Annotated in this window: 63 protein-coding genes and 1 riboswitch (1 of these 64 cut by a window edge); of the genes, 27 read left to right on the forward strand and 36 right to left on the reverse strand. The window is 41.4% G+C overall.

Features of this window, described 5'->3' with window-relative positions; all coding sequences use genetic code 11:
* Positions 1-16 carry the start of an asparagine synthase B gene (asnB, locus tag ACFFGV_RS11830; protein WP_377348075.1) on the reverse strand. The gene continues 1,484 nt to the left of window position 1, outside the view, so 16 of the gene's 1,500 nt are visible here — the first part of the coding sequence; it begins with the start codon at positions 14-16; the stop codon falls past the left edge of the window.
* Between the two features lie 339 nt (positions 17-355).
* On the opposite strand from asnB, the gene ACFFGV_RS11835 reads away from it, so the two are divergent.
* Positions 356-1,285, forward strand: coding sequence for an SGNH/GDSL hydrolase family protein (locus ACFFGV_RS11835; protein WP_377348077.1), 930 nt, complete (start codon positions 356-358; stop codon positions 1,283-1,285).
* 48 nt (positions 1,286-1,333) lie between these two features.
* Entirely contained in the window at positions 1,334-1,978 is a 645-nt protein-coding gene (locus ACFFGV_RS11840) for a YpmS family protein (protein ID WP_377348079.1), read from the forward strand.
* Positions 1,979-2,035: 57 nt separating this feature from the next.
* On the opposite strand, the gene ACFFGV_RS11845 is transcribed toward ACFFGV_RS11840, so the two are convergent.
* Positions 2,036-3,586: a glycine betaine uptake BCCT transporter gene (locus tag ACFFGV_RS11845; protein WP_377348081.1), complete on the reverse strand. Its 1,551-nt coding sequence runs from the start codon at positions 3,584-3,586 to the stop codon at positions 2,036-2,038.
* Between the two features lie 178 nt (positions 3,587-3,764).
* Between ACFFGV_RS11845 and ACFFGV_RS11850 the strand changes: the two genes are divergently transcribed.
* Positions 3,765-4,211, forward strand: coding sequence for an Hsp20/alpha crystallin family protein (locus ACFFGV_RS11850; protein WP_377348083.1), 447 nt, complete (start codon positions 3,765-3,767; stop codon positions 4,209-4,211).
* Between the two features lie 26 nt (positions 4,212-4,237).
* On the opposite strand, the gene ACFFGV_RS11855 is transcribed toward ACFFGV_RS11850, so the two are convergent.
* Complete coding sequence (locus ACFFGV_RS11855; protein WP_377348085.1) at positions 4,238-4,714, reverse strand: Hsp20/alpha crystallin family protein; 477 nt, start codon at positions 4,712-4,714, stop codon at positions 4,238-4,240.
* A gap of 46 nt (positions 4,715-4,760) precedes the next feature.
* Here ACFFGV_RS11855 and ACFFGV_RS11860 point away from each other — a divergent pair, with 46 nt between their 5' ends.
* Genes ACFFGV_RS11860 through ACFFGV_RS11870 form a run of 3 tightly spaced genes read left to right on the forward strand, consistent with a single transcriptional unit; the run spans position 4,761 to position 5,591 of the window.
* Positions 4,761-4,961: a hypothetical protein gene (locus ACFFGV_RS11860; RefSeq protein WP_377348087.1), complete on the forward strand. Its 201-nt coding sequence runs from the start codon at positions 4,761-4,763 to the stop codon at positions 4,959-4,961.
* The gene (locus ACFFGV_RS11865; protein ID WP_377348089.1) at positions 4,961-5,302 is read left to right on the forward strand and encodes a hypothetical protein; all 342 of its coding nucleotides are present in this window, start codon (positions 4,961-4,963) and stop codon (positions 5,300-5,302) included. Before ACFFGV_RS11860 ends, ACFFGV_RS11865 begins: the two co-directional genes overlap by 1 nt.
* Position 5,303: 1 nt before the next feature.
* Entirely contained in the window at positions 5,304-5,591 is a 288-nt protein-coding gene (locus ACFFGV_RS11870; RefSeq protein ID WP_377348091.1) for a hypothetical protein, read from the forward strand.
* On the opposite strand, the gene ACFFGV_RS11875 is transcribed toward ACFFGV_RS11870, so the two are convergent.
* Both ACFFGV_RS11875 and ACFFGV_RS11880 read right to left on the reverse strand, forming a co-directional pair.
* On the reverse strand, positions 5,588-5,836 hold the full coding sequence (locus tag ACFFGV_RS11875; protein WP_377348093.1) for a hypothetical protein: 249 nt from the start codon (positions 5,834-5,836) through the stop codon (positions 5,588-5,590). The two genes, ACFFGV_RS11870 and ACFFGV_RS11875, sit on opposite strands and share 4 nt — an antisense overlap.
* A gap of 8 nt (positions 5,837-5,844) precedes the next feature.
* Positions 5,845-6,090, reverse strand: a complete 246-nt coding sequence (locus tag ACFFGV_RS11880; RefSeq protein WP_377348095.1) for a hypothetical protein — start codon at positions 6,088-6,090, stop codon at positions 5,845-5,847.
* 180 nt (positions 6,091-6,270) lie between these two features.
* Between ACFFGV_RS11880 and ACFFGV_RS11885 the strand changes: the two genes are divergently transcribed.
* Positions 6,271-7,494 carry an MFS transporter gene (locus tag ACFFGV_RS11885; protein WP_377348097.1) on the forward strand — a complete coding sequence of 408 codons (1,224 nt, stop codon included), beginning with the start codon at positions 6,271-6,273 and terminating at the stop codon, positions 7,492-7,494.
* 42 nt (positions 7,495-7,536) lie between these two features.
* On the opposite strand, the gene ACFFGV_RS11890 is transcribed toward ACFFGV_RS11885, so the two are convergent.
* The 3 genes from ACFFGV_RS11890 to ACFFGV_RS11900 form a co-directional block, all read right to left on the reverse strand.
* Positions 7,537-8,310 carry a hypothetical protein gene (locus ACFFGV_RS11890; RefSeq protein ID WP_377348098.1) on the reverse strand — a complete coding sequence of 258 codons (774 nt, stop codon included), beginning with the start codon at positions 8,308-8,310 and terminating at the stop codon, positions 7,537-7,539.
* Between the two features lie 47 nt (positions 8,311-8,357).
* Positions 8,358-9,497, reverse strand: coding sequence for a glycosyltransferase family 4 protein (locus tag ACFFGV_RS11895; protein WP_377348099.1), 1,140 nt, complete (start codon positions 9,495-9,497; stop codon positions 8,358-8,360).
* 282 nt (positions 9,498-9,779) lie between these two features.
* Complete coding sequence (locus ACFFGV_RS11900) at positions 9,780-10,229, reverse strand: hypothetical protein (protein ID WP_377348100.1); 450 nt, start codon at positions 10,227-10,229, stop codon at positions 9,780-9,782.
* Positions 10,230-10,395: 166 nt separating this feature from the next.
* Here ACFFGV_RS11900 and cysK point away from each other — a divergent pair, with 166 nt between their 5' ends.
* Together cysK and ACFFGV_RS11910 are read left to right on the forward strand one after the other, a co-directional pair.
* Positions 10,396-11,331, forward strand: coding sequence for a cysteine synthase A (cysK, locus tag ACFFGV_RS11905; protein ID WP_377348101.1), 936 nt, complete (start codon positions 10,396-10,398; stop codon positions 11,329-11,331).
* 71 nt (positions 11,332-11,402) lie between these two features.
* Complete coding sequence (locus ACFFGV_RS11910; RefSeq protein ID WP_377348103.1) at positions 11,403-11,882, forward strand: DinB family protein; 480 nt, start codon at positions 11,403-11,405, stop codon at positions 11,880-11,882.
* Positions 11,883-11,978: 96 nt separating this feature from the next.
* Here the strand turns inward: ACFFGV_RS11910 and ACFFGV_RS11915 are convergent, their stop codons facing one another.
* The 3 genes from ACFFGV_RS11915 to ACFFGV_RS11925 form a co-directional block, all read right to left on the reverse strand.
* Positions 11,979-13,385, reverse strand: coding sequence for an ammonium transporter (locus ACFFGV_RS11915; protein ID WP_377348105.1), 1,407 nt, complete (start codon positions 13,383-13,385; stop codon positions 11,979-11,981).
* Positions 13,386-13,415: 30 nt separating this feature from the next.
* Positions 13,416-13,757 carry a P-II family nitrogen regulator gene (locus ACFFGV_RS11920; protein WP_377348107.1) on the reverse strand — a complete coding sequence of 114 codons (342 nt, stop codon included), beginning with the start codon at positions 13,755-13,757 and terminating at the stop codon, positions 13,416-13,418.
* Between the two features lie 153 nt (positions 13,758-13,910).
* Positions 13,911-14,240 (reverse strand): MerR family transcriptional regulator, encoded by a 330-nt coding sequence (locus ACFFGV_RS11925; RefSeq protein WP_377348109.1) that lies wholly within the window; start codon positions 14,238-14,240, stop codon positions 13,911-13,913.
* 208 nt (positions 14,241-14,448) lie between these two features.
* On the opposite strand from ACFFGV_RS11925, the gene ACFFGV_RS11930 reads away from it, so the two are divergent.
* Entirely contained in the window at positions 14,449-14,643 is a 195-nt protein-coding gene (locus ACFFGV_RS11930) for a hypothetical protein (protein WP_377348111.1), read from the forward strand.
* Between the two features lie 84 nt (positions 14,644-14,727).
* Here the strand turns inward: ACFFGV_RS11930 and ACFFGV_RS11935 are convergent, their stop codons facing one another.
* Positions 14,728-15,030: an EthD family reductase gene (locus ACFFGV_RS11935; protein WP_377348113.1), complete on the reverse strand. Its 303-nt coding sequence runs from the start codon at positions 15,028-15,030 to the stop codon at positions 14,728-14,730.
* Positions 15,031-15,207: 177 nt separating this feature from the next.
* Here ACFFGV_RS11935 and ACFFGV_RS11940 point away from each other — a divergent pair, with 177 nt between their 5' ends.
* Entirely contained in the window at positions 15,208-15,711 is a 504-nt protein-coding gene (locus ACFFGV_RS11940) for a peroxiredoxin family protein (protein ID WP_377348115.1), read from the forward strand.
* Positions 15,712-15,921: 210 nt separating this feature from the next.
* Here ACFFGV_RS11940 and ACFFGV_RS11945 read toward each other — a convergent pair whose 3' ends face one another.
* The 4 genes from ACFFGV_RS11945 to ACFFGV_RS11960 all read right to left on the reverse strand — a co-directional run bounded on the left by ACFFGV_RS11945 (position 15,922) and on the right by ACFFGV_RS11960 (position 18,523).
* Entirely contained in the window at positions 15,922-16,236 is a 315-nt protein-coding gene (locus ACFFGV_RS11945; protein ID WP_377348117.1) for a hypothetical protein, read from the reverse strand.
* A 74-nt stretch (positions 16,237-16,310) separates the two neighbouring features.
* Positions 16,311-17,066 carry an alpha/beta fold hydrolase gene (locus ACFFGV_RS11950; protein WP_377348119.1) on the reverse strand — a complete coding sequence of 252 codons (756 nt, stop codon included), beginning with the start codon at positions 17,064-17,066 and terminating at the stop codon, positions 16,311-16,313.
* Between the two features lie 286 nt (positions 17,067-17,352).
* Positions 17,353-18,315 (reverse strand): ATP-grasp domain-containing protein, encoded by a 963-nt coding sequence (locus ACFFGV_RS11955; protein WP_377348121.1) that lies wholly within the window; start codon positions 18,313-18,315, stop codon positions 17,353-17,355.
* A gap of 46 nt (positions 18,316-18,361) precedes the next feature.
* Complete coding sequence (locus ACFFGV_RS11960) at positions 18,362-18,523, reverse strand: hypothetical protein (protein ID WP_377348123.1); 162 nt, start codon at positions 18,521-18,523, stop codon at positions 18,362-18,364.
* 289 nt (positions 18,524-18,812) lie between these two features.
* Here ACFFGV_RS11960 and ACFFGV_RS11965 point away from each other — a divergent pair, with 289 nt between their 5' ends.
* Entirely contained in the window at positions 18,813-19,259 is a 447-nt protein-coding gene (locus ACFFGV_RS11965) for an IDEAL domain-containing protein (protein ID WP_377348125.1), read from the forward strand.
* 8 nt (positions 19,260-19,267) lie between these two features.
* Here ACFFGV_RS11965 and ACFFGV_RS11970 read toward each other — a convergent pair whose 3' ends face one another.
* The 3 genes from ACFFGV_RS11970 to helD form a co-directional block, all read right to left on the reverse strand.
* The gene (locus ACFFGV_RS11970) at positions 19,268-19,594 is read right to left on the reverse strand and encodes a CHY zinc finger protein (RefSeq protein WP_377348127.1); all 327 of its coding nucleotides are present in this window, start codon (positions 19,592-19,594) and stop codon (positions 19,268-19,270) included.
* 73 nt (positions 19,595-19,667) lie between these two features.
* Positions 19,668-20,834, reverse strand: a complete 1,167-nt coding sequence (locus ACFFGV_RS11975; protein WP_377348130.1) for an iron-containing alcohol dehydrogenase — start codon at positions 20,832-20,834, stop codon at positions 19,668-19,670.
* A 27-nt stretch (positions 20,835-20,861) separates the two neighbouring features.
* A complete protein-coding gene (gene helD, locus ACFFGV_RS11980; RefSeq protein WP_377348132.1) occupies positions 20,862-23,201 on the reverse strand; it encodes an RNA polymerase recycling motor HelD in 2,340 nt (779 codons plus the stop codon).
* Between the two features lie 284 nt (positions 23,202-23,485).
* Here helD and ACFFGV_RS11985 point away from each other — a divergent pair, with 284 nt between their 5' ends.
* Positions 23,486-23,674: a small acid-soluble spore protein H gene (locus tag ACFFGV_RS11985; RefSeq protein ID WP_377348134.1), complete on the forward strand. Its 189-nt coding sequence runs from the start codon at positions 23,486-23,488 to the stop codon at positions 23,672-23,674.
* An 85-nt stretch (positions 23,675-23,759) separates the two neighbouring features.
* Here ACFFGV_RS11985 and ACFFGV_RS11990 read toward each other — a convergent pair whose 3' ends face one another.
* The 3 genes from ACFFGV_RS11990 to ACFFGV_RS12000 all read right to left on the reverse strand — a co-directional run bounded on the left by ACFFGV_RS11990 (position 23,760) and on the right by ACFFGV_RS12000 (position 27,963).
* Entirely contained in the window at positions 23,760-25,541 is a 1,782-nt protein-coding gene (locus tag ACFFGV_RS11990; RefSeq protein ID WP_377348136.1) for an ABC transporter ATP-binding protein, read from the reverse strand.
* On the reverse strand, positions 25,528-27,258 hold the full coding sequence (locus ACFFGV_RS11995; protein WP_377348138.1) for an ABC transporter ATP-binding protein: 1,731 nt from the start codon (positions 27,256-27,258) through the stop codon (positions 25,528-25,530). The genes ACFFGV_RS11990 and ACFFGV_RS11995 overlap by 14 nt, the downstream gene beginning before the upstream one ends.
* A gap of 93 nt (positions 27,259-27,351) precedes the next feature.
* Entirely contained in the window at positions 27,352-27,963 is a 612-nt protein-coding gene (locus ACFFGV_RS12000) for a transporter (RefSeq protein WP_377348140.1), read from the reverse strand.
* A 163-nt stretch (positions 27,964-28,126) separates the two neighbouring features.
* Between ACFFGV_RS12000 and ACFFGV_RS12005 the strand changes: the two genes are divergently transcribed.
* Entirely contained in the window at positions 28,127-29,464 is a 1,338-nt protein-coding gene (locus tag ACFFGV_RS12005; protein WP_377348142.1) for an MFS transporter, read from the forward strand.
* A 183-nt stretch (positions 29,465-29,647) separates the two neighbouring features.
* Here the strand turns inward: ACFFGV_RS12005 and ACFFGV_RS12010 are convergent, their stop codons facing one another.
* Entirely contained in the window at positions 29,648-30,550 is a 903-nt protein-coding gene (locus tag ACFFGV_RS12010; protein ID WP_377348144.1) for an aldo/keto reductase, read from the reverse strand.
* Positions 30,551-30,778: 228 nt separating this feature from the next.
* Here ACFFGV_RS12010 and ACFFGV_RS12015 point away from each other — a divergent pair, with 228 nt between their 5' ends.
* On the forward strand, positions 30,779-32,404 hold the full coding sequence (locus ACFFGV_RS12015; RefSeq protein WP_377348146.1) for a lactate permease LctP family transporter: 1,626 nt from the start codon (positions 30,779-30,781) through the stop codon (positions 32,402-32,404).
* Positions 32,405-32,454: 50 nt separating this feature from the next.
* Here ACFFGV_RS12015 and ACFFGV_RS12020 read toward each other — a convergent pair whose 3' ends face one another.
* Positions 32,455-33,405: a Gfo/Idh/MocA family protein gene (locus ACFFGV_RS12020; protein WP_377348148.1), complete on the reverse strand. Its 951-nt coding sequence runs from the start codon at positions 33,403-33,405 to the stop codon at positions 32,455-32,457.
* A gap of 301 nt (positions 33,406-33,706) precedes the next feature.
* On the opposite strand from ACFFGV_RS12020, the gene ACFFGV_RS12025 reads away from it, so the two are divergent.
* Both ACFFGV_RS12025 and ACFFGV_RS12030 read left to right on the forward strand, forming a co-directional pair.
* Positions 33,707-34,993: an ATP-binding protein gene (locus tag ACFFGV_RS12025; RefSeq protein WP_377348150.1), complete on the forward strand. Its 1,287-nt coding sequence runs from the start codon at positions 33,707-33,709 to the stop codon at positions 34,991-34,993.
* Entirely contained in the window at positions 34,971-35,588 is a 618-nt protein-coding gene (locus ACFFGV_RS12030) for a response regulator (protein ID WP_377348152.1), read from the forward strand. The genes ACFFGV_RS12025 and ACFFGV_RS12030 overlap by 23 nt, the downstream gene beginning before the upstream one ends.
* A gap of 182 nt (positions 35,589-35,770) precedes the next feature.
* On the opposite strand, the gene ACFFGV_RS12035 is transcribed toward ACFFGV_RS12030, so the two are convergent.
* Positions 35,771-36,388 (reverse strand): hypothetical protein, encoded by a 618-nt coding sequence (locus ACFFGV_RS12035; protein WP_377348154.1) that lies wholly within the window; start codon positions 36,386-36,388, stop codon positions 35,771-35,773.
* An 11-nt stretch (positions 36,389-36,399) separates the two neighbouring features.
* Positions 36,400-37,590, reverse strand: a complete 1,191-nt coding sequence (locus ACFFGV_RS12040) for an Alp7A family actin-like protein (protein WP_377348156.1) — start codon at positions 37,588-37,590, stop codon at positions 36,400-36,402.
* A gap of 464 nt (positions 37,591-38,054) precedes the next feature.
* Between ACFFGV_RS12040 and ACFFGV_RS12045 the strand changes: the two genes are divergently transcribed.
* From ACFFGV_RS12045 to ade, 6 genes are all read left to right on the forward strand, one after another.
* Positions 38,055-39,266, forward strand: coding sequence for a M20 metallopeptidase family protein (locus ACFFGV_RS12045; protein ID WP_377348158.1), 1,212 nt, complete (start codon positions 38,055-38,057; stop codon positions 39,264-39,266).
* 2 nt (positions 39,267-39,268) lie between these two features.
* Positions 39,269-40,570 carry an amidohydrolase gene (locus tag ACFFGV_RS12050; RefSeq protein WP_377348160.1) on the forward strand — a complete coding sequence of 434 codons (1,302 nt, stop codon included), beginning with the start codon at positions 39,269-39,271 and terminating at the stop codon, positions 40,568-40,570.
* Positions 40,563-41,807 (forward strand): M20 family metallo-hydrolase, encoded by a 1,245-nt coding sequence (locus ACFFGV_RS12055; RefSeq protein WP_377348162.1) that lies wholly within the window; start codon positions 40,563-40,565, stop codon positions 41,805-41,807. The genes ACFFGV_RS12050 and ACFFGV_RS12055 overlap by 8 nt, the downstream gene beginning before the upstream one ends.
* Before the next feature lie 5 nt (positions 41,808-41,812).
* Positions 41,813-43,117 (forward strand): hypothetical protein, encoded by a 1,305-nt coding sequence (locus ACFFGV_RS12060; protein WP_377348201.1) that lies wholly within the window; start codon positions 41,813-41,815, stop codon positions 43,115-43,117.
* Between the two features lie 35 nt (positions 43,118-43,152).
* Positions 43,153-44,688 (forward strand): AbgT family transporter, encoded by a 1,536-nt coding sequence (locus ACFFGV_RS12065; protein ID WP_377348164.1) that lies wholly within the window; start codon positions 43,153-43,155, stop codon positions 44,686-44,688.
* Positions 44,689-44,806: 118 nt separating this feature from the next.
* Positions 44,807-44,908: riboswitch (purine riboswitch) on the forward strand.
* Between the two features lie 86 nt (positions 44,909-44,994).
* A complete protein-coding gene (gene ade / locus ACFFGV_RS12070) occupies positions 44,995-46,758 on the forward strand; it encodes an adenine deaminase (RefSeq protein WP_377348166.1) in 1,764 nt (587 codons plus the stop codon).
* A 57-nt stretch (positions 46,759-46,815) separates the two neighbouring features.
* Here ade and ACFFGV_RS12075 read toward each other — a convergent pair whose 3' ends face one another.
* The 10 genes from ACFFGV_RS12075 to ACFFGV_RS12120 all read right to left on the reverse strand — a co-directional run bounded on the left by ACFFGV_RS12075 (position 46,816) and on the right by ACFFGV_RS12120 (position 52,423).
* Positions 46,816-47,124, reverse strand: coding sequence for a helix-turn-helix domain-containing protein (locus ACFFGV_RS12075; protein WP_377348168.1), 309 nt, complete (start codon positions 47,122-47,124; stop codon positions 46,816-46,818).
* Between the two features lie 19 nt (positions 47,125-47,143).
* Positions 47,144-47,275, reverse strand: a complete 132-nt coding sequence (locus ACFFGV_RS12080; protein ID WP_377348170.1) for an anti-repressor SinI family protein — start codon at positions 47,273-47,275, stop codon at positions 47,144-47,146.
* A gap of 47 nt (positions 47,276-47,322) precedes the next feature.
* On the reverse strand, positions 47,323-47,976 hold the full coding sequence (locus ACFFGV_RS12085; RefSeq protein WP_377348172.1) for a class D sortase: 654 nt from the start codon (positions 47,974-47,976) through the stop codon (positions 47,323-47,325).
* Between the two features lie 12 nt (positions 47,977-47,988).
* A complete protein-coding gene (locus ACFFGV_RS12090) occupies positions 47,989-48,168 on the reverse strand; it encodes a hypothetical protein (protein ID WP_377348174.1) in 180 nt (59 codons plus the stop codon).
* A gap of 69 nt (positions 48,169-48,237) precedes the next feature.
* Positions 48,238-48,921 carry a TasA family protein gene (locus tag ACFFGV_RS12095; protein ID WP_377348176.1) on the reverse strand — a complete coding sequence of 228 codons (684 nt, stop codon included), beginning with the start codon at positions 48,919-48,921 and terminating at the stop codon, positions 48,238-48,240.
* A gap of 67 nt (positions 48,922-48,988) precedes the next feature.
* The gene (locus ACFFGV_RS12100; RefSeq protein WP_377348179.1) at positions 48,989-49,582 is read right to left on the reverse strand and encodes a CalY family protein; all 594 of its coding nucleotides are present in this window, start codon (positions 49,580-49,582) and stop codon (positions 48,989-48,991) included.
* Between the two features lie 70 nt (positions 49,583-49,652).
* Positions 49,653-50,207: a signal peptidase I SipW gene (gene sipW, locus ACFFGV_RS12105; protein WP_377348181.1), complete on the reverse strand. Its 555-nt coding sequence runs from the start codon at positions 50,205-50,207 to the stop codon at positions 49,653-49,655.
* Positions 50,204-51,349, reverse strand: a complete 1,146-nt coding sequence (locus ACFFGV_RS12110; RefSeq protein ID WP_377348183.1) for a hypothetical protein — start codon at positions 51,347-51,349, stop codon at positions 50,204-50,206. Before ACFFGV_RS12110 ends, sipW begins: the two co-directional genes overlap by 4 nt.
* A gap of 314 nt (positions 51,350-51,663) precedes the next feature.
* Complete coding sequence (locus ACFFGV_RS12115; protein WP_377348185.1) at positions 51,664-51,981, reverse strand: helix-turn-helix domain-containing protein; 318 nt, start codon at positions 51,979-51,981, stop codon at positions 51,664-51,666.
* A 58-nt stretch (positions 51,982-52,039) separates the two neighbouring features.
* Complete coding sequence (locus tag ACFFGV_RS12120) at positions 52,040-52,423, reverse strand: hypothetical protein (protein WP_377348187.1); 384 nt, start codon at positions 52,421-52,423, stop codon at positions 52,040-52,042.
* A gap of 172 nt (positions 52,424-52,595) precedes the next feature.
* On the opposite strand from ACFFGV_RS12120, the gene cidR reads away from it, so the two are divergent.
* The 4 genes from cidR to ACFFGV_RS12140 all read left to right on the forward strand — a co-directional run bounded on the left by cidR (position 52,596) and on the right by ACFFGV_RS12140 (position 56,161).
* Positions 52,596-53,486, forward strand: coding sequence for a cidABC operon transcriptional activator CidR (gene cidR / locus ACFFGV_RS12125; protein ID WP_377348189.1), 891 nt, complete (start codon positions 52,596-52,598; stop codon positions 53,484-53,486).
* Positions 53,487-53,764: 278 nt separating this feature from the next.
* The gene (locus ACFFGV_RS12130) at positions 53,765-54,286 is read left to right on the forward strand and encodes an acyl-CoA thioesterase (protein ID WP_377348192.1); all 522 of its coding nucleotides are present in this window, start codon (positions 53,765-53,767) and stop codon (positions 54,284-54,286) included.
* A gap of 17 nt (positions 54,287-54,303) precedes the next feature.
* Positions 54,304-54,672, forward strand: coding sequence for a hypothetical protein (locus ACFFGV_RS12135; RefSeq protein ID WP_377348194.1), 369 nt, complete (start codon positions 54,304-54,306; stop codon positions 54,670-54,672).
* A 91-nt stretch (positions 54,673-54,763) separates the two neighbouring features.
* Positions 54,764-56,161 (forward strand): tetratricopeptide repeat protein, encoded by a 1,398-nt coding sequence (locus ACFFGV_RS12140; protein WP_377348196.1) that lies wholly within the window; start codon positions 54,764-54,766, stop codon positions 56,159-56,161.
* Positions 56,162-56,208 lie beyond the last annotated feature (47 nt).

Raw genomic sequence — 56,208 nt, forward strand, 5'->3', positions numbered from 1 at the left:
CGAATATGCCACACATGGTAAGTTAGATTCACCTCATTAAAATTTTTTGATTTGTGTAAACTGTCCTATATTATATACCTTCTTTTTATCCTAACCAAACAATGGAAGAGGATAAATTTAGGACAAGATAAGATTATTTGGAAGTATGTTTATACTCACTACCTCTCATGATAAAAAATGGACATTCCTAGGTGCTCATACTCATTATTTGGTGTCCTGCATAATATGTCTATATAAAGGGTACTTCCTATAAAAGGATTTAACATGCCTACAGACACGTTTTATAATAAAGATACGAATACATGTACCAAATAAAGTGATGTAGACATACTTTGTATAGACAGGTGTGAAGACAATGAAGCATAAAATAGTCAGGAGCACCGTATTGCTCGTCCTTTTAGGAAGCATATTAACAGGTGCTTTATATCTATATGGGGAAGAGAAAGAGGAGGCTACCACTCTTTCCGACTCAAGCTCTAGGGAGAAACAGCAGCTTGATAAAACAGAACAAACGGATGAAAAGACAGAGAGTAATGACCTAACAGGAGAAATAAAAGAAGCTTTTTCCAATGTATTAGAAGGCGCGAGGGGGCTCTTCTTAAAAGAGGACCTTGATATCGTAACGATAGGTGACTCGTTAACACAAGGTGTAGGAGACCAAACCAACAATGAAGGATATGTAGGAATTATGCGAGATACCCTTCAAGAAAACGAGAATAATGTAGACGTTAACGTTAAGAACTATGGAAAACGCGGAAATCGCACGGATCAGATGCTAAAGCGTCTTGAGGAGAAGAAAATAAAATCATCTATTGAGAAAGCAGACCTTGTGCTTATTACAATTGGCGCTAATGATATAATGAAAATCGTAAAAGATAACTTCACAAAGTTAAACTATAAATCCTTTGTTCAGGAACAAAAAGCATACAAAGAGCGTCTCAGAAGTATCTTTACTACCATCCGAGAGCAGAATCCTGAGGCCAAAATATACTTGATTGGTTTGTACAATCCCTTCAAGGAATACTTTAGTGATGTTCCAGAGCTTGGACAGATTGTAGATGATTGGAATAATATCGGCAGACAAGTTGTGCAAGAATACGACAATACCGGTTATATCCCAATATTAGATGCCTTCGAAAGAGCAACTCAAAGCATATATGCGGAGGACAATTTCCATCCTAACCAATTTGGGTATAAAATAATGGCACAACGAGTTCTGGATTATATTAAGGAAGATATTGAAAAAATAGAAGAAGAAAAGCAGGAAAAAGTAGAAAGCACATAACCCTTGATGTACAGAACCACTGAATATTTTAATTAGAGCGGGGATAGCATGATTCGACCGATAAATATAACCAACAAATGGAAAGCCCTATTCTGGTTTTTGGCTTTTCTCAATATAGCAGTGCTTATTACGATATTTCTTCTCCTTTACGTCCCGAAAACAAGCACTACCCTCCCTGAAGATACTACTGTGGAAGGAGAAAAAGCAGAGTTTACGCTGATGTCCACCACAGAGAATATTAATGAATTAATCAATAGCTACTTAACGGAGCTTTCCAAGGACCAACCTTTAGAATACTCCGTTTCCTTAGAGGATAGCGTAGAGTTAAATGGGACCATTGAGGCATTCGAGAAGGAGATACCTCTTAGCATGAAGTTTCAGCCCCAAGTACAAAAGAATGGGGATCTTATTCTAGAACAGAAGTCCATTACACTGGGAAGGCTGAAGCTGCCAAACCGGAAAGTACTAGATTATATTAAAGACAATTACCCCATGCCAGATTGGGTCATCGTGAATCCAGATAAAGAAAATATTTATGTAGCCATCAATCAAATCAATACAAGTTATGGCGTTCAAGTTAAAGCTTCGTCCTTTGATTTGGAGAAAAACCAGCTAGCCTTTAAGGTTACTGTGCCACATGAGACATTAGGAATCGGTGACACTCGCTGGCTTAACAAATTTCTAAAGCAATAATAAACAGTAAGTGCCCAGGGCATCCACACCCTGGGCACTCCTTTATATTAGCTATCCCTAAGAGGACATTGTTTGCTTTTCCTGCTCAGAAGAAGATGAGGTTTTTTCATTATCAATTATGGCTTTATCCTCTACTAGAGCTTTATGCAAGGAGTACATCATCATAATCATGATAAATGCAAACGGAAATGCTGCTATAATAAGCGCGTTTTGCAGTCCTTGCAATCCTCCGGTGAACAGAAGAATAGCTGCCATAGCAGACTGGGCTATCCCCCAGCTAAATTTAACGGTCTTAGGAGGATTTAAAGATCCATTGGTACTCTGCATTCCAAGCACAAATGTTGCAGAATCGGCTGAGGTAACGAAGAACGTCCCGATTAAGCATAGTGCAATGATAGATGTAATAATCCCTAGTGGATAATTGGTAAGGGTACCGAATAATGCTTGTTCCTTACTTAATTCTGAAATGGCAGCTGTACCAGCCTGCTCTAGGTTAATGGCTGACATTCCAAAGGTCGCAAACCAAAGGAACCCTACTACAGACGGAACAATTAAAACGCCCATGAGAAATTCACGAATAGTTCTTCCTCTAGATACTCTCGCGATGAAAATACCAACAAACGGTGACCAGGCAATCCACCAGGCCCAATAGAAGACTGTCCAATTTTGAATCCAAGTTTGGTTCTCCTCATTTGTAGGCGCTAATCGGAAACTCATACTAGCCACGTCACGCAAATAGGAGCCAATTGTATCGGTAAATACATTCATTATTTGCAGTGTCGGTCCTACTATGAGCATAAAGATGAATAGCAGTGCTGCAAGAAACATATTGGCATTACTTAAATATTTAATCCCTTTGCTAAGTCCCGTGTAGGCAGAGAACATAAACAGGACAGTAACAACGCCAATAATGACAAGCTGAACCCAGAACTCATTTGGAAGGTCGGTTAAGTAAGTGAGTCCTCCATTAATCTGAGCAGCACCAAAACCTAAGGTAGTTGCTACCCCGACCACTGTCGCAAATATAGCAATAACATCAATAGTCTTTCCAATTGGTCCTTTCACACGCTCCCCCAATAACGGATAAAGCGTAGCACTTATAAGACCTGGGGCTCCTCTTCTAAATTTAAAATATGCAAGAGTAAGTGCTACAAGAGCATAAATAGCCCATGCGTGTACACCCCAATGAAAATAAACGAATTTCATGGATTCCTTTAAAGCCTCTCCTGAGCCGGGCTCTGCTGTTGGTGGGTTGTTGGCAAAATGCGAGGCTGGCTCTGCCACACCCCAGAATACTAATCCAATTCCCATCCCTGCGCTAAACAGCATGGCAAACCAGGTCGGCATGCTGTATTCCGGTTTATCATCTGGCTTCCCTAGCTTTATCGTTCCAAACGGACTGATAATAATGTAGATACAAAATAGTACAAATAACGTAACAATAATTAAGTAGAACCATCCAAAATGTACGGTTAGATAGGCTCGAATGGTTTCTGTAACTCCTTTTAGATTATCTGGACTAATCACACCCCATATGACAGAGAGAGCTGCAATGGCTATGGTAATCCAGAATACTGCTGTAACTCTTTTTGATAGTGGATTGGCCACTTTATTTTCCCCTTTCCTTCATGTAATGATCTGCTGAATGGACTGTCGGTACCTAGATTACTCCTTGGATAAATTTGGTCCTGTAATGTACCTATACCCATTGTCGGGGATGATAAACAACGGATTGGTTTCATGTTATATAGAAAGCTTCATATATATAGGTATGAGAGGTGGTTTGATGAAAAAGGACAAAGGCAAATTAGATTGGGAAGCCTTCTCTAAAAATATTGATAATGTACTAGGAGAGGATTTCTGGAACGAAATGCATCATATGATTCCGAAACGAGGTCCTGCGTATGATATGTATGAGATGGAGGATCATGCAGTGATTATCATTGAGCTTCCAGACCTTCGCTCTCCTGAAGAAGTGATTTTAAAACAACATGGAACCGACTTAATCCTGAAAGGCAGCCTTCCATATCGTTATCCTGTAAACAAAGAGGATTTACTTCATCAGGAAAGGTTGTTGGGTCCGTTTAAACGCACCATAGAAATTCCTTTTCATTACACGCCACAAGATATTCGAACCACTTATAAAAACGGACTATTATGCATTCATATTCAGAAAAACAGCGCCTCTGATGGTATTCCAATCATTATGGAGACAGAAGAAGAAACAACGTAAAGAAACAGCATCACAAGAGGATGCTGTTAATACTCAATATAGATATCCTTCATACTGTCAGACGTTTTCTTTAACAAACGCACCTCTACTACTCCATCCTTGTATTGAGCACTATACTGCTTACTAAATGGCTGTTCAGGAAGAGTGATTGTTTGAGTACCACCATTCGGTATGCCACTCAAATATAGCTTACAATTGCCTAAGGTCAGTTTTAACTGATCTACATCGTACCCTTCAGGAATATCAATTTTCACAATGTAGTAATGATGCAATTCTATTACTTCATAATGGAGCTTCGAGCTCTTTGATTCTACTACTCCATCTTCCCTTTCTGATTGCTCCGTACTGAAGAAATCTGTACCGTTCAATGCTTGTTGTATGGTTTGTTTCACATAATCATCAATTGATTTCATATCTGTCATATTCGGTAACTGTCCTTGATTCCATTGGTTTGGGGCTCCCATTTTCGAGAATTGAGAGAACAGCGAAAATAAATCCTTCAATGTCAATATTCATCCTTTCTCGGTTTAATAAGGAGGTGAGTAATAATTGGAGATTAATATACAGCACTTTTCCATTGATAATGTTGGCAAATCCTCTGGTGTATTTTCCGGAGATAACATGCAGCAGCGCTTTACTTCCAAAAAGATATGGTATGAAGGGAATGGCACCCTAGAAGGGGACCACAACATACACATGATGAATAAACATGTCATTATGAAATCTTCTGATAAACAGGATGAGACATAATGTTCTTTCGCAAAAAAAGAAAAAAACAGCTGGAGGATGAAATAGCAACGCTTCAAGAACAGCTTCGAAAGCTTCAGAAGCCCTCCTCTGATTCAGCCAGCCCAGTTGTACATGAATACCACTTTCATATACAACAAGTTACGATTAAGGAACCGACGCTGGAGCAATTGACCTTCCAGCTAGATTCCATTGATATAGAAGAAGTCAGTGGCGCACTTAATGTCGGAAATAACTTCGGGGTATCTGTGGAAGACCCCGATAAGAAACATCAGAAGAGACCGTATCATGTTAAAGAATCCAAGCAAGGATTCTCCGTATCGTTTTCAGACAAGGAGGGATAATTTGAATGTACCATCCCCCAATTTCTTTATAGGCTCAATACGAATTGGCAGCGTTGAAGGGGCTTCTTGCGTAAACTTCGGAAATAACGCTCCCACAGGGTTTGAAAGCTACAAGAAACATTCTCAAGGCTTTGGATCCATCACCGGAGATGGAAATACAACGGAAGGGGTTCGATCTTTGCTACAGGATAAAGCACTCCTTGATATGGTTACCAACCAAGGGGAGAAAGACCAAATGCCAGAATGGATGGAAGAGATATTGAAACAGAAAATGGAAGAGAAACCTTAAGGACTCTCTTCCGTTTTTTGTTTTTTTTTGTAGGAAGCAGTCTGATTAACTGGCATATCTACTTCATCGTTATCCTGAACAATATTTATGTTGTAACACATTACATTAGAGGTCCCAAATACTTCTCCCAACCCATTGTTGGCTTTAGAGGAACTATTCCAATACATCTGTATATTAGATCCTGTGAATATACCTGAATTCTCCCGGACAGAGTTCACCTGTATGGAATCAAAAATAATTTTCATAGCATCACCTAATACTGAATATTAGGCTGCGGGTTATTTACTTCAGGGCTGGATATTGGTACATCAATAACATCGTTATCAAGGACGACATTGAAGTTGTTAATTGCGATAAAGAAGCCAATCGGGTTTCCAGCAGCATTATTGTTCTTCCCTTGCCATGTCCATTCCGGCTGGTTATTCTGTCCCGTAGCAACAGTCGCATTTTCCGTCAATGCATTTACTGCAATTTGGTTAAATACCACAGATACTGGCACCATCTCACTCCTTCACTTCGTCATACAGTATCGTATTCACACCTTGCGAGAATGTGTTCATTCTGCGCCCCTCCATTGCTCTTTTCTTTTCCACTATCTGAAAGTCTGGTATAGTAGATATTATTTAGAGAGACGAAGTATTTTTCACAAACATTATTGGATGAGGAAAGAAGGGTTAACATGGTGAATGAGGAACGCATTACGCGGAAAAACCTCCTAATCATGTGGTTTGCAAACTTTTTTATTGCCGGTAGTATGACCATGGTTATGCCATTCCTTTCTTTGTACATTGAGTCATTTGGAGATTTTTCTACTCAATACGTACAAACATGGTCTGGTCTCGTATTTGGAATTACGTTCTTTACTGCATTCCTGTTCTCCCCTATTTGGGGACGATTCGGAGATCAATATGGCAGAAAGACTGTTTTAGTCATTTCAGGGGCAGGCTTAGCGGTGTCTGTTCTGTTAATGGGGTTCGTTACTTCTGTGATGCAATTATTCGTGCTGCGACTATGTATGGGGGTTTTTACGGGGTTTATCTCTACCTCTCAAGCACTAATTTCTACCCAAACACCTAAAGAAATTTCAGGCAGAGCGCTCGGTACCCTGCAAACTGGTAATGTAACAGGGAGCTTAATGGGGCCATTATTTGGTGGAATTCTAGCAGATTACACGGGTTTCTCTAGCACCTTCCAGCTCACATCTATTACTCTATTCTTAGCATCCATATTCGTACTACTCGGAGTCAAAGAATATCGAATGGAAGAGAAGGAGGAAGGCTCAAGAAGTTATAGCAGGAAGGAAGTAGTCCGTCACATCCTGACTCACCCTATCCTATTAACTGTCATGATTGTGTCGATGTTTGTGCAAATTGCCCATTTTAGTATTCAGCCTATCTTAGCCTTATACGTAAGCGAATTACACGGACCAGCGAATATTGCGTTATTTTCTGGTATTGCTTTTTCTGCAGCAGGGGTAGGGAATCTATTAATGGCGAGAAGATGGGGAGATATTGCAGATCGAATAGGCTATGAAAAAGTATTATTGCTTCTGCTCATTTCTTCCGGAATAATCTATCTGCCTGGAGCTTTTGTGTCTAACATTTGGGAGCTGGTTGCCTTACGGTTCTTACTCGGAATCTCTATTGGAGGCATTATTCCTGTAAGAACAGCATATATTAGGCAAGCTGCCCCTATTTCCATTCAGGGGGAGGTATTAGGTTACAGTACCAGCTTGCGTTTTCTCGGGAATATAATTGGTCCTGCATTAGGAGGAGTCATTGCTGGGGTATATGGGTTCACCTCTGTATTCTTCATTACCACAGCCCTATTACTAGCAAGTGGAATTGGACTAGCTGTCATCCTGCAAAAACAACCAAAAACTGCAAGCAGCTTCCCATCATAAACGAACATACATTAGCCTCCAGCTACATAAAGCTGTTGGAGGCTACATATAATACGGCAGGTAAACAGGAGGATGTAAACTAGCCATTGCTGCTTCCACATCTTTCACGTTTGCATGCAGCTCTGTACACATCGTAGTAATCTTTGTCATACTAGTACTTTTCCTGTTATAGAATGTATCCCAAATGTACTGAATCATTTCCGCGCTAGCCACGTTAGTATGTAACAGAGGCCGTTTCAACCGTCTGTATAACGATTCCATTACGAAAAGCGTTTCTTTCTTCTCACACCCGACAATAACATGGTCCCCATGAGCGATAGAAGAAACGGCTCCGCCCCCTTCTATAAGAGCAGGATTATAGACGAAATCCACCTTATATTGGGAGCTGATATGATTATGAACAATTTGCTTCATTCCCTCATAAGACCCAATAGGGAAGGAGCTCCGGTTAATAATAGTTACATCCTGCTTAATATGGCTCGCTACTTGAGTAAGCACGTGTTGGAATGGTGCATTACCTGTCGCTGTCTCCATTTCCTTTACTGGCTCTACAGCAATGAATATAATATCAACATTCCTTACTCCCCATGCGTAATTCGTAATAAACGTTAACCTTCCAGAAGAGACGGCTTCCTCCATGCGTTTATACAGTTCTTGATTATCATAAGGTAGGTGCCCATTCCTTAGCTGATTCACTCTATTTCCCTGATCATCTATACAGATCACATAATGACCTAGGTGAGCCAACCCAATACTTGTCAGCAAGCCAACATAGCTTGTGCCAACAACCGCTATGTTACACATGTCATCACCCAATCCTTTCCTTCTATTCGTGCCGCTTTAGCACTCCCGTGAAATAACGTCTATAGGGCAACGGAAGGTTTCTCTAGTCCAATTGCTTGTTCATATTGATACAACAAGTCCTCGAAAATGGCTTCCCATGAACGTTTTAACGCAAACTCCCTCGCTTCATAACTCATTCTTCTAAGCTCTAATTCGTTCCCTATCAATTCTGAAATGGTTTGAACAAAATCTCCCACATTTCCAGGAGCACATAATGCACCCGTTTTATCAGGAGTAATGATTTCTTGCACTCCTCCCGCCTTTGCTCCTATTGCAGGAGTTCCACACGCTAGCGATTCTAAGACCACATTGCCAAAGGTTTCCGTTGTAGATGGAAACACAAACAAACTGGACGCACTATATACTTCCGCCAGGTCTTCTCCGCTTAAATAACCAGTAAAGGTCATATTATCTGGCGCTTCCTTCTTTAATTCTTCAGCCATTGGTCCATCTCCAACTAAAACCCAATGCACCTTCTGCTTCATGTTCTCTGGCAATTGCCTTGCGGTATCCATTAAGGTACGTAAATCCTTCTCTGGAGCCAATCGCCCTACATAAGAAAGGATATGGCGCTCCTTAATGCCATATCGGGCTTTAAGGCCTGTGTGCCGATATGGTTTGAAAGTGCTGCAATCTACTCCGCGGCTCCATATACCAATATCTCGAAAGCCGTGTTGAAGCAGCTCTTCTTTTGTTTCATAGGAAGGAACGAATGTAGTCTGAAAAGATTGATGGAACCATCGCATATATTTCCAAATCCATTTAGACAAAAATTGAAGGTCATAATATTGTAAATACCGATCGAAGTGAGTATGATAGGAGCCAACAATGGGAATACCAAGCTTTTTACCATAGTAGAGTCCGCTCAACCCTATATTAAAAGGGGTAGCTATATGAATTAAATCCGGCTGAAAGCTTTCTAACTGTTTACGAATGTGACTCATGTTAGGAAAAGAAAACCGACATTCAGGATAAAGATAAAATGGAATACTCGTAAAACGATGCACTTGATTGGAGAAGAGATCCTCTTCTTTCGCATCAGGGACAAACAATCGATACTCGATTCCTTGTTCATCTAAGTAATCCACGAAACGTTGAAACGTACGCGCTACTCCGTTCACCTGCGGAGTGAAGGTATCTGTAAAAATAGCGATTTTCACCAGGAGTCCCCCTCGTTTTCCTGAGATTCATTCGATATCTTACGCTGGATAAAGCCCCCAACGCTCTTCTTGCTTTAAAGTATATAGAAATAATATGATGAAAATATCAATTCATTGTAAAAATTAGTTATATTGTTACCAGCAAAAATTAACGAATATTTAACCATGAGGAAGACGGTAGTGGGAAGCTTATTCTCAAGAGAGCTCCTGATATCCCTCTCTTCTAAAGCTAAAAAAAATCTGTTTGCAGCATCGATAAGCCGCAAACAGATATGTACCTCATTAATAGCTAAGCTCCATTTCATCTAGAATAGGATACGCTGCTTCTATACCTTTTTCCGCTATTAAGCATCCTACCCCAAGCGATGTTCTCCAAAATGATTCGGGAATAGTGGGGTTTTTCAAACCAGCCGCTGAAAATAGTGCCCGGTATATTCTATGCAAATGCTCCTGAGTGACAGCTGGGTCGCGTTCCTTCTCCCCCCGAGCCATTAAAAATATATACCGCATGGATTGAAAGAGGTTGTCACCAGGCATAAACGTATAGGTTTTATACCATCTCAACCGCTCATCCACCTCCTCCTTTAATGCATCCCTGGCATTTAAATCCTCTAAATGCTCACACAAATGACGATAGACCTGTTGAAAAACTCTTCGCTTCTCCTCCTGCATTACTTCGTCTGTATAAATTTCTTTCATAGCCGCGTAGGCTTTTTCTGGTGTCCAGCTCATAGACAATGCCACCTTTTTGTAAGCGTTTTAATTCATTGTAACAAATTTCTTGTCCCATTTGTTTTGGAACAGCAGCTCGACAAATGGGATGGTTTAAATACATGAGTAAAGCTATACACTTATGTTAAAATTATGTATACGTAAAAATGAAATAGGGAGTGACAGCATGCGTGTTGTAAATAATATGGCAGAATTAATCGGAGATACTCCTTTAGTTAAATTAAATAGAATTATTCCAGATGGCATCGCTGACGTATATGTAAAGCTAGAGATGTTTAATCCGAGCGGAAGCGTGAAAGACCGCGCCGCATACAATATGATGGTGGAAGCTGAGAGGTCCGGAGAGTTAAAGGAAGGGTCCACCATTATTGAACCAACCAGCGGAAATACAGGAATCGGGCTGGCAATGAACGCCGCTGCCCGCGGCTATCGCACTATTCTCGTAATGCCCGATACTTCCACTCAGGAACGAATTAATTTATTAAAGGCTTATGGAGCTGAGGTCGAATTAACACCGAGTGCAGAGAAAATGCCCGGTGCTATAAAGCGCGCCAATGAATTAGCAGAGCAAATTGAAGGAAGCTTTATTCCGATGCAATTTGAAAATGCAGCCAATCCTGATGCCCATAGAGATACAACTGCCCGAGAAATTATAGAAGCTATGGATTACTTGGGTAAGCCACTCTCCGCATTTGTATCAACTGCTGGTACAGGTGGCACTGTGACTGGAACAGGCGAAACGTTAAAGGAACACTATAATGACATGACCGTCCACGTCGTAGAGCCAGAGGGGTCTCCTGTTCTTTCGGGAGGAAAGCCCGGAAAACACAAGTTGGTTGGAACGAGCCCTGGCTTTATTCCTTCCATCCTCAACCAGGACGTATATGATGAAATATTTAAAATATCCGATGAACACGCGTACAACATCACAAGAAGGCTGGCTAGTGAAGAAGGCATTCTTGTTGGGCCTTCTGCAGGTGCTGCCTGTTATGCTGCAATTGAAGTAGCCAAACGGAAACAGCCCGGAGAGGTTGTAGTCGTCATTGCCCCTGATACGGGAGAACGCTATTTATCTGGAGATTTATTTCGATTTAAAGATTAAGTCTGATGACAAGGGGTTAACGGTTGCGTTAACCTCTTTTTGTATATATCCATAATTCAGGAGGTTTTAGGGTGAACGAAAAACAGTTGTTTCAACAGATGAACTTTATTCGCAACCGTACCATCGCTTTCCTAGATGCTACAACGGAGCAAGAGGCCGATATTATTCCAGATGGCTTTCATAACTCCATCCGATGGAACCTTGGTCATATATTAGTCAATCACGAAGTACTACTATCCACCTTCAACGAAGAAGCTACCCCGTTACCGGACCACTTGACACATTTATTCAAAAAAGGGACAAGTCCTCTTGAATGGACAAGTGCTCCCCCTACTCTTAACGAACTTCGCGCCCATTTACAGCAGCAAGTACAAAGGTCAGAGGCATACTCGCCTTCCCTTTTCACGAAAAAGGAACAACCGTTACGTATAGGTAATAGTATCGAGCTTTTCACTTTAGAGGAATTATTCTCTTTCTCGAATTGGCACGAAGGGGTACACCAAGGAACCATTGTTGGCATGAAGCATACCTTAGGTCTACCACTTCGATAGTAAAAGAAGAAGCAACAAGGAATAAGTTGAAACAGAAGGCATCAGATCATGAAAAAGGTGGGGAGCTCTTCTCAAGCTCTCCCCACCTTTTACCCGTTAATGGAATTCTGTTTTCGGCTTAGAGGCTGCCGTTTCTCCCGCTCCTTTACTAACCTCATTTAATCGTTCTAATAAACCAACACCAAATTCATCTGTTAAACCAGGACTATTCTCATTGTAAATGCTTCTAGAGGATTCGTACGCAGAAGAACCATGCTCCGCAAAATCGAGCCCTGCAATTTCCTCTTCACGACTCACTCGGATGGACGAGAATCTGGTCACAATGAACAAGGAGAGTCCGACAGAAGCACATGTCCATACGATTACAGCCACGATACCAAGAGCCTGAATACCTAGTAATGACGCGCCTCCCCCATAGAGCAATCCACCTTCCATCGCAAACAGTCCAACAGCCAACGTACCCCACACTCCACAAACACCATGTACCGCAATGGCGCCGACTGGATCGTCTAGTTTTACGTATTGATCAATGAATCCAACTGATTCCACTAGGACAATTCCAGCGATGAGACCGATCACGATGGCACCAACCAGCGATACTGCAGCGGTTCCGGCTGTTATTCCTACTAGTCCACCTAAAGCACCATTCAATGTTAAGGATGCATCAATGCGCTTATATTTTACATAAGAATAAAATGCACTTCCGATAACTCCGCCCGAAGCTGCCAGCAAAGTGGTGGAGACTACATGAGGAATTAGTTCAGGGTCAGCTGCTAGAGTACTTCCTCCGTTAAACCCAAACCAGCCAAACCAAAGAATAAACACCCCTAGAGCTCCAATCGGTATGTTATGCCCTGGAATTGCGTTCGCCTTCCCCTTTGAATACTTCCCTATTCTTGCCCCTAGGACTGCTACCGCTACCACCGCACCTAATGCTCCAGTAAGGTGAACGACTGTTGAGCCAGCGAAATCAGTAAACCCTAGCTCCGCTAACCAGCCGCCACCCCAAATCCAATGCCCAACTACTGGGTAAATGAAGCCTGTCATTAATACCGTTAACGTAATATAGGAGCTTAATTTCATTCGTTCTGCTACCGCACCAGAAATAATGGTTGCACATGTTGCCGCAAAAACGGTCTGGAATGCAAAGAAACCGACTTGATCCTCATGACCGGACAGCATGAATCCATCAGCACCAATTATCCCACCTGCAGAGGAACCAAACATAATACCGTAGCCAACTATGAAATATAATACAGAGGCGATGGACATGGTTAGAAAGTTTTTCATCAATATGTTCAATGCATTCTTAGAGCGCGTAAACCCTGCTTCCACCATGGCGAACCCTGCGTGCATAAAGAAAACTAAAAAAGCAGCAATCATAATCCAAACCATATCCATGGAAGCACTCAAGGATTCCATCGTGGGACCGGCCGTTTCAGCGTACACCGGACTAGCCACCAACATGCTACCTGCCACTATTGCTCCTACCTTCTTTTTCATGTTCATTCCTCCTGTTATGATAAAAAAATTCTAAATGATTGCTTCCTTACCCTCTTCACCCGTACGAATACGAATCACATTTTCTACAGGAAAGATAAAGATCTTGCCATCTCCTGTTTCCCCTGTAATACATGTTTCCTTAATTAAATCGACTATTTTATTAACTTCCTCTTCCTCCACGACAATTTCCACCTTCACCTTAGGGTACAGTTTAATCTCATATCGAGTCCCTCGAAAAACCCCTTCCAAACCCTTTTGTTTTCCATAACCTGCTACCTCAGATACCGTCAATCCATTCACTTCAAGCTCATCTAACCTTTCCCGCAAAGCTGGGAACGATTCCGGACGGATGATTGACTCCACTTTCTTCATGCTACTAACCTCCTGTTTTATGTTAGTTTTTCTAACATCTAATGTTATGTTATTAATCCTACATCGTCAGAGAGATAAATGCAAGGTATTTTTGTAAATTTTCTGATTATTAATCAGCCTTTAAACTCACTTCCAATAAACAGCGCGTAGATGTTACGATCTCGTTTCACCAAAATGAGCCCTCAGCTGCCCTTTGAGCATCTGATCTCTCACCTCCCTGTCCGTCAACCCACGCTCCCTTCTAGCCATTTCTCTCCTGATTTCATGTGTTTGTACACCATCTTCAATTTTGTTGGCGATATCCATTAACGCTTCTACATCCGAGAAAGAAAACTTTCTGCTCCCTTGCTTTGTTCGTTCCGGAAAAATCAACTTCCTTTCTTCGTAATACCGGATACGCCGCACGCTCAATCCCGTCAATTCACTAACAATCCCTATTGTAATAACCTTCCTACTCTTAAGCGTTTCCTTCTCTTCCTCCATACCCTAAAGGATCACCTCATTTCTATGTCATGCACACTCTGTTATTTGCATTATATACGTTATACACAGATAATGTAACGTTGTATGTTAGATTTTATAACATAAAGTTTTTTAAATTTTGTGTCAGCAGTCCTGACAAGTCAGCTGCTTTGTTGTTAGGAAAGGGGTATAATGCAGGTATCTTACCTGGAAAGGGGTGGAGTAAAGGATGGGGTTGTTACAAAAGGCGGTAGAAAATCAAAAGAAAATGCTGTTCCATGATTTGGTCGCCAGCGGAATGTATAAGAGAACAGATAAAATGGAATCAATGACTCTGGAGCAATTGGAAAGGGACCATGCTCGTATGACATCTTCCAAGAGGCATCCACGTAAACACAATCCCACTCTTAAGAAATCCTGTTAGCTCTCGCTCCTAACGGTCTATAGTCGAATATAAAAAAAACAACCCCCTCATCCCTATGTAACAGGATGAGGGGGTTGTCATGTATTAATCCGTAATGATGATGGAAGGAGTCTCCGATAAGTACTGCATAAGATTTCCTAAATCTCCTTCAACTTCTTTCCATTCATCAGATTGTAATGCTGATTGCAGCGATTCCATAGATGCAAATGAAATGGAAACCACCTGGTAAAGGTCTTGGTCTACATTCTGCGTCTGCTGAACATACTCAATAGATGCATCCTGTACGCCTTGAACCTTTTGTGCCAATGGCATATGAACCTCTTTGTAGTGTTGATTAAAGCCTTCTTTGTCTGTTGGTTGGGGATACATTACCATTACTTTTGCCATGATTGGCCTCCTCTTTTAGGTTTCATTTCCTCGTACAGGTTGTATTCTAGAGAAATAAAATCTTGAATGCAAAATTTCTGCCCTCCCCAAAAGTAAGCCACATTACATATAATTTTAGACTTACCGTGTTACACTATGCTAGTAATTGGAATTAGACTTTAAAAGGAGGATCTTAGTATGGCTAAGTTTCAACTAGGAGAACAAGTACCTGATTTTACGCTACCAGCTGTATCTGGCGAAAGCTTTTCTTTTGATACTCATCAACAACAAAATCAAGGCTGGCAGCTAGTTATCTTTTTCAGAGGTGCATGGTGTCCAGTATGCGTAAGTGACCTGAAGGAATTAGAAGAAAGCAAAGGTTTCTTCGAAGGTAAGAACGTTCATATCACTGCGATTTCTACAGATGCTTTAGAAAATTTAAAAGAAATGGTAAACGAACAAGGCTTCACGTTCCCAGTGCTTTCCGACGAGAACTTAGCAGCTCTCGAGGCCTACGATGTTCACTACCATCGTGAAGAAGATCCTTACGAAGACCATGGTGCACATGGCGAAGCAGCCTATTTCTTAATCGATGAAGCTGGCAAATTGCTATACCAGCAACGCCAAACAAGCCCATTTGGCCGTCCAAGCGCAACGGAGCTTCGTAAAATTGTTCAATATATAAGCAAAAACTTAAAATAATACTTGTAGAGCCTCCTAGTAAGGTAAGCTAGGAGGCTTTTTACTGTATAGAACTCTTATATAGATAATAAAGGTCCGTAAACTTATGGAAAAACGGCAATTATTTATATCAGCAATTAGGTGTTCTTCCTTATATGGAGCAACTCACCGAAACGATTGCAGAACCATAGAAACAGGCTCACGAGATAGTACTCGTGAGCCTGCTTTGGTCTATTTATTTTGTTCGATTGCTTCTTTGCTTTCTAATTCTACTGTATTACTCATTTCATTTTCGCGATTCATTGTCGTTACTTTTAGTGTAGCATCAAATTCTTCGCCGTCTTGACTTGTGAACGTAATAACTGCATCTTGATTTTCATCCTTGCGATGCTCAAACATTTCGTATTGCTCCACATTTGTCAACGTTAGCTCACAATGCTTATCACCATCTACCTGAGTAATCGTATAGTTACCGTGTGCAAAGCGTATTGGCTCTCCACTCTTTTTCATATATACATCTTTTAATTCTTTTTTCGCTGCTGGCATACATTAATCCCTCCATTACATTGTCTTCTTACCATTTTCCACCTGAATGGATTAATGAAACCCTATATTACCAGCTAGTGTATAGTTGGAGATATATGCTTTTCGATAAACTGTTCTACCGCCCTATTAAAATGGACTGATTGCCTGGATGGTAATTGGTGGAACGCCCGTGGAATCTCGTGCAGTGTAGCATCGGGACATACATGATAATAAGGAATATGCTTTTGCATCCACGTTTCTCTGGAGCCGTATAAGAGCAATAATGGCGCTTCAATGGAGGAAAGCTTGTCTGAACAATCGTATTCGTGGCCCCTTTCATAAAATGTGTACCAAACCTCTCGATCTGCTAACAGCATGTACGCTTGCAAGGCATGCTGGAAGGTGATGTGATCGGTATGACTACGGGCAATCACGTATGCAAGATGCTCAAGATCGTGTTGAACGAGCTTCATGCCGATTAAAAATTCCTTATCGAGCATAAAGGAATCGACTTTAGGAAATCCCCCTATTAGTATCAAGCCTAGTAAACGTTCTGGATAGGTAATGGCGAAATGCTGCGCTACTAGCCCACCTGCTGAGTAACCACAAATAACCGCTTTATCTAGTCCATTTTCGTCTAATAATTCCACAATATCCATTGCGAAATGGGCAATGGTCACCTCGCGTTCCTTTCTAGGTGATTTTCCTTGACCACTCAAATCCGGAAAGAGCACATGGAAGGATGCTGACAGATTTTCCTGATATAAAAACACTTTATGCCCCATTCCAGGTGGATGTATAAATACAATGGGTATTCCTTTACCTAGTTGTTTACAAAACAAAGAATCCATATTTTCCCTATCTCCTTTACTAAACGAAAAAGAAGAACCTCTTGTTTTGTTAGAATGAACAACTGTTGAATATTCATACGTGAAGAAATGCTTCCAGCAAGGTAAACAGCATAGCATTCCCACACACCTATCTAAAAAAGATTGATATTAAGCCACATAATGGGAAGGGAGAGACCTCATGTCTTCCACTTAAGGGTGTCCTACAGAAATATCAGCAACAAGAATTAAGAAAGCCTTATAAAAAGACATGAGAAGGAGGCGTGCATGAGCTGATGTCTCTCTTTTATTAGGATTTTGCTATTGTTTGCTTCGTAGATGTTTCCTCTAGTTGCTTACCTAAATACGTAGCAAGTGCCAGCATACCATATTCCCCTTTTTGTTCTTCTGCCTCTTTATTGTAATTCGTATTTGTGTTTACATCGTACGTATATAGGTTGCCCTGTTGATCCTGTATGCTTTCTATGCCGGCAACTTGGATATCATTGGCCGCGAGAAACGCTTCATATTGAGGAATAATCGGGTCCTGAAAGTGCTCCAGCACGCGGAATTTAGGTGTATCATTCTTTTCTTCACCTGTTGGGCAATGCTGGTCCTCGATGGTGCATGCATCAGCAGGACATAGTTCAAAGCCTTCTGAGGTATCTACTCGTACCGCATACAAAAACTTTCCTCCAATGAATTCACTTCGAACGATATACGGTTGTGGGGCTTGAATATATTCTTGAATCAATGTAATTCCATCTACCGGTTCCTCGAAGTCTTCACTATACACATATTGCTCCAAGGCTTTTATGGAATGAAACAACTGAACCCCCTGCCCCTTTCCCGCTCGGTTATGCTTTGTTATAAATGATGGTTTGTTTAAGGTTTTAGCTGCTTGAATGATGTGGTCTTTCCCTACCGCTGTTATCGTTTTTGGCGTAGTAATTCCCTGTTGGTTAAGTGCCATATATTGATTCACCTTACTTACCTCTAACCGTAAGGCTCTGCTGCCGTTAATCACCTTCCGACCATGTCGTTCCAGCCAGGCTAGGACTGCCTCTGCAAATTCTGGTGCAAATCTATGATTTCGTGTATGGGATGACGCACTCATGCGATTATAGAAAACACCCTCCGGCGGCTCTTCTGATAAATCCATTGTTCCTTGATCTAAATGCCATAATTCATAAGGAAGCTGCAACTGCTCTAGTCTCTCTGTCAGATGAGACGTCCACTCTTCATTTTCGTGTAAGACATATACTTTACTCATGTTCTTGACCCCTCCAATAGTGTGTACCTTATTCTATTATATAGTATTATTCCAATACATTTACTTGGTTTAAGGCAATAATCTTCCATGGTTCAGCCCATTTTCCCCATAAACTCTTGTTCTCTTCGAAACAAGATAGCGATAATCGAGCAATCCGTCCTGTTTTCGAAAAAGGCAAGGCGTATTTTGAGAATGGCTGTCCTGTCATCCATCACTACCCCATTCTGCCTGATTGGATAAGTAGAAGGATAATGGTTTTTCATAATACTACTAAGTCCATCACACGTTGTCAAATATATATAAATTTTGCGAATTTTTATACCATGCTTCCCTATACTCCCAGTTATTTAAGCAATATAATGCAACTGTATCATAACAGGTGCCCGTTTCTTCTTATTTCTTCAATACCAATGGTGAAACCTCATAGAAATCTTTAACCACTGCTCCTTTTTTGCATATTCTAATAACAAAATATTCAGTAAATGTGGGGTGATAACATGCTGTCTGTTCGAATGTTGAAGCCTTTTTACGTAAAGCACGAAGCGACCTGTATCCGAATTATGCTAGCATATCAATATTTCTCTATCCATTTTGGAGATGACTTGTATCAATTTGTTCCTATCGAAGGAAGAGAAATAGTAGTGGATCGTAAAACAAAAAAAATTACGAACGTAAATGATGTGCTGGTTTTTCAAAAAGGGAAGCATATGATGCAAATCTCTATTCAAGAGCTACTGGACCTACCAGATTTTGTTACCCATGTTCATTCTATTGCAAGTCGTTATTTAGATAGAAAAAGAGGAAACAATATGAAAACCATTGATAAAATCATCTATGATTTAGAAAGAGAGAATGCTATACGATTAATAGATAAGGCACTGGATCAGCAGGATGAGCCTGCATTTATAGAATTGTCGTCGTACTTAAACCAAAATTTCTCTTGATTCCCCGCTTACTCGAAATAATAATGAGCATGATAGCGGCACCCTGGATTAAAGGAAGCATGACAATGCGGACATTCATACCCACTATGCATATACGTATCAATAGTCAGTTCTGTCCCACATACACCACATAAAATAGCTTTGTTCTCCCTTTCTTCCGCCTTCCACAGTTCAGCTGTATGATCAGCACATGCCTCATGACATTGATAACATGAATAATATATGCCACAGCATTTAAATTTAATGGCAATGATGTCCACGTCCTGGTGGTAATGAACACACCTCGTAGCATCATCAACCCGAATACCTTTTACCTCGTGGCCTTTCACTAGCATGTATCTTCTCCTTTCCATTTTCTAAACTCCATAAAAAGGAGGTACGCTCTTACCACGCACCTCCTCTATTACTTTACAAGGAGCGACGGAGGATATCGTGGACGCTATCCTTATCCATTTCTTTATATGTTCCTACTCCCGGTTTGATAAAGGTCTTTTCTATAATGTCAGTGAAATGCGTATCATCAATATTATAGTCCGCCAGCCTGCTTGGTGCACCGAGATTATTCCAAAATTGCCTCAAGGCTTTCGCTCCTTCTTTAGCAATATCTTTATCTGACTTTCCTTCTTCACTAACACCTAATACATTAATCGCCAGCTGTTTAACTCGACTTGGATCGTCTTCTAGAACATGCTCCAGCCAATTAGGGAATAAAATAGCCAAACCTCCACCATGAGGAATATCATAGACAGCTGACAATGCGTGCTCTATCCGGTGGGTAGCCCAGTCTCCTCCATCCGTTCCGTTAGAAAGAGTTCCGTTAAATGCAGTCGTACTAATGTACATCATGGTTTCTCTGTACTGGAAGGAGTCAGGATTCTCTACGAGCTTTGGACCATTTTGTATAGCTGTGCGCAGTAACGACTCAATAAATCCATCGATCATCGGTGTATTATCTGTACGATGGAAATAGTGTTCCAGGGCGTGAGACATGCTGTCCACAATCCCATAGATAGTTTGATCCAATGGTACAGACTTCGTATAATGAGGATCTAGTATAGAAAAGGTTGGAAATACGTATGGTGAGCTCCAGCCAATTTTGTCATGGGTATCCCAATTTGTGATTACAGAAACCTGATTCATCTCCGATCCAGTTGCTGCAAGTGTTAAAACTGTCCCAAATGGGAGAGCATTTTCCACTGGTGCCACTTGAGTGAAAAGATCCCAAGGATTCCCGTCGTACATTGCTCCTGCTGCAATAGCCTTCGTACAATCAATTACGCTTCCTCCTCCAATGGCGAGCAGGAAATCAATGTGTTCCTGTTTGCATATCTCCACTCCCTTTTGGACAGTGGTGAGTCGAGGGTTTGGCTCCACTCCAGATAACTCAAAAACATTGGCATTGATAGAATGAAGCTGGTGTAAGGCTTCCTCATACACCCCATTTCGTTTAATGCTTCCTCCTCCATATACAACTAATACGTTACGTTGTTGATCTCCTAGCTCTGCTTGGATTTGTTGTATTTGCTTCTCCCCAAAATAAAGTCGGGTTGGATTGTATTGTAAAAATGTGTTCATAGGTGTCCGTCCTCCTGGCACGAATAATTATTTACTTGGAATTGTAATAGCTTCGTAGGTATTATGATTCGCCGCTGTTATAAACGGTGAGTATTCTCCGAACGACACAAGATGAAGCTCGTGCATAGCTCTTGTGCAGGCTGTATAGAACAGGTTACGTTCTAATTCTTCACTGTACTGCTCCTTTGAAGCATTAAACAGAAGTACAGCATCAAATTCTATCCCTTTAGCAAGATAAGCCGGAATAATCATCAGACCTTTTTCGAATGTATAATGGTCTTTATCCATTAGCTTCACATCGAAATCATGCTTTAGTGCATCATAGGCATGACGACTTTCATTGGCAGTCTTACATATGATGGCTATCGTTTCATATTCCTTGTTCTGCATTGCCTGTATATGCTGTTCTATCGTCTCCATATGAGTTGCCGCATCCTGTACTCTTGTAACAGTTGGACTAATTCCGTCACGGTTAAACGGTTCAATGTCCTCGCCTCCTGCTACAATATGCTTTGTAAACTCTACAATTGGTTTGGTGGAACGATAACTGCGAAGCAGCGTTAACTTCTCCATTTCTTCCTGGTTATGCATGTCCTCCGATAAAGGATTAGGAGTTGTGACGTTGTGAGCGTTTATAGCCTGATTATAGTCACCTAAAATTGTCATTCGACTATATGGAAACAATTGCTTCAGAAATGCAAATTGAAATGGTGAGTAATCCTGGGCTTCATCAATAAACAGGTAACGAATATTCGTGTACACATGGACTCCTTTTATTTGATCCTCTAAGTACAGAAAAGGGGTAACGTCTTCATGGTACAGCTTCTTCTCTTCCAATGCTTGAATGGTATCCTCTGCAATAGCAGCCCAGTCCGCCGGGGCGTCGCTCGGGTGGTACTGAAACACATTTTTATAGATTTCCTCCATATGCACAAATTGAAGCTGTTGAATTTTTCGTTTAAGCGGCTTCATATATTTTTGCACGACAGCCTTTGAAAGAATTCTCTGTTCACGTATGTGGTCGTCAAACGTATCCTCATTTCCACGGTATCCTGCTTGTGTTTGGTGGTGAATTTTTAAATAATCCTCTTTGCTAAGGTGCTGAATTTCTTCCTCTACCCACCCTTTAGTGCGTTCCTTTTTTTCAAAGGCTTTTACCTGCTGCAGTATCCAGGAAACGAGCATTTCCATAGCATTTGGAGTGGATATAGCATCATCCAGGCTATAAAAATAATCCCTTATCTCCTCTTTAGCCACTATGGTTTTTCCTTTGAATTTAATATTTCGGAAGACCATTCCCGCTTTGGTAAGATCCTTTAAATAATTGTCGACGAGAGCTTTAAAGGAAAGACTCGCTTTATATTGAATCCCATTGAACCTTAATGTATAAGCCTCATCCTTCTTTGACGTCAGCAAGTATTCTAGTTGGGAATAGACATCCTCATAATCAAATCGGTCAGATAATCGTTTATCTATATACTCCAAAAAGGTGGTTTGCTGCATATTGTCTTCCCCTAATTCAGGGAGAACATTCGCAACATAGCTATTAAACATAGGGTTAGGAGAAAAGAGCATAATTTGGTCTGCCTGAATACTGCCACGGTATCGGTATAGAAGATAGGCAACCCGCTGCAGTGCTGCTGAGGTTTTACCGCTCCCTGCTACACCTTGCACAAGCAAATACCTTTTTTTGTTATACCGGATTATTTCATTCTGCTCCTTCTGAATGGTGGACACAATACTCTTCATCCTTGTGCTGACATTACCACCTAACACCTCTTGGAGAAGGTCGTCCCAAATCGTTACTCCTGTATCAAACACCCCTTTTAATTCACTGTTGCGGATAATAAACTGACGCTTGAGTGTCATATCCCCTTCCACTTCTCCCTCAGGAGTCATATATGCTGCCCGACCTGGAGAGTAGTCATAATAAAGGCTCGATATAGGTGCACGCCAATCATATATGAGGAAATGCTCCTCCTCCTGATCCATCAAGGAGGCGAGCCCTATGTACACCGCTTGTCCTTCTTTATCTCCATCCTCATGAAAGTCAATACGACCGAAATAAGGCGAGTTCTTTAAACGCTTCAACGTCTTTAACTGGTCATAAAAATGCCGGTGGCTGCGTTCCCGTTCTCCTAGTAATTCGGCCTGCTGACGAATACTATTGTGTGTTTCGAGTACATCATCAGGCTCATCCATATTCACTGTAATATCCTCAAAGAAATTTTCCCGAAGGTCTATTACCTCTCCCTTCACACCGCCTATTTTGTTTTGAAGGGTTTCTTGTTTTTGATCAATCTCTTCGACAACTTTATCTACTCGCTGCTGCTCCAGCTGCCAATCTTCATGCTTTTCTTTTGACATATCAACACTCTCCCTGAAGCGATCTATTATATATGGTTAGCGTTAGCTCCAAAATCTTCTTACACAACTATAGACATGACCTGCACTTATTTTATTTATTGCTTATCTCTTACATCATGTTCTTTCTATATTCTAAAAGGTATCAGCTTTTTTATCCAATCATCCTTCTTGTTTTTGATGTGAGGTTAGGAAAATAAGCCTTCTTTCTCCTATATCATTGTATAAGCTTACTCGTTACCTTGCACAATAACTAAGGAATTCAATAGAAAGGAGGATGATGGGCTGTGGAGTATTATCGAGCTAAGGAGATTTCATCTTCCCCAGTAATGGCGAACGTCTCTTATAATGGCGTACCGATTTATATCCAGCACGTGGATGAGCAGCAGCAATCCGCAAGAATATTCCCACTGGATTACCCTGAGAACGAGGAAGACGTACCATTAAGCAGTTTGAAAGAGGATTATAAGCATTAGAAAAGGCATATTGTATTATGCTTCAGCTTGTAGAGAGTGCTGTTTTTTCTACAAGCTCTTATTCTTTTTGTACGTCAATGCTTGTTTATATGTTGGTGGAAAGCTGCTGTTTTAATAAAGCTTTATACATACCATTTTCTTCAAGCAAGGATTGGTGGGTGCCCTGCTCCACAATCTCACCTTGGTCTAGTACAAGGATTTGATCGGCGCTCCGAATCGTATGCAAGCGATGGGCTATGACAAAACTGGTCCGCCCCTTCATCAATGTATGCAGCGCTTCATTTATTTTATTTTCCGTAATGGTATCTACACTGTTTGTTGCTTCATCCAAAATAAGGATATCTGGATTAGCAAGCATCGCTCTTGCAATAGAAATAAGCTGTCTTTGTCCATGACTGATACTTTGTCCGTCTGGATGGATAAGGGTATCATACCCTAATGGCAGCTGCACAATAAATGAGTGTGCATTCGCCAAATACGCGGCTTCTTCTACTTCCTCATTCGTAGCATTAAGGCGACCATACCGAATATTTTCCCGGATAGTGGTGGAAAAGAGAAAAGAGTCCTGCAATACGGTGCCTATACAATTGCGCACACTTCGCCGATCTAATTGCCTTAGGGGAAAACCATCCAGCATTATGCTTCCGTCTTGAGGAAGGTAAAAACCAGCAAGTAAAGAGATTATCGTACTTTTCCCAGCACCGGTAGGACCTATCAAAGCAATGGACTCTCCAGGCTTTGCTTGGAAGGTAACATTAGAAATCGTTTCCTGCTCTCCCTCGTAGCAAAAGGTTACGCCTTGAAAAGCAACATGCCCAGTCAGTTGAGATACCTGGATGCCATCACCCTCCTCCATCTCTGTGGGTTCATCCATTACGCGAAACACCCGCTCTGCTCCTGCGATTGCAGATAGGATTGTATTGTATTGATTAGCAAGGTCATTGAGAGGCCTAGTGAACTGCCGCGAGTATGTCGTAAAGGTAACAATCATGCCAATGGATACCCACCCTTTCACCACAAACACACCGCCCACTCCGACAATAACCGCAAAGCTCACATTATTTAACATGTTCATCAGCTTTGGGATGAAGCCTGTGTAGGTTTGCGCCCAATAGCTGGAGTGCCGATAGGCCTCATTCTTCTGTTGGAATTCGTTTACCGTTTGCTCCTGTCTTCCAAAAAGGGTAATCACTTCATGCCCAGTCAGTGACTCTTCCACAAAGCCATTCATTTCCCCTAAATAGAGCTGTTGTTCCTTGTAATATCTACCTGTTCGCTTTGTTATCCATTTCATTCCGATAACTAATACAGGAACAATGGTTAAGGTCAATATGGTCAGAAGCGGACTAATCCAGAACATCATGCCAGCCGTCCCAAGCAGAGTAATAATACTGGTAGTAAACTGGATAACAGAAGAATTTAACGTCTTGCTAACATTCTCTAAATCATTAGTCGCCCTACTCATTAAGTCACCATGCTGATTGGATTGAAAATAAGCGAGCTTTACCTGCTGAAAATGTTGATATAAATCCTTCCGCATGTGATAAATGGTATTCTGTGCAATGCCAATCATCCAATAATTCTGCAGAAGAATGGCACCGTACTGCACACCATATAAGGACAATAGCGCAAGAAGCATCCACCCGATCGTAGTCGTTGGCGCCTTGGACACGGCCGAATCAACAGTGAGCCCAAGCAAGTAAGGACCTAACAATGCCAATACTGAGCTTATTCCAACTAGAAGCAGCACGACCGTCAACTTCACCTTTTCCCCTAGAAGATAATGCCACATATGGCGGAGGGTTTTCTTCCCCTGTTGGATAGAAGGAGGCTTCCGTCTTTGTGATGGATTTCTAAAGTACCTCATGCCCCTCTTCCTCCCTGCTTTGTTGAGAGTGATACAGCGTTTGGTAAACCTTGTTCTGCCTAAGTAGCTCTCCATGTGTACCTTTGGCATCCAAAGCTCCATTTTCAAGCACGAAAATAATGTCTGCATGCTGAATGGTACTAATTTTCTGACTCACCATAATAGTCGTACATGCCAAATTGCTAATAGAAGCCAGGACATGCTTTTCTGTTTGTGCATCCAAGGCACTCGTACTATCATCAAGTAAAAGAATAGCCGGTTTTACCAGAAGAGCTCTCGCTAACGAAATTCTTTGCTTCTGCCCGCCTGATAAGTTGACCCCTTTTTGACCTACCTTTGTGTGATAGCCCTCTGGAAGCGATTGGATAAAGTCGTGGATATGTGCGCTTTTAGCGGCTTGAATGACTTCCCCCACCTCTTTTTCTCCTCCGAAAGCAATGTTGTCATATATACTTCCTGAGAATAAATGAGGCTCCTGTGTGACCAGCCCTATTTGTCTTTGCAAAGCCCAACGATTGGCATAGGACACATGCTGATGATCCACGAGCACACTCCCAGTAGAGGGAGTGTACAACAAAGCAAGTAGTTTTAATAAGGTAGTTTTACCAGAACCGGTCGTTCCAACTACGCCTACTGTGTATTTAGCGGGAATATGCAGGGAAACCTCGGATAAAGCCGGACCATTATTTCCTGGATAATAAAACGATACATCATCCAATACAAGCTCTCCATTCATCTCTGTCTCTTCATCTGGTTGTACCATAGGCGGCTGATCCACCGCCTCCCCTAAGAGCTCCTCCAGACGGTCAGCGGAAGCCTTTCCTCTTGAAAAAACAGACGTTAAAAAGGAGAACACGGAGAAAGAGAACATTACCCTCGTTCCATAATTCAATACAGCTACAACTTCTCCTGGCTGTGCAGTTCCTGCCTTCAAATCGAAAGCACCAACCCACAGCACATACATGAGGACTACATTCATACCGAGCATCGTTACTGGCATGGTTAATTCGAGCATTCGTAAAGCTTTTTTATTATGGGCTATAAAAGGAAGATGCTGCTCGTCAAATTGATGTTCTTCATGCTCCGCCCGATTATACGCTTTTATTAACCTCATATTGGTTAAGCTCTCTCTCACCATATGATTCACAGTATCTAACTTCGTTTGCACCTCCTGAAACAATTTAATTCCTTTTTTTAAAACCCACAGCATAAACCCAAATAGCACTGGGACAGCTGCGATGAGAATAAGCGCGAGCTTCATATGTACAGTTAAGGCCATGATGAGTGCACCGATGATAAATAAAGGAGCTCTCAGCATAATACGCAGTATCATAAACACAAGGGTTTGCAGATGTGTCACGTCGTTTGTAAGCCTTGTAATTAACGAATATGCAGGAAACCGCTGAAACTGTGCTGCGGTGAAGGTTTGAATTTTCGTAAACACATCTCTCCGTATGTCATATCCAGTTCCTTGGCTTACCCTCGCAGCATAAAAGGAGTTTACAATCCCACAAACGAAGGCAAGGAAAGAGAGAGACAACAGGAGAAGCCCCCACTTCCCTACCACCTCCATTTCCCCCTTCATAATTCCTTGATCAATAATAATTCCCATTACTAGCGGCTGGGATAATTCCACAAGTAATTCAATTATCATTAATACTATGGCAATCGCCACAGAGCCTCTATACTGGATAACATATTGCCACACTGTTTTCATGCGCCACCCCCAACAGCGAATCTAGCTCATGACTCAAAAACATTCTAAATTTTTATGCAGGGTCCTCTTTTCATACTTATGTTTCGTTCAACTTCACGATTCGAAGGATTTTTTTATCTGATGAAAGACCGGCTCAAGTTTACTAAAAACCCACTGCAATGCCAGACCGTGAAGCAGCACACCAAGAATAGAAGTAAATACAAAGAACCAGAGCGTGATGGTTTGATCAACTTCAATGCTGCGATGACCAAAGAACATTAGCTGCTGCATAACCAAGCTGGATGACATCCATAGCGAGGTAATATTAGCCTCCACATTCCATAGAATAATAGCCTGGATGGCTAGCACCCCAAGGAATCCTGCTACGATTACCACCTTAGACTGATAGGTGATTTTCTCTATAAAGGGCTGAATGTAATATTTAGTAATGGTTTTTATACGAAATAAATAGATTAAACGAACAATACGGGCTACCTGAAAAAACTGATCCAAAGGGATAACTGCTATAACGAGAAAAGGGTTCCTCTTCATAAAATCCCATTTTTGGTCCGCACGCCACAGACGGACAATAAAATCAATAAAGAATACCAACCATACGAATCGATTAATCATCGTATTATAGGACTGTTCCGTCCAAAGGGTCATAATGGTGAACATAACTAACACTATCATTATTGCCTCATATAGGCGTTGAAAAATAACCATAACCTTTCCTCCTACAGGATGTTCTCTCTCCCCATATTATATCACTTCCCGTCACCCGTCTTATTGCATGAACAATCATAATAATTTTCATTCCAACTATATTGTGATATATTCTTCGAGTGTTCAAACCGATACTTACGGATACAAACAGGAGGGAGAAGAAATGCAGCAAGACCAATCATCAGAACAAACAAAGCACGCTTTTCAAACAGTATTGGTGTTGAGCCTGGCTGTGTGGCTTGTGGTCATGAACACAACTATGTTTAACGTGGCATTACCAAATGTACTGGACGACTTTTCCCTTACACCATCCGAAGGAGCATGGGTTGTATCTGGCTACTCTATTGTACTCGCAATCTTCACAATTGGTTATACAAGATTATCTGACTACGTACCGTTACGAAGATTACTAATCATAGGAATGACGCTATTTGGTATAGCCTCTTTTGCAGGCTTCTTTACTAACCATTTTGTTTGGTTAATTGCCTCTCGTCTTTTTCAAGCAGCCGGCGCTGCAGCCATTCCAGGGCTTTCCTATGTGTTCGCAGGAAGGTATGTACCATACAGCATCCGTGGCAGGGCCATGGCGTTTGTTGCCTCTGCGTCCTCCTTAGGATTTGGCTTGGGTCCGGTGGTTGGAGGAGCTATTACAGACCAGCTAAACTGGAATTACTTATTCCTGTTTACCTTAATTGTCGTTCTGCTTATTCCAATTCTCTATAACATGCTGCCTAATGAACAATTGCAAAAAGGGAGATTTGATATTACAGGTGCCTTCTTAACAGGGATAAGCGTGACATCGTTTCTATTATTCATCTCAACGTTCACCTGGTATTATCTTGTAGTAGGCCTTGCTGTATTGTTTGGATTGTGGCGGCGTATCCACCGAATGAAACTGCCATTTATTCAGCCAGAGCTATTGAAATATAAACACTACCGCATCATCCTATATATGAGCTACCTTGGCTTCAGCACTCATTTTGCTATCCTGGTCATCATGCCACTCATGCTGCAAAACGTATATGATAAGAGCCCGACCACTGTAGGATTCATAATATTCCCGGGTGCGTTATTATCAGCTGTTGCTGCTATCTATGTAGGCAGACTTATTGATCGATTTGGGAATAGTCGAATCATATTACTTGCCCACATTCTGTTAACCATCTCGACGCTAGTATTCTATTTCCTATCCCCTGTCAACGAATATATGATTATGATAGGGTATATGTTTACAAGCTTCGGATTCTCAAGCCTGTCATCTAGTACGACTAACGAAGTATCTCGCTTTCTGCCGGATGAGTTAATTGGGTCAGGTATAGGGTTAAAGCAGTTGATTCAATTCGTAGGTGCAGCTTCAGGACCAGTGTTCGCAAGTTTATTCCTAGAGCTTGGAGCAGAGCCATACTCCATTCCGTCCTTTCAATATACCTTTTTATTCTTGTTGCTTATTATGCTAATTTCCTTTGGACTGAGGTTTTTATTGAGGTATAGTGAGGAATGAGAAAAGGGGTTTTAAAAAGGCTAATCGCTTTACATGAAGTTTTAGATAATGCTTAGAGCACGTCATATTATGTCATAAGTGAATCAGTATAATAAATCGACAAAAGCCATGACTGGTTCGACAGTCATGGCTTTTATCACAATTTGTTGCTTATTTAAAATTCGACAGGTACCAACGTACGAATTATGGGATATCGTGTCCCATGGAGGCAGTGTAGATTTCGAACCACTGATCCCTCGTTAGGGTGTGATTCAGTGCCGAAACAGCACTATCAATTCTTGACGTCTTACCTGAGCCAACAATCGGCATAATGTTTGCAGGGTGATTTAATAACCATGCATACAGAACCTCATCTATCCCACCGGCATCTATCTCACCAGCAACTTTTGTTAACGCAGCTCGAAGACGTACTGCCTTTTCCTCTTCGCTCGTAAAGATATTTCCCCCACCTAAAGGTGACCATGCCATAGGTGCCATTCGTTTCTCCATACAAAGGTCAAGTGTTCCATCCTGAATATTCTCAAGCTCGTATGCCGATAATTCAACTTGATTCGTAACAAGCTCGATATTCAGGAACGACTGGAGCATATTCAATTGATGGCGCTTGAAATTAGAAACCCCGAAGTGACGTACTTTCCCTTCTTGCTTTAACTCATGAAAAGCGTCAGCCACCTCTTCTGGATCCATGAAAGGATCAGGTCGATGGATTAACAGAAGGTCAATGTAATCCGTGCCTAGACTTTGCAGGGAATTCTCAACGGACTGTTTGATATGGGCTTTACTCGTATTGTAATGATGTGATTGATGGTCTGGTCGATTGGGAGACTCTAAGACAATGCCGCATTTGGTGACAATTTCCATCCGTTCTCTTAATTCTGGTTTTTTTGCTAATGCACGCCCAAATATAGATTCACACGTATAGCTTCCGTAAATATCAGCATGGTCAAACGTAGTAATTCCAAGCTCCAAGCAATGCTCTATTAACTCCAGTAATTCTTCATCTGTATAATTCCAATCAGATAAACGCCACTCTCCGTGAATAATACGCGATAGTGATAAGTCAGCTGCTAGTTTAATTCGCTCCATTATGTAACCCTCCAACCCTAAAACTAATCTTGCTTACACGATTACTTTAATGCATAGAACAACAAAAATCTATTAGAACGCTTTCAATTTGTCCAAACGATGACATTTACTTAAACGCAGTAAATGCAAGCCTTTTCATCATTCTTTTGCACTTACCACTTTTATTGCGAAGCGTTACAATGAATATGTGAAATAATTCACATAAACTATTTATAAGGGTGATAGATAATGACTTGGGTTCAAGCGTACGATCCACTAAACAACATTTGGTTATCTGCTGTATTAGCCGCTATTCCTATTATATTCTTCTTTCTTGCCTTAACCGTATTTAAAATTAAAGGAACCGTTGCCTCTTTCTTAACGGTAGCTTTATCTTTCCTTATTGCAATAAGTATCTACAATATGCCTGTTCATATGGCAACAGAAGCTGCAGGCTATGGGTTTGCCTTCTCCTTTTGGCCCATTAGCTATATTGTCATTACTGCTGTGTATTTATATAAACTATCTGTTAAAAGTGGACAATTTACTATTATTCGTACTTCCATTTCCTCTATATCAAATGATGCTAGAATACAGATGCTGTTAGTAGCGTTTTCCTTCAATGCTTTTTTGGAAGGTGCAGCAGGATTTGGAGCTCCTATCGCTATTACTGCCGCATTACTGGTAGGACTAGGATTTAAACCGTTACAGGCTGCAGGGTTATGCTTAATTGCTAATACTGCCTCCGGGGCATTCGGTGCCATGGGTATTCCTGTAATTGTCGCAGGACAAGTTAGTGGCATCGACCCAAAAATCATCGGACAATTTTTAGGAACTTCCTTACCTCTCATATCATTTACAGTCCCATTTCTGTTATTAATGATTTTGGATGGCATGAAAGGAATTAGTCAGCTGTGGCCTGCTGCATTAGTATCTGGTGCCTCTTATGCTATTGCTCAGTACTTGACGGTAACCTTTATAGGACCAGAATTACCTAACATCACGTCAGCCATTTTTAGTCTCGTAGTACTTGCTCTATTTACAAAAGTATGGCAGCCAAAAGAAGCAATGCTTTTAGGAGCACAGCAAGCCGATAAAACGGAGATACCTCACTTAACAGGAAAAATGATTGCGAAAGCATGGTCCCCCTTTATTGCACTTACTTTAATGGTTACTATATGGAGTCTTCAGCCCTTTAAGCGGTTATTTACTGAAGGCGGGGTGCTGGCAAATACTATCCTCCATATCCCTATGCCAAATCTCCATAACCTAGTTCTAAAAGCACAGCCTATCGTAACAGAACAAACTCCATATGCTGCTGTGCTTAAGCTTGATCTTATCTCTGCTACAGGTACTGCCATTCTGCTTGCAGCCGTGCTTTCCATAATTATGTTAAAGATTCCTATTAAAGCCGCCCTCGAAACACTTCGGGAAACTATGCAAGAGCTGGCGAAGCCCATCTTTACCATTATGATGGTTCTTGGATTTGCCTTTATCGCAAATTATTCAGGGCAATCTTCCACATTAGGATTAGCGCTAGCGGCGACATCTGATTATTTTCCTTTCTTATCCCCTGTTCTAGGCTGGATTGGTGTATTTTTAACAGGGTCCGTAACATCTAACAACGCACTATTTGGTAGTCTGCAGCAAATTACAGCTGAGCAAATCAGTGTACTTCCGCTAATCTTAGTTGCTGCCAATACCTCCGGAGGTGTGATGGCAAAAATGCTGTCTCCTCAGTCCATTGCCGTAGCTTCTGGTGCAGTTGGATTAGTTGGACAAGAAGCTGAACTGTTTCGATTTACTTTAAAATACAGCATGGTGTTCCTACTAGTGACCGGCATCGTCACGTTTGGTCAAACCTTATTCATTTGAAGAAAATAATAGAGGCGGTCTAGGTTAGCTATACCAGACCGCCTCTTTAGTTACGTACGATATAATTCTTCTAATATTCGGCTATTTTCCAACGTAAGTTCATGATACTTCTCCAATGATTCATTGTTAGCAATAGCATGCTCCAGTGTCTCTATTTGTAATTTATATTGATCTCCATACACCTTTTCTTCGTACGCGCCATTTTGATTCTCCAGTTGAATTAACCCTTCATGATCATCTTTATCTGGTCGGTAGGCACGCGGAACCTTAATAGTCCCGTTTGTACCAATCACCTCATATGCCTGTCGCATCGGAGCATCAAAGCTACAATCAATTTGTGCCATCGTTCCATTTTCCATTTCTAATTGTACAAAGGTTGTAGTATCTACTTGATGCTTCTGATCCATATGCAGGAGCCCTTGTGCTGTTTTAGGAGTGGACTGAAGAATTTTCATGGATGAATGTATTCCATAGCATCCTACATCCCATAACGCCCCTCCTCCTTTATCTGCTTCTAGTCTAATATTGTTCGTTGATTTATCAAACAGAAAAGAAAAGCTAGCCTTCATAAATTGAACCTGTCCAATTTCCCCGGCAATAATCAGCTCTTTTACTCGTTCATGCTGAGGGTGAAACTGATACATAAACGCCTCAAGGAAATAGACATTATTCTCCTTGCAGCTCTCTAACATTTGCTTTGTATCGTCATGGGTCAATGCCGCTGGCTTCTCACATAGAATATGCTTCCCAGCTTCTGCAGCTGTAATGGTCCACTGCTTATGTAAATGATTCGGAACAGGGATATATACAGCCTCTATTTCTTGATCATTTAGTAACTCCTCATAGCTTCCATAGCTTTTTGGTATTCCAAACTCCTCTGCCATCTCTTCTGCCGATCCACTTCGGCTGGCTATAGCTACTACGTCAGCTCCCGCTCGTTGTATTGCAGGTATGACAGCTTTTCTCGCAATATTAGCTGCTCCTAGTATTCCCCATTTCATTTTCAATTCCTCCCTTTAAATCAAGTATGGATTAGGAAATAATATCCTACTCTTACCGTACCATATTTACACTAGCCGTTTCTCCTATCACCACTCGACTTGGAGTGCATCTTTAATCGTCTATTTGTAAATTTGTATAAATTTTTCCTATCTATATTAAAATACCAGGAGAGATGTGGTAGAGTGATTGATATTAATGTTTTAGAATATTGGGAAAGGAGAGCTGGCTGCTTTCATTACAAGGTTATCGTCACTGAAAAGTATTTGGATTTATATCCTATTGATTATAATAGGTGCGACTATGCCGTTATGGCTAAGCGCTGACCAGGTTGGGTTAACAGGTCAGGTACAAGCATTACAGAAAAACCCCGACGGAAGCACACTTATGATGACAGCTTTCTCATTAGTTTTTCTGAATACGCTGCGTGCCCTGCCTCATTATATTGGAGCCTTATTGTTGGGTCATGAATTAGCCTTTAAGCTTCAAAAAAGGTGGTTAAAGGTAGCTGTTCCACTCTTTGTTATCCCGATAGTTTATTTCGTAATTAATCTGTACAACTCATTAGACTATCATTTCGGTGGTACTGCCATGCTTTTATTAGTCTCTACGGTTTTAATTCAGTATCTTGCTAAAGGGAGACTTCGCCCAGTTTTCAAATCCTTTGTCCTAACCCAATTGCTGTTTGGACTGCAATGGTTAGATACAGTTACCTACTTAAGCAGCTATGGTTTTGGAGGCGGTCCGTTATCTACTCAGGTGAAGGATTCTGCTGAAGCGCTCAGCTTTCAAGGGACCCTTTCTTTTTATAGTTTGGTCTTGTGTATCATCTTCGTAGTTAACGCCCTAGTATTGGCTATTTATTTAAGCGTATCGGAAAAAACCTCTTTAATAGAGAAGGATTTAACCATTGCTCGTGGGGAAATGATTGAATCAAGATCAGGCCGAGAAGCATTACATCTCGTTCATGATTTGAAAACACCTCTTGCCTTAATAGAAGGGCTGAACTCTTTAATTCAATTAAAATCAAAGGATCAAGAAATACTGGATTATACGGATAAAATTTCAGATTCTATCCAATCGACAAGTAATATGGTATCTGAGATTCTCTATAAGGAACGAAAGAATTGGACAACCGTTAAACGCCTTATTGAATACGTGCGTGCAAATAAATTGTCCTATGACGATATCTCCTTTCACTTTCAATTAGAAGCAAACGAGCAAACTGAAATATATATTAATAAGATTCGAATGACACGAGCGATTATTAATCTAATTGATAACGCTTGTGATGCCGTCATGGAAACGGCTGAAGCCCATATCACCATCCATACCTTCGAGGATCAGCAAGGGATCTGGCTCGGGGTTGAGGATAATGGGAAAGGAATGACCAAAGGGGAGCAAAAAAATATCTTTAACCCTGGGTATAGTACCAAATCTCATCCTGGTGTCGGTCTTACTTTTGTCAAAAATGTTGTGGAAGAACACGAGGCAAGCTTACATATACAAAGCAGCAAACAAAAAGGCACTACATTTTGGATACTTTTGTCAAAGGAGCGTGTACGTTATGAAGATTCTAATCGTGGATGATGATGCTTCCTTGAGGTATATGCTTACAGAAATTTGTAAGCATGCTGGATGGGATGCAGATACTGCGGAGAACGGAAAACAAGGACTAGAGGCTTTCCGAACTAATCCATATGATATCGTTCTAGTGGACTACCATATGCCTGAAATGGATGGATTAGAGACAGTAAGAGAAATTAGAAAAAGAGATGTCCAAACCCCTATTCTTGTCTTAACTGTTGATGAGCGCCAAGAAATTGCCGATCAATTTCTTGAAGACGGCGCAACAGACTTCGCTTTAAAGCCAGTTAAGGCACCTGACATGATCTCACGAATACAGCTTCATGTTCAGCTATCTAATATACGACAAATCCAAAAGAACGATGATGAGCCATATACCGCAAAAGGAATTAGTCATCAAACACTTCATCATATATCAGTTTTTTTAAAGGAGCAGCAGCAGCCTATTGCTGTTGACGATTTGTCCAAGAAGATCAATTTAGCCTATCCTACCGTCTACAGATACTTAATGTATCTTCTAGACGAAGGGAAAGTGAAGCAAGTTCTTAGTCATCAAAAAGTAGGGCGGCCCAAAAAACTCTACCAATGGTATGTGTAGGCTTTTTACTCTGAGGTATATTTTTCTACATGTTTCACATGAAACAATGTTCGACAGGGTGTATTGTCGATTCTTCTATATAAGACAGGAATATAACACATTCGACACTTTAATTCTATGTCCATTTTTGTCAAATTGAAAATGCCGCATCACATTATATGTGATACGGCATTTTTTTATTGCTATTTATTTAACTTATCAAGAAATCCGCCTAGAAAATCTTCAGCAGATACCTCACTTTGCTCTTCTGAAGAATCTTCCTCTTCCAGCTCTTCACTCATGTTCTCCCACGATATATTATCCAAGTCATCGTCTGATGCTTGCTCCATCGTATTCCAGTCTGCTAGAACATGGTGTTCGTCTTGAGATGCTTCTTCTTCACTGTGACCCTCAGAAACGGTCTCCGGCTCTTGGTGCTCTCGATATTCTTGCTCCTGTAAATAGAGTGCTTCATTAATATCTAATGAATTACTCGTCATAGAGGCCAGGAGTGCGCTTGATCTGACTGGGTCGGTAATCAATTGATAGATAATACTGCCGAGCAAAGCTTCTGAGTATTCATGCTTAACCCAGTCCCTTTGAGCTTTGGTTAACGGCTTTGGTAAGGGTATATTCAGAGTCTCCCTATCTGTTGAAGCAGACTGACTAACCCCTTTTATGACGTAATCGGCGATAGTGCTCGAAAAATTCCTGCGTTCGGTCTCTTTTAATTGCTGCAATTGGCGCAATATATGGTCAGGTGTGTCTGAAGGGATACGAAACGTAATAGCTTGTCCCCTCTCAATCCTGTTCTGCTTCATTTCATATCACCTTACTTAGAGGACGTAGCGTGCTCTTTATCACCTTTCTTTGGCTGCTGCTCTAAACCGTTTTTACGACGGAAGTCTTTAATGAGCTTGTAATAAGCATTCGCCATCATCCAAATACTTTCTTTCTCATCCTCAAAGAAATCAATATTATACCCATCTAGCTTATTGTTTAATGATTTAAGATATTCTTTTAACACAATAGACCCGCCGCCAACAAAGTAGGCAATTTCCGTCTGGGAGTTTTTCTGCCAAACGTTACGCAGATGTCGGTACTGCTTCTTAGCAAGCTCCAATAGAATACGGTCGGTAATGTCATGAACACTCGTACGACTACCCTTGACCATGATATGGTTACGATCATTTTTCTTCGTAATAATATCAATTACATCACGACGACTGTCTAGTTCCACTCCGTGTTTTGTGCGAATTTCTTCTCTAATTTTCTCTAATGATTCCGCAACACCAATATTAAAGCCTTGCGCTTTATCATCATCTACGTTTCTATCTTTGATTACTGCGATATCAGTGGAAAGTCCGCCAATGTCCTGAATAATAATTCGCTTATCTATCAAATCTTTATTAGTAATGTTTAGGTTGTTATCCATTACTAGATTAATAAAGGAAGCAAACCCTTCCGGATACACCTTCACATCGTCAAACTTGATGTTGACTTTCTTACCTTGATGCTTAGGCGTCACTAAGAACTCTACCTGGTGTACAGAGCCTAGCAGCTGAGATCGGTAGCCTACATCCTTACCTTCTTTTACCTCTCTTAACGGCAAGCCTGTCCCTAGTGTGTATGACGCTTCGACAACACCGTTGTTCTGCTTGAACTGTTTTTCATTCTTATCCTGTACTGCATCTAATGCTAAGGATGCAAACAGCATTATTAATGTCTGGTCTTCCTCTGATTTACTGCTACCAGGGTCTAATTCAGAAGCATTATCACTTTTAGTTGCTAGGTTTCCTACACGGTAAATAACGTTGTTTTCCTGAAGGGCAGGGGAGTGAACTCGAATGTGGAGGCCATCAAGCGGGTCCTTCGTATCTAAATCTTCTATTCCGATAATAGGTCGGTCTTCTATGTCTCTAGCAATTACGTTAGGTATATATAATTCAGAATCTAAATCTCCATACAAACCTTTTAGAGCATCGTTACCTACATCAACTGCAGCTACTCTCGATTGACTCATATGATCCTTCCTTTCAATAGCACACTTATTTTTTGGTTACACTTCTAAAATATAGAAGATTCCTATAATAGTCAATCAGTCGTTTGGAGCACGCCCTTTTGTACACAAATTTGTAAACAATTAGTCTATTGTTGTACACATGTATTCAATATTGTACACATACCTTTATACCAACAAGTGTACGATTTTGTTTACTTGTTTACACTTTTGTATACATTATGTTTTCTTTTTGTTTACACGTTTACTTTAATGTATACATTCTAAATTTATTCTCCTGACTGTCGACAGCACCCATAAATCTCTCTGCTACTACACCTACTTATCCCTCTCTAATCACAATAGATTTCTGACAATTTATACTTATTTTACTCAAAAGGATGAAATTTCTGATATTTCTGTTATACTCACCAATAACGGAATATTAAAGGAAAATGTCCTTAAATAAAAAAGGAGGCACAAATGTAATGATCGATTCCCTGTTCAACCAGCATATAGAGTCGATACAGGATGACATTATTTTCATGCGACGACATCTGCATCAATACCCAGAATTGAGTAATGAAGAATACCAAACCTCAGCATATATAAAAGAAAAGCTGACACAATACGGTGTCGAATGGCAGGATGGATTTGCGAAGACTGGAGTACTAGGCATCATTCGAGGAAATAATCCAGGGAAAACTGTCGCATTACGAGCAGATATAGATGCTTTGCCAATCCAGGAAACCAATGACCATGCATTTATCTCCAAACATTCAGGTATTATGCACGCATGTGGGCACGACGCCCATACAGCCATGCTGATTGGGACAGGCTACGCTCTCCAACAAATGAAAGAACATATTGCAGGTACTGTACTGTTAGTATTTCAACCTGCAGAAGAGAATTCTCCAATAGGTGGCTCGAAACCAATGATGGAGGATGGCGTATTTTCGACATATACACCAGATGTCATTTATGGACAGCATGTGTGGCCATCTCTTTCGGTGGGGGAAATTGGCATAATCGACAAAGAAATGATGGGAGCATCCGATCGTTTTTGTGTCGAAATTTCTGGAAGTGGCGGACATGCAAGTATGCCACAGGAAGGGAACGACGCAATTATTATTGCCAACCAAGTTATTTCCGCCTTGCAGACCATCGTAAGCCGAAATATAAATCCTCTTGATGCTGCAGTTGTAACAATTGGACGCATTGAAGGCGGATATCGGTATAACGTTATTCCCGATAAGGTAACGGTTGAAGGAACTATTAGAACCTTTAAGCCAGAAGTAAAGAAGAAGGTAAAAGAACGCTTTTTCACTATTATTGAACAGACAGTTGCAGCCTTTAATGGAACGGCCTCCATAGATTACCTAGACGGATATCCAGCTACCATTAATACCCCTGAATGGGCACAGCAAGCAAGGGATACCGCTCAAAGAATGATGTCTCCCTCCTCTACCCCATATGTAGAGCCTGTTCTAGCCGGGGAAGACTTTGCTAGATATTTAGAACAATATCAGGGCGCCTTTCTTTGGTTAGGCACAAGGCTAGAAAATCAAGAGGAGCAGCGAGCGTTGCATGATTCAGGCTTCCAAATTAATGAAACAGCCCTACCGATCGGCAGTGCCTTTATGGCTCAACTGGCCTTTGATACGCTCCACACCTTACATCATTATTCGAAGGAGGAATAGCTTTGCCTGCTAGTGATTTTATAGAGGAGATTAAACCTAAGCTTATAGACTGGCGGCGATATTTCCACCAGAACCCTGAATTAGGCTTTTTAGAATACAACACTACCTATCGTCTTGCTAAGGAGCTTGAATCATTGGGGTTTTCTCTATGGATCGGCAAGGATGCCCTAAAAAGCGACGCTCGATATGGTGTACCTGGTGAGGAAACTGTAAGAGAGCATGAGCAGAAGGCAGCTGAAAATGGCATCCCCTCTCCTATCATGGAAAAGATGGTAGACGGGCACACAGGAGTCGTGGCAAGGATTAGTGCTCCCTCACCTGGAAAACATACTGCCTATCGCTTTGATATAGATGCTTTACCGATTACTGAATCGCAAGAAAGCACTCACCTACCTGCAGCGCACTCCTTCCGATCAGCTCATGAAGGTATTATGCATGCATGTGGACATGACGGTCATATGGCAATCGGGCTAGGATTAGCCACCTATATTTCTGCCCATATCGATCAATTGAAAGGTTCTTTTACTTTACTTTTTCAACCAGCGGAAGAAGGGGGAAGAGGTGCCATGGCCATGACTGATAGAGGCTGGCTTCACGATGTAGATGAATTCTATACAGGCCATATTGGTATCCAATCTCTCCCTGTTGGATGTATTGCTGCTACTACAAATGGTTTCCTCGCCTCCTCTAAGCTAGACGCTACCTTCACAGGTAAAGCCTCTCATGCAGGCATGAAGCCTGAAGAAGGCCATAACGCATTACTTGCAGCCGCAACTGCTGCAACTCAGCTATATGCGATTCCAAGGCACAGCGGAGGGGCTTCAAGAATAAATGTCGGTAAGCTTGAAGCAGGGCGCGGGAGGAACATTATAGGAGACCATGGTTTTCTTGAAATAGAAACAAGAGGATCCACCAAAGCGATTAACGAGTATATGGAGGCGCAGGCAAACCGCGTCCTTACTGCTTCTGCAGCTATGCATGCATCCCAGGTAGACATTACATCCGCAGGGAGGACCGAAGAAATACAATGTAGTCCTGAACTAGCATCCTATGTTCAAGAAAGCTGTGAAAACAGCCTTTACGTGACAAAGATACTTCGTCAAGCAGCTGTATCGGGTTCAGAAGATGCAAGCTTTATGATCAACGCTGTACAACAGCAAGGCGGCAAAGCAACCTATATGTTATTCGGGACTCCGCTGCCTCATACCCATCATCATCCTGCATTTGATTTTGATGAGGAAGTTTTAACAGCTGCGTTAGATACGTTTATCCATATTGTGAAAGGAGGTGGTTGCTATGACTGATATACAACAGTGGCTGAACAAACATCTAGTACGATTAAACCTAGTTGATGAAATGGATTATGAGAATGGGTTCTCTCGCCCAAGCTTCAGCTCAGAAGAAAAGCAAGCGCATGAGGTTTATACGGAAATAGCTAAAGAGCTCGGGTTGCATATTTATACAGATGAAGCAGGCAACCGATGGGCTACGTGGCACGTTGATTTCTATACTCCAACCATAGCACTAGGTTCTCACCTTGATACGGTATATGGAGGTGGTGGATATGATGGGGTTGCTGGTGTTCTAACAGCATTAGGAGCGATTAAGCTGCTTCAAGAACATAGGCTAGAGCCAAGGAAAAATATAGCTATTATCTGTTTTGCCTCGGAGGAATCAGCGCGCTTTGGTGTCTCGACTATTGGAAGTAAAGCGATTTCGGGCTTGTTACCAAAGGAAGAACTAGAGAGTGTTGTAGATAGTGAGGGAATTACACTGAAAGAGGCTATAGAGACATTTGGGCTGGACTGGAACACGATAGACAAAGCAGAGAAACCACAATCTGCGTTAGAAAGCTTTGTAGAGCTTCATATCGAACAAGGAACGCAAATAGAGGATCAGCAAGCAGACGTTGGGATAGTAAGAGGAGTAGCCTGCCCTATTCGGCTGCAGATAACCTGTCGCGGGATGGCGAATCATACTGGCACTACCCCTATGAACAAACGTGCTGATGCCTTCACAGCTATTGCTCCGCTCATTACTTATGTTGAAGAGCAGGCATTACAAATGAATGAACAGCTGGAATCTCCCCTTGTAGCAACGGTTAGTACAGCAGCTATTAAACCAAATGCCATGAATGTTATCCCAGGAGAGGTACAATTAGGGATTGATATCCGTTCAGTGAATGACGAAGCTAAGCATGAACTTGCCGAGCGCATTACTCACTATTGCAAAACAATTGAACAAAAAAGGGCTGTGGCAATCGACGTCCACACACTCGTTCATAACGACTCTGTTTTTTTGGACAACAGGATACAGCAAAAGCTCCAGAAGGCATCAGATAAATTACAAATGAAGTGGGTGGCTATGGATAGCGGAGCCGGCCATGATGTGATGAATATGGCGAATAAATGGCCCTCCGGCCTCCTATTCATCCCGTGTACAGATGGAATAAGCCACCATCCAAAAGAGCACACCTCGTTGTCCGATTTAGAAAAAGGGACACGTGTGATAGCTGAATTTTTACAGGAAGAAGTTAGGTGACGATCATGCAGACTACTATCGGGGTAATTGGACCCAAGGATTCTATTGACCGCATTATGTATGTAGCGAAGGAGTTTACCCATATCACCTTCGCCCCGTACACATATGAAACATTGAGTGAGGTTGGAGATATTCTAACGAAGCATCGGTATGAGGTGGACCAATGGCTTTTCTCAGGCGTATTAAACTACACCTACGCTATGGAATACGAGTTTATTACGCCTCAGGAAGGAACCTATCCACCGCTCCATGGTTCCAGCTTCTTTGGCATATTACTAGAAGCTCAGCTTACGAAGGGGACCGTTTTCCGCCGGGTTAGTACTGATACGATATCGACTGAGGAAATTGATAAAATACTGTCCTATTATCAACTTGAATCGTTACAGTATTATAACCACCCCTTTGAGCCAGGCATGAACACAGACCGCTTAATACATTTTCATGAACAACTGTATGCAGAAGGAAGAACAGAGGTAGTTATTACCTCCATCAAGGATGTATATCAAGCATTAACTGAAAAAGGTGTCCCCGTCTTTCGGGTAACTCCTTCCTATCTATCCATTAAGCTCATGATTCAATATTTAGAGGAGCGAGCTCAGTCCACGCGCTACAGAAATGCACAGGTAGCTATCATTGGCTGCAGAATAGAATTCAATCCAGATGAGCTTGAATCCTTATATTATTCTTTTAAGTCTAAGCATCATGAGCTGGACCTAAAGCGTAACCTTCTCCTATTCGCCGAAAAAATAAACGGTTCGCTCATGCAGCCTGGAGATGGCCTGTTTTTCCTTTTTACGACAAGAGGTGAATTGAGTGAGGAAAGTGATGATGAGCTATTCTCCCTAATGGAAGAAATAAAGCTCCAGGCCAATTTAAAGGCAAATATCTGTATAGGATTTGGCGAAACGGTATCACAGGCAGAGCAAAATGTGCGACTCTGCTTTCGAAATATACAGCAATATGACAAGCCCACCCTATTAGTGATGGATGATGATCAAACGATAACAAGAAAAGAAAAAGCGTCAGAGGATTTCTCCTATCACGCTACCGAAACGGGTGACTTGTGGCAGGAGAAATTGAAAGATGCCTCCATAAGCCCTGGCGTCGTTTCCAAGCTGTTATCCTACTGTAAACAATATGGAAGAGAACAATTTTCCTCCCAGGATGTGGCGAGGTGGCTAAAAGGTACAGAACGGAACGCCAGAAGAATTTTAGCAGAAATGGAAAAAGCAAACATCATCGCTCAATGCGGAGAAACCCAATCAGGTGAAAGAGGGCGACCGAGAAAGGTATTTTGTTTCAATGCATAATCATTCATTATTCACAACATGGAAAGGATGACAGTATGGCAAATTCAACGAACGCAACAGAGTATCAGAAACAGCCGAAAAGCAATGGAATATTAGGCTTTATTGAGAAAGCAGGAAATAAGCTACCAGATCCGTTTATGCTGTTTGTCTATTTAGCACTATTTATTATCTTACTCTCCTGGTTTGTTTCTAGCTTTGGCGTGACAGTAGTGCAGCCTGGCTCTGGAGAAGAAGTTGCCATCAAGAGTCTCGTATCAGGTGAAGGGCTGGAGTATATCCTGACCTCGATGCTTGAGAATTTTACTAGCTTTAAGCCGTTAGGGCTTGTACTGGCCATGATGCTTGGTATTGGAATCGCAGACAAAGTGGGCCTATTGGAAACTGCTATCAAAAGCACCATTCTAAAGGCTCCGCCTAAGCTAACAACCCTTGCAGTCATTTTCGTCGGAATCTTAGGAAATTTAGCTTCTGATGCAGCCTTTGTTATTGTACCTCCCCTTGCAGCTATGGTGTTTTACACCGTTGGCCGCCATCCTCTTGCTGGATTAGCAGCTGGCTTTGCTGGCGTTGGAGCTGGATTCACAGCGAACATCATCATTGCCGGCACAGATGCTTTACTATCTGGTATTTCTACGGAGGTCATGCAAGGATTAGACTCCAGCATAGAGGTTACCCCTATAGACAACTATTTCTTTATGATTGCTTCTGTATTTGTTTTGTCCATCGTCGGAGCATTGGTCACAGAAAAAATAGTCGAACCCAGACTCGGAACGTATCAAGGTGACATGAAATCAGAACTGGAGGAAAGCTCAGCTGAAGAAAAAAGAGGCTTCCGTAACGCATTTTTTGCGGGATTGGTTTATGTAGCACTGATTGTGGTTACAATCGTTTGGCCAAACTCTCCGTTACGTAGCGAGGATGGAAAACTAATTTCATCGCCTTTCCTGGACGGCATTATCCCAATTACGCTCTTCTTCTTTATCGTCATTGGCGTGGCCTATGGTATTACCGTGAAGAAAATCTCCTCCCCATCAGACGTCTCTAGCTTTATGGGAGAAGCGATGAAGGATATGTCTGGATTTATCGTGCTTATCTTTGCTGCTGCCCAATTTATTGCATACTTTGATTGGACTAATATCGGCACTTGGATTGCAGTGAGCGGTGCAGAATTTTTACAAGCTATGAATCTAACAGGTATTCCTGTCATTATCGGCTTTGTGCTCTTAACTGCCGTCATGAACCTATTAATCTTTAGCGGGTCTGCCCAATGGGCACTGGAGGCTCCTATATTTATTAAAATGTTTTACCTGCTCGACTATCATCCTGCCTTCATTCAAGCAGCATACCGCATTGCAGATTCATCCACTAACATTATTACACCGATGAATCCATATATCATTATTGTGCTTGCCTTTATGAAGGAATACGATAAAAAAGCAGGCCTTGGTACGCTTATATCCTTAATGCTGCCCTACAGCATCTGCTTTCTATCCGTATGGATCGTATTGCTTCTAGCCTTCGCTCTGTTAGGGATCCCATTTGGACCTGGAGTGAATATGTATATACAATAAAATGACAGAATTTTCTTGTAATAAGAGCCGCTTTATGGCTCTTATTTTTTTGACACATTCCCTTACAGCTTCGTTGACAAAGGGGCTTTGGTAGCATACTATATGTATTACACTTTCTATCAAATATATATATACCTTACGTATAATCTTGGAAATATGGTCCATAAGTTTCTACCAAACTACCGTAAATAGTTTGACTACGAAGGATTGATTCGTTTGCTGTTATAGACGGCAGACGTATATCCTCATAGTCAAACGACAGGTGTCTGGTGCACCTGTCGTTTTTGTATAAAGAGGAGGATAATGATGACGCTAGCCAAAACAATAATGAAAAAGCGTATTGCTGTTGCTAATAAAGATATACCTGCTGATATTGTCGTAAAAAACGGTTATATCATTGATGTGTTTAACGGGGAACTACTTTCAGGGGATTTAGCCATAGCAGAAGGATTGATTGTCGGCATTGGAGAGTACGAAGGGGAACACGTTATAGATGCTAAAGGACGATACGTATCCCCTTCCTTTATAGATGGACACGTCCATGTGGAATCCTCTATGCTCGTTCCCTCGGAATTTGCGAAGGTAGTCCTCCCCCATGGTGTGACAACGGTGATAACAGACCCTCATGAAATCGCTAATGTCAAAGGGACAGAGGGAATCTCTTATATGCTGGAGAATGCCGAGCGGAGTCCACTGGATTTTCTATTCATGCTGCCCTCCTGTGTCCCTGCTACTCCTTTTGAAAATGCCGGAGCAGCCCTGACAGCAGAAGACCTTACTAGCTTTTATTCACACCAAAACGTCCACGGCTTAGCAGAGGTTATGGACTACCCCTCCCTTCAAAGCGGTGAGGATGGAATGCTAGACAAAATGGTTCAAAATCAAAGCAAGCGCAGCCACATCGATGGTCATCTTGCCGGACTATCTTCACAAGCGATTAATGTATATCGCGCATCTGGTGTACAAACAGATCACGAATGCACAACAGCCGAAGAAGCAAAGGAGAGGCTGCGCCGTGGTATGTATCTCCTACTCCGGCAGGGCTCCGTTGCGAAGGATGAAGCTGCATTAATGGAAGCCGTAACTCCACACAATGCGAGAAGGTGCCTGTTTTGTACGGACGACAAGCATCTGGATGATTTAGTGGAGGAAGGTAGCATCGACTATAATGTCAGATTGGCCATTCAGCTAGGAATAGACCCTATTCAAGCTATTCAAATGGGGAGCCTAAACGCTGCAGAATGCTATGGGCTACACGATAAGGGAGCTATTGCACCCGGATACGCGGCTGATTTTCTATTATTAGACAATTTGGAGGAAATAACTATTGCAGAGGTGTATAAGGGCGGTGAGCTTGTAGCCGCAAACAATCAGTACGTGGAGCAATCACTGTCAGCCGCTGCGACTCCTTATACCTTAACTAACAGCGTTCATATCCCCTCGCTAACAGAAAAAGACATGAGGATTCCAATAGAACCAGATGCTCCTGCCCATATAATTGAAATAATACCGAATAACCTCGTAACCAATAAACGAATCGAATCTGTTGACGTACAGGGTGGCTTCTTTCACCCTTCCAGAGAAAAAGACCATCAAAAAATAATCGTCGTAGAACGCCATCATAAAACAGGTAATATAGGACTTGGTATTGTGAAAGGCTTCGGTTTTGAGACTGGTGCCATTGCTACAACAATAGCACATGATTCTCATAACCTAGTTGCCACCGGCACGAACGATGAGGATATTCATACAGCCATTCTTGCTATAGAAGCAATCCAAGGAGGTCTTGTTGTCGTGCAAAAGGGGAAGGTCGTTGTCTCGCTTCCATTACCAATTGGGGGACTAATGGCAGAACAGCAGTACGAGGAAGTGTACAGTGGGTTAAAGGAAATCCATAAAGCGCTGAATCACATAGGATTTAAAGGGGACTTTAATCCGTTTTTAACCTTATCTTTCCTTACCCTCCCAGTTATTCCTTCATTAAAACTGACCGACATAGGGCTGTTTGACGTCGAAACCTTTTCTCACGTATCCGTTACGAGTCCGATTAAGAAGCAAACGTCTATCTAGCGTATTTCCGAGGGAATAACCAAAAGCCCACACCTATAATAACGAGTGTGGGCACTATTATTGGTCAGACTCCCAATGGTTAAAATCGAGAAATTGGCGAAATTCGTCTTTAGATATCCCAGAATCCATCGCTTCCTTCGTAAGCTGGAGCCACTCCTTATCCAGCATTTCCTCTTGCTTTTGCAGCTCATGAATCGGCACCTGTAATACATTCGCAAGCCTTGCCAGGATATATACAGACGGGTTTGTTTTGATATGCTGCTCAACTGCCTTTAGGTAAGGCTCAGCCACCTCTGCCCGTTGCGCTAATTCCTCTAAGGACAAGCCTTGCTGCTTTCGATAATACTGTATTCGATCTCCAATCATTCCTACTCCTCCCAACAGTTCAATCGCAGCGAGGGACCTCTTCTTTTTCAAGAAATGCCCGAATATCCTCGATGCTGTATCCCATCCATTTGGCCTCCAGAATTAACTCAATCCATTCTGGGTCCAGCCTGACTTGTTCCCCTTTAGTCATCGCATGTAGCCTCCTAAGATTAGTAGGTAAAGCACCCTATGTACGTTCTAGCTGTTATCCTTTTTCTCTATTAACTCCGCTCGGACAATCAGCCGATGCGTTGGATCCTGTCCAGGGTCACACGTTATGAGCGTAATAACAGATGTATCCTCCACATCGTCTAACACAGAGAGATTAGTAGGCAATACAAGAAACGTGTCTCGCACTGTATATTTATACGATATTCGCCCTGCATTTATTGAAATGTCATCGCCTGTTTGCACCTCATCCAAGCGATTGAACAACTCTCCATGACTATACCCTCGATGTGCCGCTAGCGCAGTATTCCCATCCTCGCCTATCATTCCTGTTCCGCTCAGGCGTCCCACCGCATATTTCAAATTGTCCTCTGTCGCACCATTGACAATAGGAAGCTCAAGCTCAATAGAAGGTATACTGATTTTTCCCAGCAAAGCCTGATCCGCCACGGAAGCGTTCCTGGTGGTCGATTCCGTTATTGCGCCTTCGTCAAGCACTGCATTTAATGCATCGTAACGTCCAGCCATGTCCCCTTCGAGAGATACATCCTCGACGCCCTCCGCCTCCAAACGATCCAATAGCTGATGCTGCTGCCGCTCACCATATAAATCCTGCACAAAGGGATACAGAATCAACCCTATCCCAAGTATAAACACAGTCCCCGCAAACCATCTCATGCGCATACGAATAGTTACCTATTCTAGCTCCCTTCTATCAGCCTCTCTTTCTAACACTTGACGAAACACAGGATTCACCTCAATAGGAAGCACAGGCTCAGAAGATAAATCCTCCCCGCAATAAGGACAATCCCATTCCCCTGTCCCCGAACTGCTAAACGAAGCACGATAACACACAGCACACTCTTTCCGAACCACCACAACCACCCCCATACAAATAGAAAAGGAGCACCTAACCGCCGATACTCCCTTCCTCAAACACAAACCCTATTCCATCCTTCTTCGACGATACGAAACCACACCAAGCGTCGCCCCTCCTAACATGAGCAACCCACCAATAACATAGAACATCGTAGGAGCCGACTCACCTGTTTGCGGCAGCTGCCCTGACACCGGAGATGCATCTGGCTCAGAAGGCTCTGCCGTTCCCTGATCCCCATCAGGAGAATCTGTTCCAGGTCCCCCGTCAGAAGGCTTTCCTTCTGCTGTAAAGGTGAAAAGTACAGAGGTGGCTAGACCTTGGAATTCGTTGCCGGATTCGTAGGGGAATTCGACTGAAAGCGATAACTCATCCTTATCGTTTACCCCAAGACTTCTAAGTGACATCCCTTCAAAATTACCAAAAGTTCCTGAGTACAAAACTTCTCCTGCTTGCGAAACACTTAATAATAATTGGTTAAATAGTTTATCAGAACCGCTTATCATTTTTGATGCCATATTATAATCAAAATCAATGTTTCCATCATTTTGAATAACTAACGGACGAGTCATTGTATCTCCTGGCTTTATGTTACTGATCTCAAACACTCTCTTGGCAGGTGAGGTGCTTATATCAATAACTGGGTCACTATCAATTGCTTTTGTTTCTCCAAAGGGTGAGACTAGTACAACAAACAACATTATTACACTGTATATAGCTAATAGCTTCATAACATTGATGTTTTTCAGCATTTCTATACCTCACAAACTATTTTTTTATAGAAAAAGACGGGGAAATCCCCCGCCTTAACTTATTGCATTATCTAGCTTCACCAGCAGTTTGCATTCCTTCGAATGTCCATTCAAGGGATAGAGAGTCACCTTGGAATTTGTTTTGATCTTGACCATTATCTACAAACTCATATTGTACATACATTTTATCACTTGTTCCAGCTTCAAGTAGTCCGCCTCGCTCTGCGAAGAATTGACTCCAGAAATTCCCTTCAATTACGTCTGGGTCCATATTTTTCAGGTCTGCTAAAGTAGTCGTCCAAACTGGAGCATCAAGTTTATCAGCATTAATTAAGAAATTTACTCTAATATGTTCACCAAAATCTTCTCCACCATTATTACCGTTGCCGTTTACAGTGTAATCAGTTGTTAAGTCAATGCTGCCAATATCAAGACTACCGCCATTAACAAGGTCAAAGGAACGAAGCATTGTATCACCAGGTTTTAGGTTATCCACATCAATAACAGTAGTTGGATCAGCACTTAAATCCAATGTACCTGCAGCAAATGAACCTGTAGCTTCTGCAGTATCACTAAAGTATGCATAAGTTCCTCCACCAACTAAAGATAAACCTAGTGCCGCTGACGCAATTCCTAAACCTAATTTTTTCTTAAGACCCATGAATGATTCCTCCTAAAAAATATGTTTTTTTATATTGACCCTTGCATGTATGTACAAGGAGAACAACCAATTAAAGACTTGATGACTCTGGTTTGCTTTCTTCTTCAATCTTGGATATGGCTTGCCATATAGTGAAGCCGGAGTATGCAAGTAACAGCAGCCCAGGTACAAGCAATAATAGTAGAGATCCTAACTTGGAATTAGCAAAAGAAATAAAATACCCGATATACGGAATGGTGAAATCAGCATACTTTCCAACTACATTATCTGATAACACAGGTTCTAGATCGGGTGCGTTATTATTGTCACCCTCTGTCTTATAGGTAACGTTATCCCCCTTACCATTTACTTCTACAATACGGTGGGTAACTAATATTCCTTCTTCTTTCTTAAAGGTAATTATGTCACCAGTTTCATATGTCTGACCTTCTTCTTTCGGCTCTATTGCTATAACTGAACCAGTCATAAAAGTAGGTTCCATGGAGCCTGACAAGACACTCATGACCTTATGCCCCATGAAGGAAGGCTCACCACCAGATGCTTTGGAGACAACTACAACTAACACCATAAATATTAAGACTGTATATAACAGCACGGAGAACACTGTGCTTATTATGTTTTTCATTGTTTATCCACCTGACCTTTTTCTAATTCTGAAGCAGGGTCATCTTCGTTTGGAGTACTTTCCTCTTCATCCTTTTGTTGATCATCTTCCTTAGTACCTTTACCAGCAGATTGAATGTCTTCAGTTTCATCATTTGAAGAAGCTTCTTTCTCAACAGCTTCTTCCTCCTGGCTGTTATCTATTTGTTCAGAGGCTTGTTTTTCTTCTTTATGATCCTCTGATTGTTCTTTTGAGGGAGGCTCTTCTTTTTGAGGTTTATTATCCTTGCTTTTTACTTCGTTATTTTTCTTATCAGCAGAGTTTGCTTCCTCATCTCTTTCTCGCTTTACCTCAGCTTTTTCTTTGGTGTTGCTTGCTTTTTCTGTTTTCAATTTTTCCTGGTTTTCTTTCTTTATTTTTTCTTTTTCTTTTTCTCTTTTAAGCAACTCCTCTGTAACTTTTTCTATTTGCGTTGTAGTGCCATCAACCACCTGGTTCATTTTTTCGATTGACTTGTTTATTGTTGATAGTTTTTTTGTTTCTTCTGTTGAAACAAATGTATTTAGCGTCTCTTTTATCTGGGTTTCCGTGAGTATGGATAATGAGGTATCTTTACTTCCTATATTTTCGTAAAACTCAAATATATGTTTTATCTCAGAGTTATTCATTTCCTTGTGATTCTTAACTAAAGAAAGGATAGAATTTACTAATACTTTGTATTCACCTTCTAAGCAGTGAACATCTGCTCTTTCTGGATATGTAGAAAGTTCTAGCAAATCCTTCGTTAAATTTGGCAGCTCTTTTTTCATTAATTCAATGGTTTCCAGAATTTTCGTTTTCTTATTTTCCAAATTATCGATTTTAGCTAACGCCTCAGTTTTATGATTGGTTAGCTCTTCTTTTAATGCCGATAATTCCTTTTCTTCTAGAGATTGTAACTTGGGTAGTTTTTTCTGCTCACCGCCTACAATCGCAGTTTCTTTCTTAGCTATCTTTTTCTTTTGTTCAATAATGGAAGCCAAGCTTCTTTTAATGTCATTCATTTGGTTTTCAATAGTACTTGGAAATACCTCGCAAGCATTTATAGTAAAATCATCTTTATCTTGGTCAGTAAATTGACTGTGAGTATTTCCTACTAATTGAGAACTGGCTCCGACAATCATAGAGCTTACAGCAAGTGTTGATGTAATTTTTTTTGAAGCATTTAGCCTGTTAATCCTTTTGATTCTTTTTAACCTAACACTTCTCTTTTCCAGAAAGATTCCTCCTTTCGCAGGGTTGAATCTTTGTTGTTCTTAATACCGAACTTACAATTTGAGTATATAACCCTTCTCCATAAAAGAAAACCGTCATAATCACCGGTATTTCTTTATAAAGAACAATCCAGCTTCCATTTCCTCTCATTTGCTCCTGATATCTTACTTTTTCGTTTTTTATAAAGAACATTATAACCATTATAACGAACAGCACCGCACGCCTACTTCAACAAATCAATTAACATTCTCAGCTTCTCTTTATCTACGTTAGCATTGTCCAGTTCAATAGCTAACTCTAGCGTTTCTCGATCTAAATGGGTTGCTTTAATGGAGGTGCAGGTAGTTTCATCGATAAATAAAGAGTACATGTTTACATCTAAGGCTTTGGCTATTTTCTCTAAAACTTCTATGCTTGGGTTTTGCTGCATGTTTCGTTCTAAAAAGCTTAAATAAGACTTGGACACTCCGGACCTTTTTGCCAGCTCGGTTAGTGATAAACCTCGTTTCGTTCGTAAATCTTTAATTTTCGCTCCATCCATGTTTTATTCTCCTCTTTGCAAAGGTTGCAGGTATCGTTGTATTTAATAAAGAACGTACTTAATTAAGAACATCCTGTGTTAAAAAAAGCGCCTTGTCTTTAGAGGCACGTTGCACAAATTGATAGGATTGTTGTGTTTGTTTATATTTGTTGATGTAATAAAGGCGTTTCATAATAGCTTGCCACTGTCTATTACCATTCTTCAGCTTAAATTGATACGTGTTGGCAGTCCTATCTAATATCCCTTGAAGAACGAATCGTTCTGTTCCAAACTCAAAATGGAGCTCATACCAAAACGCTTCCCCTTTCGGCAGGGTTAAGTCACTTTGAAAGAATAAGATTCCTGCGTCTATTTGGGTGATGGGAATGATGGTGCAGTTAGCTGATACATCCATATCATAACACTTTGTGATATAAAGCCTTCCCTTACATATCCAGTTCATGGCTACACCTCGTTCTATATATAAATCTTATTTGTTCTTTTTTAAGAACTATTTATCATTATACCGTCTCCCTTTTACAAAAGTAAATGGGAAATTGTCTCTTGTTTCTAGATAAGGAAACGGGATGTGTTTACATGGGAACAGCTTAAGAAAAATGTGAGGAGGAAAAAGATTGGATATACGTCATTTACAGTATTTTATAGAGGTGTCAAGGTTCCACAGCTTCACGAAAGCAGCGGAACAGCTTTATATAACGCAGCCAACGATAAGTAAAATGATTAAAAACCTGGAAATGGATCTTGGGGTGGAGCTTTTCGATCGTTCGAAAAAACAGCTTGTGCTCACAGATGCTGGCCGCGTTATATTAGAGCAGGCTAAAGCCATCGATAAAGCATTTCAAAACCTTGAAACAGAGGTGGATCACCTGTTAGGGCTGGAGAAGGGGCATATACGAATTGGTGTCCCACCAATCATTAGCTCTAGCAGGTTTATGCAATTGCTTCGAGCATTTCATGAAGCATACCCTAATATCACTTTTCAGCTTGTGGAGGACGGCTCTAAGCGGATTGAACATGATGTTAGTCAGGACAAGCTCGATATCGGTTTTGTCGTGATGCCGACACAGGACGACCTTTTTCACCACTTTTCCTTTATTAAAGAAGAGCTGCGTCTTGTCATACCTCCTACTCATAGGTTAGCTGCAAAGCAAATGGTGGAGCTTCAAGAGCTTCGAGAAGAATCGTTTATTATGTTTAATAATGGGTTTGTGCTGCATGATCGTATTTTATCTGCTTGTCATCAGGCGGGATTCCACCCACATATTATTTCCGAAAGCTCCCAGTGGTATCTAATCGAAGAAATGGTGACCTCTGAATTAGGCATCGCCATCCTTCCTGAGAGTGTTTGTACATATTTGCAGAGCGATGTAGTATCCGTGCCAGTTACGAAGCCAAGCATCCACTGGCATTTAGCTATGATTTGGAGCAAGAATTTGTATCTTTCTTACGCAACAAAGGAGTGGCTTCGCTTTAGCCAGGATAAATTAGCAGAAACAAACGAATAAGCGGCAACAAGACAGCCTCTTCCTTCTAGTGGCTGTCTTTTAACTCCCCTGAAATAACTGGCATATACATTCTATCCCCCCATTAGAAGACCAGCTATGAAGAAATTTAATGAGTGTAAGCAGTTACATAGATATTGTCTATGGTTCCAATGAAAGATTGCTATTTTACCCCGACATTAAAGGAAGCCTATACTGGAAATGTACGAAACAACGTTGTGTAGGAAAAAGACATGTCTTTCCTGTTAACCGATTATAAATTGAGAAAGGGTCGAGGGAAGATGGAAGCAAAGAAAGCGAGAGAAAGTCTCATCGTGAGTACAGATCAAGTACTTGTTAGCGATTTAAATAACTATAACACCTTATTTGGCGGTGTGCTGATGAAAAAGCTTGATAACAACGCGACCTTATCAGCGAGGCGGCATTCTAGAGTGAGAGAATGTGTAACAGCCTCTACTGATTCTATTCACTTTCTGCATCCCATACAGCAATCCGATTCGGTATGTGTCGAATCGTATGTTTCTTATACTGGAAAAACATCTATGGAGATTTTTTGCAAGGTGATTGCTGAGGATATGCTCAATGGTAATAGACGTGTTGCCGCTACTGCATTCTTAACGTTTGTGGCGCTTGATGATGATAAGAATCCGGTTGAGGTGCCAGAGGTTATTCCAGAATCAAAGGAAGAGAAATTCATTTACGAAACGGCGCCGGAGCGAGCGGAAGAGCGTAAGGCCCGTCGCAAGAAAAGTAAGGAATTAGCTGAGCATATAACGCTTATTAAACCGTGGGATGAATATTAAGAAAAGGGGGCTAACCCATGACATTAAGCAGTCTGGATGAATTGTATCGTGCCAAAGCAGCTATAGAGAATGTAAAAGCAGAGGAGCCTGAGCTCTATGAAAATATGCTCCATGTCGTAAGCTTGACCCGTCAGCTTCAAATTCCATATCACTATATGGGGTGCAAGCTGTTGCATCCCAATTCGAGTACGCATGAACCAGCACATGTAAAAGGGTCTGTGCTTGACCTTTATCACCAGGAAATAAACAAACTGTTAAATGAGAGCCAATTCCACCTCTTGCGTGAGGTGCTTCACACACACCAGCATATTGGCTACGCTAAATTCAGCCTTCTGATGCTCGGAGCACGACCTGAAAAAATTAAAGGCTCCACCATTATTAAATAGAATTCACCTCAGGCTAAGCCTGGGGTATTTTTTTACTCGTGCTAAAACTTGTAAAATATGATACGCTCAATATAACGATAGGAGGGATTCCATGTCTCAAACAAAGCTATCCGTCAAAGATCACAAACACACCTACACGTATGAGATAAAACGTATGACGATGTATCAGCAAAGTAAAATAATCGAACTTACAGATGAACAGAATGAAACTTTTTATATGTTCTATTATAAAAATAAGTATTTAAACATAGTGAAAGCGAAGCCTTTTAAGCCGGACTCCCACATTGCCAATGCTTATCAGCACGGTATAACCTTTCCATCTCCTCACCCGTTTATTGATGCCACTCTAGCTGCATCGGATGTGTACAAAAAACACCGCTTCAATGATTTGTTTCCAAGACTACAAAAACAGTTTTCCAATCAAGAAACGACAGTAATCGCCACTTTTTTCGAATCCTTTATCAAAAAAGAACAGCTCGTCCGCTTTATAAAGACGCTCTTCTACGATGACCGTCGATCCGGAAAAATGTTTGCATGCTACCGGATGTACCGGATTCTCGAAACTTTTGCCCCCACACACAGCTGGGTGCGCTCGCTTGCTGGCGAGCTGGAATTTAAAAAATTTAGTCCACTTTACGAAAAGCTTGATCCATCACTTTGGGATAAAGACCCCTTCTTTATGGAAAACACTTTATGGCAGGAGCTTTCGGACGAAAACAAGTACAACCAGCTCATAGCTTTCCTTCAACGACAAGGGAGATGGCTAGAGGAATTAGCCGTTTGTATAAAGCGCGTGGAGATCGAACCAGCAGGCTCTTCCTATCCATTACTCACAGATAAATTACGCGTCCACTTTAGCGGTGATGCCTATACGACCGTGCTGGAGGACCTCTATAGCCGAATACCTGCCTCCCCTCCACTCCAGTCAGATTTATTGGAGCAATATTTAAGCCAGGATGCACCGGAGAAGGCATTGAAGCTCATAGCTACTCACGACCTTACCTTAGAGGAAAAGCAATTACAGCAGTTTAATACGATTGTCGACCATATCGATTTAGCCTCGGGCTCCCTATCGCTTGAAGAGTTGAATCATGTCATCGCTTCCCTCTTCACCGTCATTCCGAATCAGGCTAGAACCTTACTAGAGAAGGCGATACGGATACTAATGACGGATCATGATTTATCCTATATCAAGGATTGGCTAGATCCTTTAGCCACCATTCCAGAAGCGCAAGAGGTCGTTCAACAAATCGAGCGCATGCAGGCCTTTCAGGATGACCCGAACCATCAGCTGCAGCTTGGAGAGCTGTATTACACGTTTAACCAATTAAATCAAGCTATTGAGTGCTTCAGCTTTGAAATGGAATTAAATGAGCACAATCCAAAGCCTGTCCAATGGCTCTCAAAGCTTTACAATGAGCTCGGCATGAAGCAGGAAGCCAAAGCGTATCAAAAGCTATACGTGGATATGGTAGAAAACGCCCAATAATGAAATGGAACGCGTATGGTAAGCGTCATAAAAAAAGCTCCCAATCC

The sequence above is a fragment of the Pontibacillus salicampi genome, from assembly GCF_042434395.1.
In the GTDB taxonomy this organism is placed as follows: Bacteria; Bacillota; Bacilli; order Bacillales; family BH030062; genus Pontibacillus; species Pontibacillus salicampi.

What these genes read in the sequence shown, in the direction of transcription:
- sipW (WP_377348181.1), bottom strand. Translation starts at nt 50,207, where the DNA reads ATGAAAAACATAATAAGCACAGTGTTCTCCGTGCTGTTATATACAGTC.
- ACFFGV_RS12030 (WP_377348152.1), top strand. Translation starts at nt 34,971, where the DNA reads ATGAAGATTCTAATCGTGGATGATGATGCTTCCTTGAGGTATATGCTT.
- ACFFGV_RS11900 (WP_377348100.1), bottom strand. Translation starts at nt 10,229, where the DNA reads ATGAGCTGGACACCAGAAAAAGCCTACGCGGCTATGAAAGAAATTTAT.
- ACFFGV_RS12085 (WP_377348172.1), bottom strand. Translation starts at nt 47,976, where the DNA reads ATGCGCATGAGATGGTTTGCGGGGACTGTGTTTATACTTGGGATAGGG.
- ACFFGV_RS12055 (WP_377348162.1), top strand. Translation starts at nt 40,563, where the DNA reads ATGACTGATATACAACAGTGGCTGAACAAACATCTAGTACGATTAAAC.
- ACFFGV_RS11945 (WP_377348117.1), bottom strand. Translation starts at nt 16,236, where the DNA reads ATGCCAGCAGCGAAAAAAGAATTAAAAGATGTATATATGAAAAAGAGT.
- ACFFGV_RS12015 (WP_377348146.1), top strand. Translation starts at nt 30,779, where the DNA reads ATGACTTGGGTTCAAGCGTACGATCCACTAAACAACATTTGGTTATCT.
- ACFFGV_RS12035 (WP_377348154.1), bottom strand. Translation starts at nt 36,388, where the DNA reads ATGAAGCAGAACAGGATTGAGAGGGGACAAGCTATTACGTTTCGTATC.
- ACFFGV_RS12080 (WP_377348170.1), bottom strand. Translation starts at nt 47,275, where the DNA reads ATGACTAAAGGGGAACAAGTCAGGCTGGACCCAGAATGGATTGAGTTA.
- ACFFGV_RS11865 (WP_377348089.1), top strand. Translation starts at nt 4,961, where the DNA reads ATGTTCTTTCGCAAAAAAAGAAAAAAACAGCTGGAGGATGAAATAGCA.
- ACFFGV_RS12000 (WP_377348140.1), bottom strand. Translation starts at nt 27,963, where the DNA reads ATGGTTATTTTTCAACGCCTATATGAGGCAATAATGATAGTGTTAGTT.
- ACFFGV_RS12110 (WP_377348183.1), bottom strand. Translation starts at nt 51,349, where the DNA reads ATGATTGTCGGAGCCAGTTCTCAATTAGTAGGAAATACTCACAGTCAA.
- ACFFGV_RS12140 (WP_377348196.1), top strand. Translation starts at nt 54,764, where the DNA reads ATGTCTCAAACAAAGCTATCCGTCAAAGATCACAAACACACCTACACG.
- ACFFGV_RS11960 (WP_377348123.1), bottom strand. Translation starts at nt 18,523, where the DNA reads ATGACAGGACAGCCATTCTCAAAATACGCCTTGCCTTTTTCGAAAACA.
- ACFFGV_RS12010 (WP_377348144.1), bottom strand. Translation starts at nt 30,550, where the DNA reads ATGGAGCGAATTAAACTAGCAGCTGACTTATCACTATCGCGTATTATT.
- ACFFGV_RS11935 (WP_377348113.1), bottom strand. Translation starts at nt 15,030, where the DNA reads ATGGCAAAAGTAATGGTAATGTATCCCCAACCAACAGACAAAGAAGGC.
- ACFFGV_RS12135 (WP_377348194.1), top strand. Translation starts at nt 54,304, where the DNA reads ATGACATTAAGCAGTCTGGATGAATTGTATCGTGCCAAAGCAGCTATA.
- ACFFGV_RS12045 (WP_377348158.1), top strand. Translation starts at nt 38,055, where the DNA reads ATGATCGATTCCCTGTTCAACCAGCATATAGAGTCGATACAGGATGAC.
- ACFFGV_RS12020 (WP_377348148.1), bottom strand. Translation starts at nt 33,405, where the DNA reads ATGAAATGGGGAATACTAGGAGCAGCTAATATTGCGAGAAAAGCTGTC.
- ACFFGV_RS11850 (WP_377348083.1), top strand. Translation starts at nt 3,765, where the DNA reads ATGAAAAAGGACAAAGGCAAATTAGATTGGGAAGCCTTCTCTAAAAAT.
- ACFFGV_RS11955 (WP_377348121.1), bottom strand. Translation starts at nt 18,315, where the DNA reads ATGAGTAAAGTATATGTCTTACACGAAAATGAAGAGTGGACGTCTCAT.
- ACFFGV_RS12065 (WP_377348164.1), top strand. Translation starts at nt 43,153, where the DNA reads ATGGCAAATTCAACGAACGCAACAGAGTATCAGAAACAGCCGAAAAGC.
- ACFFGV_RS11990 (WP_377348136.1), bottom strand. Translation starts at nt 25,541, where the DNA reads ATGAGGTACTTTAGAAATCCATCACAAAGACGGAAGCCTCCTTCTATC.
- ACFFGV_RS12005 (WP_377348142.1), top strand. Translation starts at nt 28,127, where the DNA reads ATGCAGCAAGACCAATCATCAGAACAAACAAAGCACGCTTTTCAAACA.
- ade (WP_377348166.1), top strand. Translation starts at nt 44,995, where the DNA reads ATGACGCTAGCCAAAACAATAATGAAAAAGCGTATTGCTGTTGCTAAT.
- ACFFGV_RS11920 (WP_377348107.1), bottom strand. Translation starts at nt 13,757, where the DNA reads ATGAAGAAAGTGGAGTCAATCATCCGTCCGGAATCGTTCCCAGCTTTG.
- ACFFGV_RS11975 (WP_377348130.1), bottom strand. Translation starts at nt 20,834, where the DNA reads ATGAACACATTTTTACAATACAATCCAACCCGACTTTATTTTGGGGAG.
- ACFFGV_RS12040 (WP_377348156.1), bottom strand. Translation starts at nt 37,590, where the DNA reads ATGAGTCAATCGAGAGTAGCTGCAGTTGATGTAGGTAACGATGCTCTA.
- ACFFGV_RS11995 (WP_377348138.1), bottom strand. Translation starts at nt 27,258, where the DNA reads ATGAAAACAGTGTGGCAATATGTTATCCAGTATAGAGGCTCTGTGGCG.
- ACFFGV_RS11875 (WP_377348093.1), bottom strand. Translation starts at nt 5,836, where the DNA reads ATGAAAATTATTTTTGATTCCATACAGGTGAACTCTGTCCGGGAGAAT.
- ACFFGV_RS12130 (WP_377348192.1), top strand. Translation starts at nt 53,765, where the DNA reads ATGGAAGCAAAGAAAGCGAGAGAAAGTCTCATCGTGAGTACAGATCAA.
- cysK (WP_377348101.1), top strand. Translation starts at nt 10,396, where the DNA reads ATGCGTGTTGTAAATAATATGGCAGAATTAATCGGAGATACTCCTTTA.
- ACFFGV_RS11840 (WP_377348079.1), top strand. Translation starts at nt 1,334, where the DNA reads ATGATTCGACCGATAAATATAACCAACAAATGGAAAGCCCTATTCTGG.
- ACFFGV_RS12100 (WP_377348179.1), bottom strand. Translation starts at nt 49,582, where the DNA reads ATGGGTCTTAAGAAAAAATTAGGTTTAGGAATTGCGTCAGCGGCACTA.
- ACFFGV_RS11835 (WP_377348077.1), top strand. Translation starts at nt 356, where the DNA reads ATGAAGCATAAAATAGTCAGGAGCACCGTATTGCTCGTCCTTTTAGGA.
- ACFFGV_RS12095 (WP_377348176.1), bottom strand. Translation starts at nt 48,921, where the DNA reads ATGCTGAAAAACATCAATGTTATGAAGCTATTAGCTATATACAGTGTA.
- ACFFGV_RS11940 (WP_377348115.1), top strand. Translation starts at nt 15,208, where the DNA reads ATGGCTAAGTTTCAACTAGGAGAACAAGTACCTGATTTTACGCTACCA.
- ACFFGV_RS11925 (WP_377348109.1), bottom strand. Translation starts at nt 14,240, where the DNA reads ATGGAGGAAGAGAAGGAAACGCTTAAGAGTAGGAAGGTTATTACAATA.
- ACFFGV_RS12075 (WP_377348168.1), bottom strand. Translation starts at nt 47,124, where the DNA reads ATGATTGGAGATCGAATACAGTATTATCGAAAGCAGCAAGGCTTGTCC.
- ACFFGV_RS11885 (WP_377348097.1), top strand. Translation starts at nt 6,271, where the DNA reads ATGGTGAATGAGGAACGCATTACGCGGAAAAACCTCCTAATCATGTGG.
- ACFFGV_RS11965 (WP_377348125.1), top strand. Translation starts at nt 18,813, where the DNA reads ATGCTGTCTGTTCGAATGTTGAAGCCTTTTTACGTAAAGCACGAAGCG.
- helD (WP_377348132.1), bottom strand. Translation starts at nt 23,201, where the DNA reads ATGTCAAAAGAAAAGCATGAAGATTGGCAGCTGGAGCAGCAGCGAGTA.
- ACFFGV_RS12115 (WP_377348185.1), bottom strand. Translation starts at nt 51,981, where the DNA reads ATGGATGGAGCGAAAATTAAAGATTTACGAACGAAACGAGGTTTATCA.
- ACFFGV_RS11930 (WP_377348111.1), top strand. Translation starts at nt 14,449, where the DNA reads ATGGGGTTGTTACAAAAGGCGGTAGAAAATCAAAAGAAAATGCTGTTC.
- ACFFGV_RS11970 (WP_377348127.1), bottom strand. Translation starts at nt 19,594, where the DNA reads ATGCTAGTGAAAGGCCACGAGGTAAAAGGTATTCGGGTTGATGATGCT.
- ACFFGV_RS11950 (WP_377348119.1), bottom strand. Translation starts at nt 17,066, where the DNA reads ATGGATTCTTTGTTTTGTAAACAACTAGGTAAAGGAATACCCATTGTA.
- ACFFGV_RS12060 (WP_377348201.1), top strand. Translation starts at nt 41,813, where the DNA reads ATGCAGACTACTATCGGGGTAATTGGACCCAAGGATTCTATTGACCGC.
- ACFFGV_RS11915 (WP_377348105.1), bottom strand. Translation starts at nt 13,385, where the DNA reads ATGAAAAAGAAGGTAGGAGCAATAGTGGCAGGTAGCATGTTGGTGGCT.
- ACFFGV_RS12120 (WP_377348187.1), bottom strand. Translation starts at nt 52,423, where the DNA reads ATGAACTGGATATGTAAGGGAAGGCTTTATATCACAAAGTGTTATGAT.
- ACFFGV_RS12025 (WP_377348150.1), top strand. Translation starts at nt 33,707, where the DNA reads ATGCCGTTATGGCTAAGCGCTGACCAGGTTGGGTTAACAGGTCAGGTA.